This window comes from Aeromonas sp. FDAARGOS 1414 (assembly GCF_019047065.1).
Lineage (GTDB): Bacteria > Pseudomonadota > Gammaproteobacteria > Enterobacterales > Aeromonadaceae > Aeromonas > Aeromonas veronii_A.
On record NZ_CP077210.1, the window covers coordinates 57,672 to 115,342 of the forward strand.

Annotated in this window: 47 protein-coding genes and 7 tRNA genes (2 of these 54 cut by a window edge); 39 read left to right on the forward strand and 15 right to left on the reverse strand. The window is 60.1% G+C overall.

The annotated features are described in order from the left end of the window. The 8 genes from orn to I6L44_RS00300 form a co-directional block, all read left to right on the forward strand. Positions 1 to 289 carry the 3' portion of an oligoribonuclease gene (orn, locus tag I6L44_RS00265; protein ID WP_159158278.1) on the forward strand. Its footprint begins 257 nt before the window's first position, so only the last 289 of its 546 coding nucleotides appear in the window; the start codon falls outside the window, past its left edge; the stop codon is at positions 287 to 289. A 178-nt stretch (positions 290 to 467) separates the two neighbouring features. Next, positions 468 to 543 (forward strand) — tRNA-Gly (locus I6L44_RS00270). Between the two features lie 37 nt (positions 544 to 580). Beyond that, positions 581 to 656, forward strand: a tRNA-Gly gene (locus I6L44_RS00275). Positions 657 to 689: 33 nt separating this feature from the next. Further along, a tRNA-Gly gene (locus I6L44_RS00280) sits at positions 690 to 765 on the forward strand. 25 nt (positions 766 to 790) lie between these two features. Next, positions 791 to 866, forward strand: a tRNA-Gly gene (locus I6L44_RS00285). 24 nt (positions 867 to 890) lie between these two features. Next, positions 891 to 966 (forward strand) — tRNA-Gly (locus I6L44_RS00290). A gap of 24 nt (positions 967 to 990) precedes the next feature. After that, positions 991 to 1,066 (forward strand) — tRNA-Gly (locus tag I6L44_RS00295). A gap of 24 nt (positions 1,067 to 1,090) precedes the next feature. Beyond that, positions 1,091 to 1,166: transfer RNA gene (locus I6L44_RS00300), tRNA-Gly, on the forward strand. A gap of 239 nt (positions 1,167 to 1,405) precedes the next feature. Here the strand turns inward: I6L44_RS00300 and I6L44_RS00305 are convergent. The 3 genes from I6L44_RS00305 to I6L44_RS00315 all read right to left on the reverse strand — a co-directional run bounded on the left by I6L44_RS00305 (position 1,406) and on the right by I6L44_RS00315 (position 4,760). After that, positions 1,406 to 1,615, reverse strand: coding sequence for a cold-shock protein (locus I6L44_RS00305; RefSeq protein ID WP_005338972.1), 210 nt, complete (start codon positions 1,613 to 1,615; stop codon positions 1,406 to 1,408). A gap of 274 nt (positions 1,616 to 1,889) precedes the next feature. Next, positions 1,890 to 2,558 carry a LysM-like peptidoglycan-binding domain-containing protein gene (locus tag I6L44_RS00310; RefSeq protein WP_103250429.1) on the reverse strand — a complete coding sequence of 223 codons (669 nt, stop codon included), beginning with the start codon at positions 2,556 to 2,558 and terminating at the stop codon, positions 1,890 to 1,892. A 99-nt stretch (positions 2,559 to 2,657) separates the two neighbouring features. Continuing rightward, entirely contained in the window at positions 2,658 to 4,760 is a 2,103-nt protein-coding gene (locus I6L44_RS00315) for a methyl-accepting chemotaxis protein (RefSeq protein WP_216952948.1), read from the reverse strand. A gap of 274 nt (positions 4,761 to 5,034) precedes the next feature. On the opposite strand from I6L44_RS00315, the gene gltX reads away from it, so the two are divergent. Further along, entirely contained in the window at positions 5,035 to 6,450 is a 1,416-nt protein-coding gene (gltX, locus tag I6L44_RS00320; RefSeq protein ID WP_076360502.1) for a glutamate--tRNA ligase, read from the forward strand. 140 nt (positions 6,451 to 6,590) lie between these two features. Here the strand turns inward: gltX and I6L44_RS00325 are convergent, their stop codons facing one another. Beyond that, positions 6,591 to 7,841, reverse strand: a complete 1,251-nt coding sequence (locus I6L44_RS00325) for a methyl-accepting chemotaxis protein (RefSeq protein WP_216952949.1) — start codon at positions 7,839 to 7,841, stop codon at positions 6,591 to 6,593. Positions 7,842 to 7,941: 100 nt separating this feature from the next. Between I6L44_RS00325 and I6L44_RS00330 the strand changes: the two genes are divergently transcribed. The 11 genes from I6L44_RS00330 to I6L44_RS00380 all read left to right on the forward strand — a co-directional run bounded on the left by I6L44_RS00330 (position 7,942) and on the right by I6L44_RS00380 (position 22,042). Next, positions 7,942 to 8,691, forward strand: a complete 750-nt coding sequence (locus I6L44_RS00330) for a potassium channel family protein (RefSeq protein WP_254204246.1) — start codon at positions 7,942 to 7,944, stop codon at positions 8,689 to 8,691. A gap of 147 nt (positions 8,692 to 8,838) precedes the next feature. Continuing rightward, positions 8,839 to 9,444, forward strand: a complete 606-nt coding sequence (locus I6L44_RS00335; RefSeq protein ID WP_216952951.1) for a TIGR04211 family SH3 domain-containing protein — start codon at positions 8,839 to 8,841, stop codon at positions 9,442 to 9,444. A 313-nt stretch (positions 9,445 to 9,757) separates the two neighbouring features. Then, positions 9,758 to 12,922, forward strand: a complete 3,165-nt coding sequence (gene putA / locus I6L44_RS00340) for a bifunctional proline dehydrogenase/L-glutamate gamma-semialdehyde dehydrogenase PutA (protein WP_216952952.1) — start codon at positions 9,758 to 9,760, stop codon at positions 12,920 to 12,922. Positions 12,923 to 13,122: 200 nt separating this feature from the next. After that, positions 13,123 to 13,902, forward strand: coding sequence for an NAD(+) diphosphatase (nudC, locus tag I6L44_RS00345; protein ID WP_216952953.1), 780 nt, complete (start codon positions 13,123 to 13,125; stop codon positions 13,900 to 13,902). Positions 13,903 to 14,084: 182 nt separating this feature from the next. Continuing rightward, complete coding sequence (hemE, locus tag I6L44_RS00350) at positions 14,085 to 15,152, forward strand: uroporphyrinogen decarboxylase (RefSeq protein ID WP_041217975.1); 1,068 nt, start codon at positions 14,085 to 14,087, stop codon at positions 15,150 to 15,152. 180 nt (positions 15,153 to 15,332) lie between these two features. Further along, positions 15,333 to 16,262 (forward strand): ROK family protein, encoded by a 930-nt coding sequence (locus I6L44_RS00355; RefSeq protein ID WP_216952954.1) that lies wholly within the window; start codon positions 15,333 to 15,335, stop codon positions 16,260 to 16,262. Between the two features lie 60 nt (positions 16,263 to 16,322). After that, complete coding sequence (epd, locus tag I6L44_RS00360; protein ID WP_005335438.1) at positions 16,323 to 17,333, forward strand: erythrose-4-phosphate dehydrogenase; 1,011 nt, start codon at positions 16,323 to 16,325, stop codon at positions 17,331 to 17,333. Positions 17,334 to 17,394: 61 nt separating this feature from the next. Beyond that, entirely contained in the window at positions 17,395 to 18,558 is a 1,164-nt protein-coding gene (locus I6L44_RS00365) for a phosphoglycerate kinase (protein ID WP_005340965.1), read from the forward strand. 115 nt (positions 18,559 to 18,673) lie between these two features. Next, a complete protein-coding gene (gene fbaA / locus I6L44_RS00370) occupies positions 18,674 to 19,753 on the forward strand; it encodes a class II fructose-bisphosphate aldolase (RefSeq protein ID WP_005340963.1) in 1,080 nt (359 codons plus the stop codon). 159 nt (positions 19,754 to 19,912) lie between these two features. Further along, positions 19,913 to 21,217, forward strand: coding sequence for an FAD-binding oxidoreductase (locus I6L44_RS00375; RefSeq protein WP_216952955.1), 1,305 nt, complete (start codon positions 19,913 to 19,915; stop codon positions 21,215 to 21,217). 237 nt (positions 21,218 to 21,454) lie between these two features. Next, positions 21,455 to 22,042, forward strand: coding sequence for a hypothetical protein (locus I6L44_RS00380; RefSeq protein ID WP_216952956.1), 588 nt, complete (start codon positions 21,455 to 21,457; stop codon positions 22,040 to 22,042). A 54-nt stretch (positions 22,043 to 22,096) separates the two neighbouring features. Here I6L44_RS00380 and I6L44_RS00385 read toward each other — a convergent pair whose 3' ends face one another. The 4 genes from I6L44_RS00385 to cutA all read right to left on the reverse strand — a co-directional run bounded on the left by I6L44_RS00385 (position 22,097) and on the right by cutA (position 25,160). Next, on the reverse strand, positions 22,097 to 22,510 hold the full coding sequence (locus I6L44_RS00385) for a hypothetical protein (protein WP_042080037.1): 414 nt from the start codon (positions 22,508 to 22,510) through the stop codon (positions 22,097 to 22,099). A gap of 70 nt (positions 22,511 to 22,580) precedes the next feature. Beyond that, positions 22,581 to 23,057, reverse strand: coding sequence for an N-acetyltransferase (locus I6L44_RS00390; RefSeq protein WP_216952957.1), 477 nt, complete (start codon positions 23,055 to 23,057; stop codon positions 22,581 to 22,583). Next, positions 23,047 to 24,846: a protein-disulfide reductase DsbD gene (locus I6L44_RS00395; RefSeq protein WP_216952958.1), complete on the reverse strand. Its 1,800-nt coding sequence runs from the start codon at positions 24,844 to 24,846 to the stop codon at positions 23,047 to 23,049. The genes I6L44_RS00390 and I6L44_RS00395 overlap by 11 nt, the downstream gene beginning before the upstream one ends. After that, complete coding sequence (cutA, locus tag I6L44_RS00400; RefSeq protein WP_216952959.1) at positions 24,843 to 25,160, reverse strand: divalent-cation tolerance protein CutA; 318 nt, start codon at positions 25,158 to 25,160, stop codon at positions 24,843 to 24,845. The genes I6L44_RS00395 and cutA overlap by 4 nt, the downstream gene beginning before the upstream one ends. 244 nt (positions 25,161 to 25,404) lie before the next feature. On the opposite strand from cutA, the gene I6L44_RS00405 reads away from it, so the two are divergent. Then, positions 25,405 to 25,761, forward strand: coding sequence for a hypothetical protein (locus I6L44_RS00405; RefSeq protein WP_047436071.1), 357 nt, complete (start codon positions 25,405 to 25,407; stop codon positions 25,759 to 25,761). A 162-nt stretch (positions 25,762 to 25,923) separates the two neighbouring features. On the opposite strand, the gene I6L44_RS00410 is transcribed toward I6L44_RS00405, so the two are convergent. Continuing rightward, positions 25,924 to 26,370 (reverse strand): PACE efflux transporter, encoded by a 447-nt coding sequence (locus I6L44_RS00410; protein ID WP_064339519.1) that lies wholly within the window; start codon positions 26,368 to 26,370, stop codon positions 25,924 to 25,926. Positions 26,371 to 26,495: 125 nt separating this feature from the next. Here I6L44_RS00410 and I6L44_RS00415 point away from each other — a divergent pair, with 125 nt between their 5' ends. After that, positions 26,496 to 27,377 (forward strand): LysR family transcriptional regulator, encoded by an 882-nt coding sequence (locus I6L44_RS00415; RefSeq protein WP_216952960.1) that lies wholly within the window; start codon positions 26,496 to 26,498, stop codon positions 27,375 to 27,377. A 6-nt stretch (positions 27,378 to 27,383) separates the two neighbouring features. On the opposite strand, the gene ygfZ is transcribed toward I6L44_RS00415, so the two are convergent. Then, complete coding sequence (gene ygfZ, locus I6L44_RS00420) at positions 27,384 to 28,292, reverse strand: tRNA-modifying protein YgfZ (RefSeq protein ID WP_216952961.1); 909 nt, start codon at positions 28,290 to 28,292, stop codon at positions 27,384 to 27,386. Between the two features lie 111 nt (positions 28,293 to 28,403). On the opposite strand from ygfZ, the gene I6L44_RS00425 reads away from it, so the two are divergent. Both I6L44_RS00425 and I6L44_RS00430 read left to right on the forward strand, forming a co-directional pair. Next, positions 28,404 to 28,673: a succinate dehydrogenase assembly factor 2 gene (locus I6L44_RS00425; protein WP_005335417.1), complete on the forward strand. Its 270-nt coding sequence runs from the start codon at positions 28,404 to 28,406 to the stop codon at positions 28,671 to 28,673. Positions 28,674 to 28,692: 19 nt separating this feature from the next. Continuing rightward, a complete protein-coding gene (locus I6L44_RS00430) occupies positions 28,693 to 29,085 on the forward strand; it encodes a protein YgfX (protein ID WP_216952962.1) in 393 nt (130 codons plus the stop codon). Between the two features lie 155 nt (positions 29,086 to 29,240). Here I6L44_RS00430 and nadB read toward each other — a convergent pair whose 3' ends face one another. After that, positions 29,241 to 30,848 carry an L-aspartate oxidase gene (gene nadB / locus I6L44_RS00435; RefSeq protein ID WP_005354382.1) on the reverse strand — a complete coding sequence of 536 codons (1,608 nt, stop codon included), beginning with the start codon at positions 30,846 to 30,848 and terminating at the stop codon, positions 29,241 to 29,243. A 182-nt stretch (positions 30,849 to 31,030) separates the two neighbouring features. On the opposite strand from nadB, the gene rpoE reads away from it, so the two are divergent. The 11 genes from rpoE (at position 31,031) to cysQ (ending at position 40,712) form a co-directional block, all read left to right on the forward strand. Next, the gene (rpoE, locus tag I6L44_RS00440; RefSeq protein ID WP_042062096.1) at positions 31,031 to 31,612 is read left to right on the forward strand and encodes an RNA polymerase sigma factor RpoE; all 582 of its coding nucleotides are present in this window, start codon (positions 31,031 to 31,033) and stop codon (positions 31,610 to 31,612) included. Between the two features lie 22 nt (positions 31,613 to 31,634). Further along, the gene (locus tag I6L44_RS00445; protein WP_005340931.1) at positions 31,635 to 32,240 is read left to right on the forward strand and encodes a sigma-E factor negative regulatory protein; all 606 of its coding nucleotides are present in this window, start codon (positions 31,635 to 31,637) and stop codon (positions 32,238 to 32,240) included. Positions 32,241 to 32,261: 21 nt separating this feature from the next. Beyond that, on the forward strand, positions 32,262 to 33,242 hold the full coding sequence (locus I6L44_RS00450; RefSeq protein ID WP_005340930.1) for a MucB/RseB C-terminal domain-containing protein: 981 nt from the start codon (positions 32,262 to 32,264) through the stop codon (positions 33,240 to 33,242). Between the two features lie 100 nt (positions 33,243 to 33,342). Beyond that, the gene (locus tag I6L44_RS00455; RefSeq protein ID WP_216954306.1) at positions 33,343 to 33,804 is read left to right on the forward strand and encodes a SoxR reducing system RseC family protein; all 462 of its coding nucleotides are present in this window, start codon (positions 33,343 to 33,345) and stop codon (positions 33,802 to 33,804) included. A gap of 116 nt (positions 33,805 to 33,920) precedes the next feature. Further along, on the forward strand, positions 33,921 to 35,714 hold the full coding sequence (gene lepA, locus I6L44_RS00460; protein ID WP_005335396.1) for a translation elongation factor 4: 1,794 nt from the start codon (positions 33,921 to 33,923) through the stop codon (positions 35,712 to 35,714). A gap of 3 nt (positions 35,715 to 35,717) precedes the next feature. Next, entirely contained in the window at positions 35,718 to 36,641 is a 924-nt protein-coding gene (lepB, locus tag I6L44_RS00465; protein WP_005335395.1) for a signal peptidase I, read from the forward strand. Continuing rightward, positions 36,642 to 37,313 (forward strand): ribonuclease III, encoded by a 672-nt coding sequence (gene rnc / locus I6L44_RS00470; protein ID WP_005335394.1) that lies wholly within the window; start codon positions 36,642 to 36,644, stop codon positions 37,311 to 37,313. Further along, positions 37,310 to 38,209: a GTPase Era gene (gene era, locus I6L44_RS00475; protein WP_005335393.1), complete on the forward strand. Its 900-nt coding sequence runs from the start codon at positions 37,310 to 37,312 to the stop codon at positions 38,207 to 38,209. Before rnc ends, era begins: the two co-directional genes overlap by 4 nt. Further along, positions 38,210 to 38,920 (forward strand): DNA repair protein RecO, encoded by a 711-nt coding sequence (gene recO, locus I6L44_RS00480; protein ID WP_058056975.1) that lies wholly within the window; start codon positions 38,210 to 38,212, stop codon positions 38,918 to 38,920. Positions 38,921 to 39,004: 84 nt separating this feature from the next. Continuing rightward, positions 39,005 to 39,742: a pyridoxine 5'-phosphate synthase gene (gene pdxJ / locus I6L44_RS00485; protein ID WP_005335389.1), complete on the forward strand. Its 738-nt coding sequence runs from the start codon at positions 39,005 to 39,007 to the stop codon at positions 39,740 to 39,742. 214 nt (positions 39,743 to 39,956) lie between these two features. Then, entirely contained in the window at positions 39,957 to 40,712 is a 756-nt protein-coding gene (cysQ, locus tag I6L44_RS00490; protein WP_216954307.1) for a 3'(2'),5'-bisphosphate nucleotidase CysQ, read from the forward strand. Positions 40,713 to 40,799: 87 nt separating this feature from the next. Here the strand turns inward: cysQ and I6L44_RS00495 are convergent, their stop codons facing one another. The 3 genes from I6L44_RS00495 to I6L44_RS00505 all read right to left on the reverse strand — a co-directional run bounded on the left by I6L44_RS00495 (position 40,800) and on the right by I6L44_RS00505 (position 43,298). Further along, the gene (locus tag I6L44_RS00495) at positions 40,800 to 41,096 is read right to left on the reverse strand and encodes a YciI family protein (RefSeq protein ID WP_005354350.1); all 297 of its coding nucleotides are present in this window, start codon (positions 41,094 to 41,096) and stop codon (positions 40,800 to 40,802) included. Positions 41,097 to 41,120: 24 nt separating this feature from the next. Then, positions 41,121 to 41,684, reverse strand: coding sequence for a septation protein A (locus I6L44_RS00500; RefSeq protein ID WP_216952963.1), 564 nt, complete (start codon positions 41,682 to 41,684; stop codon positions 41,121 to 41,123). Between the two features lie 90 nt (positions 41,685 to 41,774). Next, positions 41,775 to 43,298: an aminotransferase class V-fold PLP-dependent enzyme gene (locus I6L44_RS00505; RefSeq protein WP_216952964.1), complete on the reverse strand. Its 1,524-nt coding sequence runs from the start codon at positions 43,296 to 43,298 to the stop codon at positions 41,775 to 41,777. Between the two features lie 175 nt (positions 43,299 to 43,473). Between I6L44_RS00505 and I6L44_RS00510 the strand changes: the two genes are divergently transcribed. The 3 genes from I6L44_RS00510 to I6L44_RS00520 all read left to right on the forward strand — a co-directional run bounded on the left by I6L44_RS00510 (position 43,474) and on the right by I6L44_RS00520 (position 56,114). Continuing rightward, a complete protein-coding gene (locus I6L44_RS00510; RefSeq protein WP_158111314.1) occupies positions 43,474 to 44,109 on the forward strand; it encodes a hemolysin III family protein in 636 nt (211 codons plus the stop codon). A 127-nt stretch (positions 44,110 to 44,236) separates the two neighbouring features. After that, on the forward strand, positions 44,237 to 45,898 hold the full coding sequence (locus I6L44_RS00515) for a putative transporter (RefSeq protein WP_216952965.1): 1,662 nt from the start codon (positions 44,237 to 44,239) through the stop codon (positions 45,896 to 45,898). A 229-nt stretch (positions 45,899 to 46,127) separates the two neighbouring features. Further along, positions 46,128 to 56,114 carry a retention module-containing protein gene (locus I6L44_RS00520; protein ID WP_216952966.1) on the forward strand — a complete coding sequence of 3,329 codons (9,987 nt, stop codon included), beginning with the start codon at positions 46,128 to 46,130 and terminating at the stop codon, positions 56,112 to 56,114. 70 nt (positions 56,115 to 56,184) lie between these two features. On the opposite strand, the gene I6L44_RS00525 is transcribed toward I6L44_RS00520, so the two are convergent. Continuing rightward, positions 56,185 to 56,679, reverse strand: coding sequence for a hypothetical protein (locus I6L44_RS00525; protein ID WP_216952967.1), 495 nt, complete (start codon positions 56,677 to 56,679; stop codon positions 56,185 to 56,187). A 176-nt stretch (positions 56,680 to 56,855) separates the two neighbouring features. Between I6L44_RS00525 and I6L44_RS00530 the strand changes: the two genes are divergently transcribed. Beyond that, positions 56,856 to 57,671: the start of an EAL domain-containing protein gene (locus tag I6L44_RS00530; protein ID WP_216952968.1), read on the forward strand. It continues 1,146 nt past the right edge of the window; only the first 816 of its 1,962 coding nucleotides appear in the window; the start codon lies at positions 56,856 to 56,858; its stop codon lies beyond the right edge, outside the window.

Here is a 57,671-nt window from a genome sequence, read left to right on the forward strand (position 1 = left end):
TGCCGAGACCCTCGAGTTCATTCGCCAGTGGGTGCCGGAGCGCACCAGCCCGCTGTGCGGCAACAGCATCGGTCAGGATCGCCGCTTCATGGTCAAGCACATGAGCGATCTGGAAGCCTTCTTCCACTACCGCAACGTCGACGTCAGCACCATCAAGGAGCTGGTACGCCGCTGGCAGCCGGAACTGCTGGATCAGTTCAAGAAGAGCGGCACCCACCAGGCGCTGGACGATATCCGCGAATCCATCGCCGAACTGCAGTTCTATCGCAGCCACGTCTTCAAGATCTGATTCCCCGGCAAGGGTTTGTCATACTCTGGCTGCTAAAATCGACAGTTCGGCCAGCTTTTGAGCGAACGCGCGCAACCAGACAAAAAAGCCCTTGCAATTGGAATGACTGCTCTTATAATTCGGCTCCCGTACAGTAGCGCAAGCAACCAAATGCTGTACGGCCTGTTTTAAGGTAGTTGCGGGAATAGCTCAGTTGGTAGAGCACGACCTTGCCAAGGTCGGGGTCGCGAGTTCGAGTCTCGTTTCCCGCTCCAAAAATCTGATGATGACACTGGTGCAAACCAGCCCGATGCGGGAATAGCTCAGTTGGTAGAGCACGACCTTGCCAAGGTCGGGGTCGCGAGTTCGAGTCTCGTTTCCCGCTCCAATCATCAGCCAGCCTCAAGACAACCAAATTGTTGCGGGAATAGCTCAGTTGGTAGAGCACGACCTTGCCAAGGTCGGGGTCGCGAGTTCGAGTCTCGTTTCCCGCTCCAAAAAATTTGTAAGTGATATTCCGATGCGGGAATAGCTCAGTTGGTAGAGCACGACCTTGCCAAGGTCGGGGTCGCGAGTTCGAGTCTCGTTTCCCGCTCCAATCACTTGCAGATGACATTCTGTTGCGGGAATAGCTCAGTTGGTAGAGCACGACCTTGCCAAGGTCGGGGTCGCGAGTTCGAGTCTCGTTTCCCGCTCCAATCACTTGCAGATGACATTCTGTTGCGGGAATAGCTCAGTTGGTAGAGCACGACCTTGCCAAGGTCGGGGTCGCGAGTTCGAGTCTCGTTTCCCGCTCCAATCACTTGTAAATGACATTCTGTTGCGGGAATAGCTCAGTTGGTAGAGCACGACCTTGCCAAGGTCGGGGTCGCGAGTTCGAGTCTCGTTTCCCGCTCCAATCTCTCTTCGAAGTCTTCATAATCCCTCTGAATTGCCCCTCACATCGCGCTGCGATGCTTTGTCGTATCTGGCGTTTACTAGGTGCGTCTCTACCACCTCCTGCTAACAGGAAGGGGATGTGGGCTCATGGTGCGGATTGTACGAGGCAAGCGGTTGTAACAGGTGGTGGGAGGCGAGAATTGCGGGCAAAAAAGAGGAGGGGCCTTGGCTCCTCCTGCATGATTCACTGGCGCGGGCTTAAACCAGAGTAACGTTCTCAGCCTGAGGGCCTTTTTTGCCCTGGGTCACAGTGAACTGGACTTTTTGACCTTCAGCCAGGGTTTTGAAACCGGTGCTCTGGATGGAGGAGAAGTGAACGAATACGTCCGGACCCTGGGATTGTTCAATAAAGCCAAAACCCTTGGTTTCGTTGAACCATTTTACCTGGCCGGTGCGAATGTCAGACATGTGCTAAATCCTATCAATAACAAAATGAAACTAAGCCCGTGCTGGGCTGCATTTGCCTTGCAAGCAGGGGTTGGCTCATGACTGACCACGTCTCTTTGTCCCAGTAGCACGTAGAACAATCCCTGTCTAAAGCACAAACGATTGTACGTTAGCGCCGATCCTTGTCAATTTGACCCCTTTCGTTTTTTGAACAAGCTAAAAATATTGTGAAGTCAGTAGCTTATTTGAAGAGATTTGACTGAAAAAAACGGGAAGCCAGCGCCTCCCGTTTTTGTTATTCCTTGAGGGCGAACCCTTCGCCCTGCCGGTCGTAGCGGTAGACTGCCTGACCGTAGGAGCGGATCTCCACCCGCTGGATGCGGCGGGTGTCGTCCACCAGGATGAAGATAGAGCGGCCCGATTGCAGGCGGGTCAGGGGGCGATCCGGCCCCTCGATGGCGATCAGGCGGCTCAGCTCGGCACCCGGCAACTCGAATTTACGCCAGATGGAGTAGAGGGTCTCACCCGCCTGCACATCGTGTTGCAGCCAGGTGCCGTTGACCTTCTCTTCGACCGGCTTGGCTGCCGCGGGCGCACTGCCTGCCGCGCCATTGCCGACAGTTAGAGCTTGAGCAGGCACGGCCAGCGGCACTTCCAGCGAGCCGGAAGGGGCTGCTTTGGGAGCGGATGGTGCCGGCTCCCAGGCCAGCACCAGCAACCAGAGCGGGATCAGGATCAGCAGACCTATGGTGTTTTTGCGGGGCAGCGGGCTGGACAGCTTGAATTTGCCTGCTTTGGCATCCTGGCGGCGTTGGCCGAGGTTGCTCATCCCTTGGCCAAAACGTTGGCGCAGGGACAGGGTCGCGGCATTGATGCGATGGAGCAGGGATCCTTGTGATTCGTCTTGGCGACGCTGCTGGGCTCGTCTGTTATGGCCTCGTGGGCGACGGTCCGGGGTGGGCACGGCATTTACCTCTCACTACATTGCCTGCCATCAGGCAAATTCGTCGCCTATGGTAAACGGACTCGCCCCCGAGGGGGAGAGTCCTGAGGCGGAAAATTATCAGCTGAGACGAAATTGACCCAATAATTGCTGCAATTTGTCGGCAGCCTGACGCAATGCCTGACTGGCTTTGGCCGTTTCGGTCGCATCCTGAGCAATGTCGTTGGCCAGTGCGTTGGTTTTTGACAGGTTGCCGGAGACGGTTTCTGAGACCGAGCTCTGCTCTTCGGCGGCGGAGGCGATCTGATAGGTCATGTCGTTGATGGTGGAGATTGCCTGGTAGATGCTGCCGAGCGCCTCTTCCGCCAGATCCGCCTCGCCCACCGCCTGATGGGTCAGCTGCTGGCTCTGGGTGATAGCGTTGACTGCATTGGTGGAGCTGAGGCGGATCTTCTCGATCAACTCCTGGGTGTTCTGTACCGCCTGCTGGGTATTGCCCGCCAGTTTGCGCACCTCGTCGGCTACTACCGCAAAGCCGCGGCCCTGCTCGCCAGCCCGGGCAGCCTCGATAGCGGCGTTGAGAGCCAGCAGGTTGGTCTGGTCGGCAATCCCCTGAATGACGGTGAGGATGCTGGTGATCTGGGCGCTGTCGTGGGCCAGCCCTTCCACCACTTCGGCCCCTTTACCGGCTTCTGCCGCGACCTTGTGCATCGACAGGATCACCTGCTGGAAGCGCTCCTTGCCCTGATCGGCAGCGCTTTGCGCCTGTTTAGCCGAGTCGGCGGTATTGTTGGCGTGGGTGGCGACCTCCTGACTGACGTAGGACATCTCCTGTACCGCGGTCAGCATCTGCTCCATCTCGGCCTGATGATGCTGCAGATTGTTGTCGGTCTGACCGGCAATGCGATCGGTGTCACCGGCGTAGCGGTTCACCTCGCTGGCAGTCTTGAGCACATCCCCGAGCAACCCTTGCAGCTTGTCGATAAAGCGGTTGATCCCCTTGGCGAGATCCCCCAGCTCATCCACCGAGCGGGTCGTGAGGCGTTTGGTGAGATCCCCTTCACCATCGGCGATGTCATCCACCAGGCTGACCATCTGACGGATGGGGCCTGTGATGCTGCGTGCAATCACCAGCATGGTGGCCAGCGCCAGCACCAGTACGATAACGGCGCCCACCAATTGCTGGGTCATGGCTGCTTGGTTCATGTCGCTCAGCTGGCTTTCCAGTTGATCGGCCCCCGCCAGTACCACCTTGTAGGGCAGGGTGACTATGATGGCCCAGTTGCGGCTCATGCCCGGCACCATGATGGGGACGGAAATACGGAATGACTCGTCCAGCTCCTGACGCTGAACTTCCGGTTTCAGGTACTGTTGCCACTGGTTGCCCAGCACCTTACTTGCGCTGCTGCCGAGCAGGCTGGCATCACCGCTGGTGCCGGTGATGACACCGGCGGCGCTGACGATCAGGGTTTCGCCCTTGCCGTCATAGATATTGCTGTTGAGGCTCTTGGCCTGACGACTGATGGAGTCCACCGCCAGGTCGAGGGCTGCGATGCCGCGGAACTGGCCATTCACCATGATGGGGGTGGTGATGGTGCTCACCAGCACCTGCTGACCGTTGATATCCACCTTGAAGGGATCGATCAGACAAGAGCGCCCTTCCCGTTTCGGGCAGGCGTAGTAGTCGTTGGCGGGATTGCCGAATTCGTCTGGGTCGGTTTTTTCGATGGAGAGCAGCAGATCGGTACCGATTTGATCCTTGTCGCGATAGAAATAGGGCACGAAGCGCCCCTTGTCGTCACTGCCCAGCGCACTCTGGCCAGCAAAGCTGGCATCCTGACCGTCGAAACCGTTGGGCTCGAAGCCAGCGAAGGCGCCATAGAGCTGGGGCTCCAACGCCAACTGTGCTTTGAGCAGGTCGGTGGCCTGCTGGCGATCCAGCGGCAGTTTGCCCTGTTGTTGCAGGGCGAGGGCGCTGGCCATCTGCTGGGTGTAGGAGAGCCCTTTTTGCAGCAGTTGGGTGATGGTGGCCGCCTCGGCGCGGGCATTGGCGCTGACCTTCTGCCATGCCTCCTGCTGCAGCGCTTCACGGCTGGAGCTGATGGTGAGTTGTTGGGTCTGTTTGCCGGAGTATTGGTTGAGCAGGATCAGGATGACCAGGGCTGCGGTCATGGCGATCCCGGCCATCACTAGAATGCGATTCTGGATAGAACGGAACTGCATCGTCTCTTCCTTGTTCGTGAGAAGTGTGGTGAGCGTTATTTGGGTATCGACCGGAGGAGGCAGCTCTCCAGCATTGTGCATAGCAAATCGGAAACGGGGCTTCTGTTTTGCGATCCTCTTCAAATATCGGGCTACAGATACAAATGGCGACAGATTTAATCCCCTACTTTAGCCCGCAATGGCGTCATGGTTTTCCCATCCGTGATTGTCGGTGCTAAAATGCGACGGTTTTTTCTAACGAATTGGCCCAAGGCCCTCTACACAAGGCTTAAAGATGAAAGTCAAAACCCGTTTTGCTCCCAGCCCGACCGGCTTTTTGCATGTCGGCGGTGCCCGTACCGCACTCTATTCCTGGTTGTTTGCAAAGAACCAGGGCGGTGAGTTCGTGCTGCGTATTGAGGATACCGACCTGGAACGTTCCACTCAGGAGGCGATCGACGCCATCATTGAGGGCATGGAATGGCTGGAGCTGAACTGGGATGAGGGCCCCTACTACCAGACCAAGCGCTTCGATCGCTACAACGGTCTGATCGACGAGATGCTGGCCGATGGCCGCGCCTACAAGTGCTACTGCTCCAAAGAGCGTCTGGAAGCACTGCGCGAAGGCCAGATGGCCAACGGCGAGAAGCCACGTTACGACGGCAAGTGTCGCGACCACGCCCACGATCACCCGGCCGATGCGCCGCACGTGATTCGCTTCCGCAACCCGACCGAAGGTTCCGTGGTGTTCGATGACCACGTCCGTGGCCGCATCGAGTTCGCCAACACCGAGCTGGACGATCTGATTATCCGCCGTACCGACGGCGCGCCGACCTACAACTTCTGCGTAGTGGTCGATGACTGGGATATGGAGATCACCCACGTGGTGCGTGGTGAAGACCACATCAACAATACCCCGCGCCAGATCAACATCTACAAGGCGCTGAACGCGCCGGTACCTGAGTTTGCCCACGTATCCATGATCCTGGGTGACGATGGCGCCAAGCTCTCCAAGCGCCACGGTGCAGTCTCCGTGATGCAGTACCGCGACGACGGCTACCTGCCGGAAGCGCTGCTGAACTATCTGGTGCGTCTGGGCTGGTCCCACGGCGATCAGGAGATCTTCAGCCTGGAAGAGATGATCAAGCTGTTCAGCCTGGATGCCATCTCCAAGTCTGCCTCCGCCTTCAACACCGACAAGCTGTTGTGGCTGAACAACCACTACATGCGCAGCCTGGATCCGGCCTATGTTGCCAAGCATCTGGCATGGCACATGGAAAACCAGAAGATCGACACCAGCAATGGCCCCGCGCTGGCCGACGTGGTCACCCTGCTGGCCGAGCGCTGCAACACCCTGGTCGAGATGGCCGCCCAGAGCCGCTACCTGTTCGAAGAGTACGAGGCCATCGACGAAGCCGCTGCCAAGAAGCACCTGCGCGGCGTGGCTGCCGAGCCGCTGGCTCTGGCCAAAACCAAGCTGGCTGCACTGGATAGCTGGACTACCGAAGCGCTGCACGAGCTGATTGAAGCCACTGCCGCCGAGCTGGGTCAGGGCATGGGCAAGGTTGGTATGCCGCTGCGTGTGGCCGTCACCGGTCTGGGTCAATCCCCTGCCATCGACGCCGTAATGGCATTGGTGGGCAAGGAGCGCGTACTGGCGCGTATCGACCGCGCACTGGCTTACATCGAAGCCCGTATGGCTGCCGAGTAAGTTGTGCAAGAGTGGGCAAAGCGATAGCCGAGCCTGCCCTTTGTCCGATAGAAAAAATCCGAAACCACTGGTTTCGGATTTTTTTATGGCCGGGAGCGGCGGCAGGGCACAACGCGGTCATGCCCGACCAGGGCGAGCAGTCAGGCGAGCTTGAAGGAGTGGATCTGGCTGTCGAGCTCCTTGCTGTGCTGTTCGACCAGCTCGGAGGCCTCTTGCAGCTCGCGCAGCACCACGACGGAGCCTTCGGCAATCTGCTTGACCTGTTCCAGATTGCCGCGCATCTCTTCGGCGACCGAGCTCTGCTGCTCGGAGGCGGCGGCGATGTGGCGGTTCATGTCGGCGACACCCTGTACCCGCTGCACTATGGTGGCGAGCTGGGTACCGGCCTGGGTCACCTGTTCCACCCCCTTGTCGGCCTGGCGCACGCTCTGGGCCATAAGTTCGGCGGCCTGACCGGCATTGCCCTGCAGCTGTTCGATCATCTTCTGGATCTCGACGGTGGCGGCCTGAGCCCGGTTGGCCAGCTCGCGCACTTCGGAGGCCACCACGGCAAAGCCACGACCCGCTTCACCGGCGCGAGCCGCTTCGATGGCGGCGTTCAGTGCCAGCAGGTTGGTCTGCTCCGAGATGCCGCGAATGGTGTCGACCACAGAGCCAATGCGCTCGACCCCCTGCTCCACCTCGTTGACCACGGTGGCGGAGCGCTGGATGTTGCCGGAGAGGGTGTCGATGGTGCTGACGGTATCGGCGACGCAGCGGCTTCCCTCTTCCGCCAGCTGGCTGGTTTCGGCGGTGGCGTGAGAGGCCTGATCCGCATGGGCAGCCACTTCGCGAATGGCGCCGACCATCTGGCTCATGGCGCTCGCCAGCTGTTCGATCTGGGTGAACTCTTCGTTGATCGCTTCGTTGGCCTCCTCCATGCAGAGGGTGACCTGAGAGGCGATGTCGTTGAGCTCCTTGCAGGCGGCGCGCTGGTTGTTAAACACTGCTTTGAGGTTCTCCTGCGAGTGGGAGACCGCCTTGGCGATGTCACCGAATTCATCCCGAGATTTGAGCAACACCTTGTGACTGAGATCCCGCTTGGCGAAGCGCTCCAGCAGATCCACCAGATAGTGCACCTGCTTGACCATCAGGCGGGAACCGGTCATCAGCAGGATCACGAACAGCAGCCCCATGATGGTGGTCTCCATCAGGCCGCTCCAGAGCAGGCGGTCGGCAATGGCGTTGGCTTTGTCCGGATCAAGCCCCTCGCTGAGCAGGGTGGTCTCCAGATTGTTGGTATCAAACCAGAGTTTGGTCAGTAGCAAAATGGTACTCACCACCATCAGCAACACCACTTTCGGCACCAGCCGAATGTTGCTCATCCGCTTCTCCAGCAGGTTCAACTGCATCGTAAAATCTCCTTTGAATATCGCTTTTCCTTTGCCCTCAAGGCTATCGGCATTATCTTCTCTTTTATTAATTCGCACTGTGCTTAAAGTTGGAAAATGTATGCGACATCACTTAACTCATCTACGGGCGATGGATCTGCTGATGGCATTTCTGTCGATTGTCTCGGTTCTGCTGGTGACGGCCCGCTGGTGGGGCCACGAAACCCTGACTCCCCAGACCCTGCAGCTCTTCTATGACCTGGACAGTCTGATCTGCTACTTCTTCCTCGCGCATTTTGCTTATGGCTGGATCCGTGCTCCAGACCGCAAAGCCTACTTCAAGGCAAACTGGTTCTATCTGCCGGGTAGTCTGCCGATGGTGGAGCAGCTGCGTTGGGCCCGACTGCTCCAGTTGTGGCGGGTCTATCAACTGTTCAAGGAGCACCCGGATCTCTGGGCCATGTTCCGTCGCGAGCGCAACGAGACCACCCTCTCCGGCATCCTCTTCCTCTTCGTCCTGCTGCTGGGATTGGGCTCCGGCGTCATGTACTGGATTGAGTCTGGTCAGCCCGGCAGCCAGATTGAGACCCCCTATGACGCCTTCTGGTGGACGCTGGTGACCCTGTCGACCGTGGGCTATGGCGATCTGGTGCCCAAGACCGAGGAGGGGCGGTTTGTCGCCAGCCTGCTGATCCTGTTTGGGGTCGGTCTGTTTGGTGCCATCAGCGGTTTTATGGCAAGCATCTTTTTGCAGCCGACCAAGGAGAGCGAGACCGACAAGTGGCGTCATCACTACAACAACCAGCAAGAGGAGTTGCTGCGAGAGATCCGCGCCCTGCGCAGCGAGGTGCGGGAGCTAAAAAACAAGTGAGGCCAAGGGCGGGCAAGTTGCGAGGTGACTCGCAACTCCGCGCTTTATATCCGGGGGGGCGCTGCTTTTTCTTTGCTTGTCCTTTAGCCTGCTGGCGGCTTAACATTCAACCTCTTGTCCAAACCAGAAAAAGAGAACCGATCGACCATGCGCGCCCTTCTCGGGATTTTGATCTGCTTGTGTGCCCAACAGGCACTGGCCGATACCCGTTATGTTTCAGACAACATCTTTACCTATATCCACAATGGTCCGGGTACCCAGTACCGGATCCTCGGTAGCGTCAAGGCTGGTGAACCGCTGGAGGTGAAGGCGGTGAACGGCGAGGCCGGATTCACCCAGGTGGTGGACGGGCGTGGCCGCGAAGGGTGGATAAAAAGCAGCGAACTACAGAGTGAGCCCAGCTTGCGTGAGCGGCTCCCTCAGGTTGAAAAGGAGCGGGATGAGCTCAAGGCCCGCCTGCAAAATCTCAACGGTGACAACGAGAAACGCTTTACCGAAAAGGATGGCCAGATCGCTGCCCAGAGCAAGGAGATCGCCGCTCTCAAGGCCCAGTTGGTCAGTCAGGGTGAGGAGATGAGCAATCTCAAAGAGCAGAATGATGCCCTGACCCAGAGCTACGACAACCAGGAACACGACATGCAGATGGACTGGTTTATCCGTGGTGGTGCCATGGTGGGGGCCGGTATCCTGCTTGGTATCCTGCTGCCGATGCTGCCCCGTCGTCGCAGTCGTGGCGATCGCTGGATGAACTGACAGCATTTGGCTGAATAAATTGATGAGAAGGGTCGCCGTGGCGGCCCTTCTTTTTTTGGGGCGTATTGGGGGGATGGGTGGCTGCTTTGCGATAGAGCGGTGGCAGATCGTATACAAAATGAAGTCAGATGACCCTCATGTTTATTGGCGGGCTGGCTTCAAAAGGGAATGAATGGGGTGAATTAGCGATCTTTGTTAAAGAGTGGCAACAAATTCATTTCATATAGGGGAGGATATTGTATACATTGTCGGCGTTTCGGCGGCGCGACCGCCTTTGTCGATATCAGCCCTAGGGCGTACAGGAAGACCCCATATGTTCAAAGCTACTCAAGTGCTTGCCGCTGACTATATCCCCTCTGATCTGGCCGCCCTGCGCGAAGCCATCACCCAGAACTACGTGGTGGATGAAAATGCCTATCTGGCCGAACTGTCGGCCATGCTGCCGGGGGATGGCGCCTCGCTGGAGCAGGTGACCCAGCGTGCCCGTACTCTGGTGACCAAGGTGCGCAAGGAGAGCGGCTCCGGTGACGGTATCGACGCCTTCCTGCAGGAGTACAGCCTGGATACCCAGGAGGGGATCATCCTGATGTGTTTGGCCGAGGCGCTGCTGCGGATTCCCGATGCCGAGACCGCCGACGCCCTGATCAAGGACAAGCTCTCCGGCGCCAACTGGTCATCCCATTTCCGCAAGAGCGACTCTACTCTGGTCAACGCCTCCACCTGGGGACTGATGCTGACCGGCAAGATCATCAAGCTCGATAAAAAGCTCGACGGCAACCCGGCCAACCTGCTGGGGCGCATGGTCAACAAGCTGGGCGAGCCGGTGGTGCGATCCGCCATGTACGCCGCCATGAAGATCATGGGCAAGCAATTCGTGCTGGGGCGCGACATGAAAGAGGCGCTCAAGGCGAGCCGCAAGTCCCGCGAGAAGGGTTACACCCACACCTACGACATGCTGGGGGAGTCCGCCCTGACCCTGGCCGATGCCGACAAGTATTTCGGTGACTACCAGCGCGCCATCGAGGCGGTGGGCAACGAGCGCATCAGCGACGGCGGCCCGGCCCCTTCCATCTCCATCAAGCTGTCGGCGCTGCATCCGCGCTATGACGTGGCCAACCGCGAGCGGGTGCTCGGCGAGATGTGCGAGCGGCTGGTAGGGCTGGTGCGCCTTGCCCGCGACAAGGACGTGGCCATCAGCATCGACGCTGAAGAGATGGACAGACTCGAGCTCTCCTTGGACCTGTTCGAGCAGCTCTATCGCTCCGAGGCGAACCGCGGCTGGGGCAAGCTCGGCATGGTGGTGCAGGCCTACTCCAAGCGTGCCCTGCCGGTACTCTGCTGGCTGACCGGGCTGGCCCGCGAGCAGGGGGACTTGATCCCGGTGCGGCTGGTGAAGGGCGCCTACTGGGACAGCGAGCTGAAATATGCCCAGCAGGCCGGCCTGCCCGGCTACCCGCTGTTTACCCGCAAGGCGGGTACCGACATCTCCTACCTCGCCTGTGCCCGCTACCTGCTGAGCGAGCCGACCCGCGGCTTCATCTCTCCCCAGTTTGCCACCCACAACGCCAATACCGTGGTCAGCATCCTGGAGATGGCTGGCGATCGCCAGTTTGAATTCCAGCGTCTGCACGGCATGGGGGAGGAGCTGCACAACGCCGTACTGAACGAACATCCCGGCCTGCACTGCCGCATCTATGCGCCGGTGGGTGCCCACAAGGATCTGCTGCCCTACCTGGTGCGCCGTCTGCTGGAGAACGGGGCCAACACCTCCTTCGTCCACAAGCTGGTGGACCCCAACACCCCGGTCGACTCCCTGGCCGAGCACCCGCTGCGCACCCTCAAGCGCTACTCCAGCCTGGCCAACGATCGCATTCCGCAGCCGGTGAACCTGTTCAGCGACCGCAAGAACTCCAGCGGCGTCAACATGAACATCGTCTCCATACAGCGCCCCTTCTTCGCCAAGCTGAAGGAGCTGGAGAGCAAGCAGTGGCTGGCGGGTCCCATCGTCGATGGTGAGACCCTCAAGCGCAACGAAGCCCGCGTGGTGCTGAGCCCGCAGGATGTGAGCCAGCTAGTGGGCAAGATCCACTGGGCCGACGAGCAGGCGGTGGAGCAGGCGCTGGCCTCGGCCCATGCCGCCTTCCCGCGCTGGCGCGAGACGCCGGTGAGCGAGCGTGCCGCCGCCCTTGAGAAACTGGCGGATCTGCTGGAAGCGAACCGCGAGCAGTTCATCTCCTTGTGTACCCGCGAGGCGGGCAAGCTGCTGCAGGATGGCATCGACGAGGTGCGCGAGGCGGTGGACTTCTGCCGTTACTACGCGGTGCAGGCCCGCGGCCTGATGGGGCAGGCGACCCTGCTGCCCGGCTACACCGGCGAGATGAACGAGCTGTTCCTGCAGGGGCGTGGCGTGTTCGTCTGCATCAGCCCGTGGAACTTCCCGCTGGCGATTTTCCTGGGACAAGTCGCCGCGGCGCTGGCCACCGGCAACACCGTCATCGCCAAGCCGGCCGAGCAGACCGGTCTCATCGCCCACCTGGCGGTGACCCTGGCTCATCAGGCCGGCATTCCGGGCGACGTGCTGCAACTGCTGCCGGGTGACGGTGCCACCGTGGGCGCCAAGCTGACGGCGGATGCCCGCATTGGCGGCGTCTGCTTCACCGGCTCCACCGAGACCGCCAAGCTCATCAACATGACCCTGGCCCAGCGCGATGGCGCCATCCTGCCGCTCATCGCCGAGACCGGCGGCCAGAACGCCATGATCGTCGACTCCACCGCCCTGCCGGAGCAGGTGGTACGCGATGTGGTGAGCGCCGCTTTCCAGAGCGCCGGCCAGCGCTGCTCCGCCCTGCGGGTGCTCTACCTGCAAGAAGAGATCGCGCCGCGGGTGCTGGAGATCCTGACCGGTGCCCTGCAGGAGCTCAAAGTGGGCAACCCGGCCGAGCACAACACCGACGTGGGCCCGGTCATCGACGCCGAGGCCAAGGCCGGGCTGGATGCGCACCTGGTGCACATGATCCCGCGTGCCCGCCTGATCGCGCAGGCGCCGATGCCGGCCGTGACCCTGGGGGGCCACTTCGTGCAGCCGACCGCGCTGGAGATCGGCTCCATCCGCGAGCTGACCCGCGAGCAGTTCGGCCCCATCCTGCACGTGGTGCGCTACGCTGCCCGGGATCTGGACAAGGTGATCAGCGACATCAACGGCACCGGTTACGGGCTGACACTGGGGATCCACAGCCGCAACGAATCCCATGCCGAGGAGCTGGCGAGCCGCATCAACGTGGGCAACGTCTACATCAACCGCAACCAGATCGGCGCCATGGTCGGGGTGCAACCGTTCGGCGGGCAGGGCCTCTCCGGCACCGGTCCCAAAGCGGGCGGCCCCCATTACCTGAGCCGTTTCATTACCGAGAAGACCCGCACCATCAACACCACTGCGGTGGGCGGCAACGCCTCCCTGCTGGCGATGGGCGACGCCTGATCGACCGTGACCGACATCAGGCCGCCTGCGGGCGGCCTTTTTCATGGGCGTTCTCATGAGCATTGAAAAGCCGCCATCTTGGGGTCGCCACCCGGCTTGCCGCGTCTTAATATGGTGGCCGGTTGTCGCTTTCATCCGTCACCGCCGCCCAGCCCCGGGCGCGCATTCCGACCGACGTCACAACAAAGAGTGCTGCATCTATGCCATTAACCGAACAGGCCCGCTGGTTCGTGCTGGGGGGCGATCACCTCGTCCTGCTGGATGACCAGGGGCGCATTCCACAAGGCCCCCGTGCCTGTCTGCCCAGCCACTTGCAGCATGCCGCCTTTGAGCGCTTTGACGAGTGGGACGGGCTGCCCTGCCTGCTGCTGGATCTGGGGGAGGCGGCTGACACCGAGGTCCTGACTCCCCTGCGCCAGCTGATGGTGGCCGGGGATGAAACGGGTTTTCAGCTGGCCGGCCGCGCCTGGCAACTCGCCACCTTTCGCCGCACCCACCGCTTCTGCGGCGAGTGCGGCGCCCCCATGAGCCCGAAGGTGGGGGAGTGGGCGCAAGGGTGCCGCCATGGCCACGTCGTCTATCCGCGCATCTCCCCCTGCATCATCGTGGCGGTGCGCAAGGGGCCCGCCATCTTGTTGGCGGCCCACCGCCGTCACTATCAGGCCGAGGATCCCATGTATACCGTGCTGGCTGGCTTCGTGGAGGCGGGGGAGAACCTCGAGCAGTGCGTGGCGCGGGAGGTGTTCGAGGAGAGTGGCATTCGGGTGCGCAATGTGCGTTACGTGGCGAGCCAGCCCTGGCCCTTCCCCCACAGCCTGATGATGGGCTTTACCGCCGACTACGAGAGCGGCGAGATCAAGGTGCAGGATGACGAACTGGTGGCCGCCGCTTTCTTTGCCGCCGACCGGCTGCCGCGTTTGCCGCCCCACGGCACCATTGCCAGGCGGCTGATCGAGTTGTCACTGGCTGGCGAGGGGTAACGAGGCGCTTATCTTTTAGCCAACCTTTTTGCACCTCTTTTTAAAAACGGGGCGCTCTGGTTTGCGCCCCTTCACATCTTTGCAACCGATCACCCATTTGCCACGTTTTGGGCAGTCCGCTCCGGTGGGCAAAGTGGTATTATGACCGCCATTTTATGCGTGATATGAATTCAGGAACTGGGATGAAAGAGCTGAAGAACGATCGTTACCTGCGTGCCCTGCTGCGCCAGGAAGTGGACATGACCCCGGTATGGATGATGCGCCAGGCTGGCCGCTATCTGCCGGAATACAAGGCCACGCGCGCCCAGGCGGGGGATTTCATGTCCCTGTGCCGCAACGCCGAGCTGGCTTGTGAAGTCACCCTGCAGCCGCTGCGCCGCTATCCGCTCGATGCCGCCATCCTCTTCTCCGACATCCTCACCGTGCCCGATGCCATGGGGCTCGGTCTCTACTTCGAGCAGGGTGAAGGCCCACGCTTCGAGCGTCCGATCACCTCCATGGCCGACGTGCAGGCGCTGCCGGTGCCGGATCCGGAAGACGAACTCGGCTACGTGATGAACGCGGTGCGCACCATCCGTCGTGAGCTCAAGGGCGAAGTGCCGCTCATCGGCTTCTCCGGCAGCCCCTGGACCCTGGCCACCTACATGGTGGAGGGGGGCAGCTCCAAGGCGTTCACCAAGATCAAGCAGATGATGTATGCAGAGCCGCAAACCCTGCACCTGCTGCTCGACAAGCTGGCCGACAGCGTGATTAGCTATCTCAACGCCCAGATCAAGGCGGGTGCCCAGGCGGTCATGGTGTTCGACACCTGGGGCGGCGTGCTCACCCCGCGCGATTACCGCGACTTCTCCCTGCAATACATGCACAAGATCGTCGACGGCCTCATTCGCGAGCACGACGGTCGCCGCGTGCCGGTCACCCTGTTCACCAAGAACGGTGGCCAGTGGCTGGAGCAGATCGCCGCCACCGGTTGCGATGCGCTGGGTCTGGACTGGACCACCGACATCGCCGACGCCAAACGCCGGGTCGGCGACAAGGTGGCGCTGCAGGGTAACATGGACCCCTCCATGCTCTACGCCAGCCCGGCCCGCATCCGTGAAGAGGTCGCCTCCATCCTGGCCGGTTTCGGTCACGGCAATGGCCACGTCTTCAACCTGGGGCACGGCATCCATCAGGATGTGAACCCGGAGCATGCCGGCGTGTTCGTCAACGCGGTACACGAGCTGTCCGCCCAGTACCACGGTCGCTGAGCGCCGCCGCCAGCACAGTGAACAACGGGGCCTGCGGGCCCCGTTTTGCTGCCTGCGGCGGGGGCTGCATCCTGACCGCCGCTCGGGTTACACTGCAACCCGGTAGCGGGCGGTTGACGGCAGGCGGGCATGGCAACGTGCACCCGGGCCTGACGCCCCAAGGTCATGGCTGGAGGCAGGATGAGCAACAGGTTGTTGGATTGGGGTATCGACCTTGGTGGTACCAAGTGCGAATGCGTGGTACTGGAAGGGGACGAGGTGCTGCTGCGCCATCGCATTCCCACCGAGCGTGCCGGCGGTTATGACCACATGATCGGCCAGATCGCCAAACTGGTGGCAGAGTGCGCCGACAAGATCGGTCAGCGGCCGACCCTCATCGGCATGGGGACGCCGGGGGCGCGGGATCCGCAAACCGGCCTGATGAAGAACTGCAACACCACCGAGCTCAACGGCAAGCCGTTCAAGGAAGATCTGGAGCGCCGGCTCGGCGTGCCCGTGCTGATCGCCAACGACGCCAACTGCTTCGCGCTGGCGGAAACCCATCTGGGGGCTGTGCGCCAGCACCACCCTGATGCCAAGGTAGTATTCGGCATCATCATGGGCACCGGAGTCGGCTCCGGCATCGTCATCAACGGCCGCATCCTCAACGGTCACCACGGCATCGCCGGCGAGTGGGGCCACAACGTGCTCTCACCCGACGGCCCCGAGTGCTACTGCGGCAAGCGCGGCTGCGTCGAGACCTTCATCAGCGGCCCGGCGCTGGAGGCCTGGTACGAGGCCAAGGCCAAGCGTCACCTCCCGCTGGCCAAGATAGCGGCGGCGACGGCTCACGATCACGTGGCCAAGCTCACCATCGACCGGCTGCATCTGCTGTTTGGCCAGGCGCTGGCCAACGTGGTCAACATTCTCGACCCGGATGTGATCGTCATCGGTGGCGGGGTGGGCAATGTGCAGAGCCTTTACAGCGCCGGACGGCAGACAATTTTGCCCTTCCTCTTTAATCCCCGCTTCGCAACCCCCATTATTGCTCCTGCCCTTGGTGACAGTGCCGGGGTATTCGGGGCCGCACTGCTGGCCCGCGGTGAATTCAAGGAGGCCCTGCTGTCGTAGCCGGGGCTCCCGGGCGGCCGGTGCGCCGCCCTGTTGCTGGTTCAAGGAAACGGATTCTCGATGATCAAGATTGCCATCAATGGTTACGGGCGGATCGGTCGCAACGTGTTGCGAGCCCTCTATGAAAGCGGGCGCGACAAGACCATCAAGATCGTCGCCATCAACGAGCTGGCGGCCCCCGAGGCCATGGTGCACCTGACCCGTTACGATACCAGTCACGGTCGGTTCCACCATCCGGTGCAACTGGCGGGCAACAGCATGCTGGTGGGGGAGGATCTTATCTCTCTGTTTGCCGAGCGGGATCCGTCAAAGCTGCCGTGGCGGGCGCTGGGGGTCGATGTGGTGCTCGATTGCACCGGGGTGTTTGGCTCGCGGGCCGATGCCGAGCTGCATCTGGCGGCGGGGGCGGGCAAGGTGCTCTTCTCCCACCCGGCGGATGCGGATGTGGATGCCACCGTGGTCTACGGGGTCAACCATCATACCCTCACCGGAGCGGAGCGGATCGTCTCCAACGCCTCCTGTACCACCAACTGCGTGGTGCCGGTGATTGAAACATTGCATCGAGAATTCGAGATAAATTGTGGTACTATTACGACAATTCATTCGGCCATGCATGATCAGCAAGTCATCGATGCCTACCACAGTGACTTGCGCCGAACCCGCGCTGCCAGTCAGTCCATCATACCGGTGGACACCAAGCTGGCAAAGGGGCTGGAGCGTATCCTGCCCCACTTCGCCGGCAAGTTCGAGGCGATCGCGGTGCGGGTGCCGACCATCAATGTAACAGCGATGGATCTCAGTATTACTGTTCGTAAAAAAGTGACAGTTACTGACGTAAATCAAGCCCTGCAACGGGCATCCAGAGGTACATTACACGGTATTCTGGATTACACGGAAGAACCGCTGGTCTCCGTAGACTTCAATCATGATGCACACTCCTGCATCATTGATGGTACCCAGACCCGGGTGAGCGATGCCAACCTCGTCAAGATGTTGATGTGGTGCGATAACGAATGGGGCTTCGCGAACCGGATGCTGGATACCACCCGGGCCATGATGGCCGCAGGCTGAGCCTGCCCCGGGCGAAAGGTTACTGTTTTTAACATTACCTGGAAAATATAGAGGACTGAATATGTCTGTTATCAAGATGACTGACCTGGATCTGGCGGGTAAACGCGTTCTGATCCGTGCTGACCTGAACGTACCGGTAAAAGACGGCAAGGTCACCTCCGATGCACGTATCGTTGCGACTCTGCCGACCATCAAGCTGGCTCTGGAAAAAGGTGCCAAGCTGATGATCACCTCCCACCTGGGTCGTCCGACCGAGGGTGAATACAACGAAGAATTCTCCCTGGCTCCGGTTGTCAACTATCTGAAAGACGCTCTGTCCTGCCCGGTTCGCCTGGCCAAGGATTACCTGGATGGCGTAGAAGTCGCTGCCGGTGAGCTGGTTGTGCTGGAAAACTGCCGCTTCAACAAAGGCGAGAAGAAGAACACCGAAGAGCTGGCCAAAAAATACGCCGCCCTGTGTGACGTCTTTGTAATGGATGCGTTCGGTACTGCTCACCGCGCCGAAGGTTCCACCTACGGTGTTGCACAGTTCGCTCCGGTCGCCTGTGCCGGTCCGCTGCTGGCGGGTGAACTGGAAGCCCTGGGCAAAGCCATGCTGAAGCCCGAGCGCCCGATGGTTGCCATCGTTGGCGGCTCCAAGGTCTCCACCAAGCTGACCGTTCTGGAATCCCTCTCCAAGATCGCTGACCAGCTGGTTGTCGGTGGTGGCATCGCCAACACCTTCATCGCTGCTGCCGGTCACAACGTCGGCAAGTCCCTGTGCGAGCACGACCTGATCGACACCGCCAAGAAACTGGCTGCCGAGACCAACATTCCTGTGACCACCGACGTGGTTGTAGGTGCCGAGTTCTCCGAGTCCACTCCGGCCACCATCAAGTCTGTTAACGATGTGACCGACGGCGACATGATCTTCGACATCGGCCCGGATTCTGCCAAGGCTCTGGCTGACATCATCATGAACGCCAAGACCATCCTGTGGAACGGTCCGGTTGGTGTGTTCGAGTTTGACCAGTTCGCTGAAGGCACCAAGGTGATCGCTGAAGCCATCGCTGCTTCTCCGGCCTTCTCCATCGCTGGCGGTGGCGACACCCTGGCTGCCATCGACAAGTTCGGCATCGCTGACAAAGTCTCCTACATCTCCACTGGCGGCGGCGCCTTCCTGGAGTTCGTAGAAGGCAAGGTACTGCCGGCTGTTGCGATTCTGGAACAGCGCGCCAAAGCCTAATTGACCCGGAACGGGGGGCAAAAGCCTCCCGTTTCGTTTATCATGTGCCCGCTGTGCCGGTTCATGATGAACCCCCCATTTTTTATTAACGGCATACGAGACAGGACGATTAAACATGTCTAAGAAAATTTTCGACTTCGTAAAACCCGGCGTGATCACTGGTGATGACGTTCAGAAAGTGTTCGCCATCGCTAAAGAGAACGGCTTTGCTCTGCCGGCCGTAAACTGCGTTGGTACCGACTCCGTGAACGCCGTACTGGAAGCTGCCGCCAAGGTTAAAGCGCCGGTTATCGTTCAGTTCTCCAACGGTGGTGCCGTGTTCACCGCCGGTAAGGGTCTGAAGCTGGAAGGTCAGAAAGCTGCCATCCTGGGTGCCATCTCTGGTGCCAAGCACGTTCACGCTGTTGCCGAAGCTTACGGCGTGCCGGTAATCCTGCACACCGACCACGCTGCCAAGAAGCTGCTGCCGTGGATCGACGGTCTGCTGGAAGCGGGCGAGAAGCACTTTGCTGAAACCGGCAAGCCGCTGTTCTCCTCCCACATGCTGGATCTGTCCGAAGAGTCTCTGGAAGAGAACATCGACATCTGCTGCGAGTACCTGACCCGCATGGCCAAGATGAACATGACTCTGGAGCTGGAACTGGGTTGCACCGGTGGCGAAGAAGACGGCGTCGACAACAGCCACATGGATCAGTCCGCTCTGTACACCCAGCCGGAAGATGTTGCTTACGCTTACGAGCGTCTGTCCAAGATCAGCCCGCGTTTCACCATCGCTGCCTCCTTCGGTAACGTACACGGTGTATACAAGCCGGGTAACGTCAAGCTGACCCCGTCCATCCTGGACGCTTCCCAGAAGTACGTTTCCGAGAAGTTTGGTGTTCCAGCCAAGTCTCTGGACTTCGTATTCCACGGTGGTTCAGGTTCCACTCTGGAAGAGATCCGCGAGTCCATCTCCTACGGCGTAGTGAAGATGAACATCGACACCGACACCCAGTGGGCAACCTGGGAAGGTCTGCTGAACTTCTACAAGAAGAACGAAGCTTACCTGCAAGGCCAGCTGGGCAACCCGGAAGGCGCCGACAAGCCGAACAAGAAGTACTACGATCCGCGCGTATGGCTGCGTGAAGGTCAGACTTCCATGATCGCTCGTCTGGAGAAAGCATTCTCCGACCTGAACGCCATCGACGTACTGTAATTCGTTACAGCACCTTGATTGCATGAAAAGGCGCCCTTCGGGGCGCCTTTTGCATTTCTGTGATCCGCACCGGTTGGTGAGTGGAGGAGGAACTGGGTATTATCGAAACAACTTTGCTTATTTTATTAAACAATTTGCAACCAAGGCAGGATGCTGAGTATGCAGGCAGGAAAGCACAACGGATATCAGGAGCACGTCGCCTCCTACTACGCGGCCACCCGCAACGACTCGCAACAGTGGCCCGAGCTGGAGGGGGAGCACAAGGCTGACGTCTGCATCATCGGCGGCGGCTTTACCGGTCTCAATACCGCCATCAATCTGGCTGATGCCGGTTACAAGGTCGCCTTGCTGGAGGCCAACCGTATCGGCTGGGGCGCCTCCGGGCGCAACGGCGGCCAGCTTATTCGCGGTATCGGCCATGACACCAGCCAGTTCGCCCGCTGGATTGGTGAGGATGGGGTGCGCGAGCTGGATCTGATGGGGCTGGAGGCGGTGCAGCTGGTGCGCGAGCGGGTCGAGCGTTTCAATATCGAGTGTGACCTCACCTGGGGTTACTGCGATCTGGCCACCCGTCAGCGCCATCTGGCAGGTTTCGAGGAGGATCTCGCGCATCTGGCGAGCCTCGGCTATGAGCACGACCTCAAACTGGTGCCGCGCGAAGATATCCATACAGTGGTGGGGTCGGATCGCTATATCGGCGGTCTTATCGACATGGGCTCCGGCCATCTCCATCCCCTCAATCTGGCGCTCGGCGAGGCGCGCGCCGCCGCCAGCCTCGGGGTTTCCCTGTTTGAACACTCCCGGGTGACCCATATCGACTACGGCAAGCAGGTCGAAGTGACAACCGCCCACGGCCGGGTCACTGCCGATTATCTGGTGATCGGCTGCAATGCCTATCTCAACGACCTAAATCCGGAGCTGGGGGGGCGGGTGCTGCCCGCGGGCTCCTACATCCTCGCCACCGAGGTGCTGGATCGCCGCTTGCGCCAGCGCTTGCTGCCGCAAAACATGGCGGTGTGCGATCAGAACGTGGCCCTCGACTACTACCGCCTCTCTGCCGATGGCCGTCTGCTGTTTGGCGGCGCCTGCAACTATTCGGGGCGAGACCCGAAGGATATCAAGGCCTTTATGTTGCCCAAGCTGCTGCGAGTCTTCCCCGAGCTGGCTGGCACTGCCATCGAGTTTCAGTGGGGCGGCATGATCGGGATCGGCGCCAACCGGCTGCCGCAGATTGGCCGCTTGAAGGAATACCCAAACGTGTTCTACGCCCAGGCCTATTCGGGTCACGGCCTCAACGCCACCCATATGGCGGGCAAGCTGGTGGCCGAGGCGATCCGCGGCGAGAGCCGGGGTTTCGATCTCTTTGCCAGCGTGCCCCATATCACCTTCCCCGGCGGCCCGGCGCTGCGCTCCCCGCTGCTGGCTTTGGGTATGCTGTGGCACCGGATGAAGGATATCTTCTGACCCCCATTGTCAGCCTGCGCAGTGATGGCTGAACGTGGCCCTTTTTGCCAACCCCTTGTTTATAGCGGGTTGGCACTATCGTTCCGCCCTATAGACCAAAAGATGCATTCGCGCCAATCTCGTCCCGTTGGCGCTATCTTTTAGGTGTGAGAGCGGTTATCTGCCAAGGGGCAAGGATTTGACAGATTGCCGAATATTTGCCGAGAAAGGGCTGGAGACGGGGGGAGGAGGACCAAGATGGAGATAAATGTGGTCGCGTCAGGCGGGCTCAGCCCGCTGGCGCAACGGCAGGGTTCTCCCGCTGTGCAGGCACAGGAGAGGGTTGCAACTTCACCATCAACGGGCAGTGACAGCCTGGTGCGCGACCTTGGCGCTGTGCTGGATGAGCTGGGGCTGTCACCGCAAGGGGAGAGCAGTGGCGGTGGCACTGTTTCAATCAGGGACTCGCTGGAAGCGTTCATCAACACCATGATGGGCTCCCTGCAACGGCAGCAGGAGCAACAGCTGGCATTGCAGCAACAACAGCGGCAAGAGCAGGAACAGCGCAAACTCGCCATCGCCGACAGCAGCGAAAACCCGCTCAAGCGGGATCTGGAGCGCCTGCTGGAGACGCTGGATCAGCAGGGCGGACAGGAAAAAGAGAGCGAGCAAGGAGCCGAGCGTGAAGCGGTCAACCCCTTGCAGAGCCAGCTGACCAAGCTGCTGGAGAGCAGTGGTGCGGCAGAGAGCGGGGTCACCCTCAAGGAGGTGCTGTCAGGGTTGGCCAGCAAGCTGCCGAACGAACCTGCCGAGCGAAAAGGGTATCGGGTCGATACCCAGGTTTGAGCTGGTTGGCAACGGCAGGAGAGTCGTTGCAGAGCATAAGGGGCGGGCAGCCCTTTATTGGGCCGGTTCCGCCAGCCGCCAGCCCTGTTCGTCCTTCATCATCCACACCTCGGCCTCTTGTGGCAGCACCTGGCCCGCCTCGAACTCGCCATATTTGCGCTCGAGCTCCATCAGCCCCATCTCCTGCTGGAAGGGGCCAACCCGGTCGTAGACCAGGTCCTCGTCGTGCAACACCTGCAACTGATCGAGCCCCTGCTTGAAGTGGAGCTGGTAACTCACCTTGACCAGATAGACCCCCTCCATCCGCTCCTCCTTGCCGAGGATGGTGAAGTCGCTGATATCGAACAGGTTGGCGTCTGTCTCGGCCAGCAGCTTGGCGGTGACCTGCTGGCGGATATCCTCTTCACCTGGCCCTGCACTGCAGCCATAAAGCCAGAGGGCTAGCAGGGGGATGAACCACTTTTTCATCAAAACTCCGGACAAGTGCAAAACGAGAGGGGCGATTGTGCCACGCGAATGCGCGGCGGCAAACCTCGGCTCACGGTTCCAGTGAACGTTCCAGCACGATGGCCTCGGCCCGATAACCTGCCAGCTCGCGGCGATAGCACTCGGTGAAGCCTCTGCGCAGCCAGAAGGATAGAGCGCTCTCATTGCTGGCAATCACTGACAGGCGAAGCCGGGTAGCCCCCCATGAGCTTGCCAGCGTGCAGGCGTGAAGATAGAGCGACTGACCACGGCCACTCCCTTGCCAGGGTTCCCCCACCAGTAACAGACCCAGATAGGCGGTGTCTGGATTGGGGTAGCCGCGCAGCAGATCAATGACAGCGGTGAGTTCTCCCTGCTCCCAGCGGCCGATGAGATGTTTGTCGGAGAGAGGCAGGTCGGATGGGCAGGCGACAAGTTCCTCAGAGAGAGGGTCATTGCTCACCGCCGCCTGATAGGAGGGGGCCTGCTCGAACAGCCGCTGCAAGGCAGGTGCATCGCTTGTCTGCAGCCGACGCAACTCAGTGTGCATCACTTACCATCTCGAGATGTTTGGCAAAGGGGATAGGCCCCATAAAACCGGTGACCCGCTGGCCTGTCAGCTCCTTGCCCTCGCGGTCGAAGAAGATGAGGGTCGGCAGCCCCAGCACATTGAGGCCGTTGAGCAGCGCGATATCGGCATCGTCGTTGGCGGTAACATCCGCCTGCAGCAGCACCATCTGGCCGAAGCGCTCCCTCACCGTGGGATCGCTGAAGGTCTTGTGCTCGAACTCCTTGCAGGCGACGCACCAGTCGGCGTAGAGGTCGAGCAGCACCGGCTTGCCGCGAGCGGCGGCCAGCTGCACCTTGAGATCATCCAGCGTCTTGATGCGGATAAACTGAGGTGCCGTTTGACTGGCATCCGCCGTGATGGCAGCAGGGGGGGCCGGTTGCAGCAGATCCTTGCCCACTACCACGGCGCTGATCATCGCCAGCAACAGCACGAAGCCGCGCACGCTTTTGGCCACCGAGTGGGGCTGGTGCTGGTTGTGGTGATAGAGATAACCGCACAGCAGCAGCCCCCAGCCGAGCCAGGCGAGAGTGGCAATCTGGTCGCTCCAGAGCCGTGACAGCAGCAGGATCGGCACTGCCAGCAGGGCGAAGCCAAACAGCTGCTTGATCACATCCATCCAGGCGCCCGCCTTGGGCAGCAGCTTGCCACCCGAGGTGCCGAGCAGCAGCAGCGGCAGACCCATCCCCAGTGACAGCGCATAGAGCGCCGCCCCGCCGAGCCAGAGATCGCCGCTCTGGGCCACGTAGATCAGTGCCCCCGAGAGCGGCGCCGTGGTGCAGGGTGAGCAGACCAGCCCGGAGATCATCCCCATGATGGCGACCCCGACCACAGAGCCGCCCTGCTGGCGGTTGGAGAGACTGGAGAGCCGAGTTTGCAAACTGCTCGGCAGTTGCAGGGTGTAGAGCCCGAACATGGAGAGGGCCAGCAGCACGAACATCACCGAGAGGGCGATCAGCACATAGGGATGTTGCAGCGCCGCCTGGAATTTCAGCCCTGCCGAGGCCACTACCAGCCCCAGCAAGGTGTAGGTGACCGCCATCCCCTGCACATAGACCATGGAGAGCAGGAAGGCGCGACCGGTAGAGAGGCGATGGCCGGCACCGGCGATGATGCCGGTCAGGATGGGGTACATGGGGAAGACGCAGGGGGTGAAGGCGAGCCCCAGCCCCAGCGCGAAGAAGGCGACGATGCTGAGCCAGAACCCCTGATGGCCGAGGGCTGCGGCCAGCTGATCTTGCTGGCTAACCGGTGCGACGCTTTGTGCCGTTTCAGCAGTGGACGCTGTGGCTGCCGTGACCAGCGGGGCCACATCGATCAGCTTGTCGGTCGGCGGGTAGCAGAGGCCGTCGGTACAGCCCTGATAGCGCACCCGCAGGGTGGCATTTTCCCCCACCTCCTTTAGCGGCACCGCGATGCTCACCTGCTGGTAGTAGACCCGGGTCTTGCCGAAGAAATCATCCTCGTGCTCGGTTCCTTCCGGCAGAGCTGGCTCGCTGAAGGTGAGGTTGTTTCCCTTGAAGCGCAGGCTGTGGCGATAGAGGTAGTAGTCGTCGGCGATATGGAGGGTCAGCAGCAGCTGATCGCCACGCTGTTCGCTCTCGATCTGAAAGGCCTCATCGACCTGCAAAAATTTGGGTTTGGCATTGGCCTCAATGCCCAGCGAGCTGAGCAGATCGGCGCCGCTGGCGTGGGCTGGGGAGCTGCCCATCGCTGTCATCAGCAGGGCACAGAGCAGCAACAGGGGAGAGAGCAAGCGGTTGAATGTCATGGGGTCTCCCCATTGAGCCAGTCGAGATAGGCGGGTAGTCCGGCACTCACCGGCAGGGCCAGCAGCTCGGGCACTTCATAGGGGTGATTGGCCTGAATACATGCCTGCAGCTCGGCAAAGCGCGACTGGCGGGATTTGATGATGAGCTGGATCTCGGTGGCGCGCTCCACCTTGCCTTGCCAACGATAGACGGAGGTAATGCCCGGCAGTTGATTGATGCAGGCGGCCAGTCGCTGGTTCAGCAGCTGTTCGCAGAGAAGGTCGGCACTGGTTTGATCTGGGCAGGTGCAGAGCACCACAATGGCGTCGGTCATAAAGCGGATCTTCACCTCGTTGGGGTAAACCGGGCAGGCGCCCTTGCTGTCTCATCCATTTACGCGGATGAAGGTGAAAAAAGCGCCCGAAAATCAGCGGCTACTATACCCCAGAGCCGCTTCAAATAGCATCTGTAGCCATTTGTGAGCCAGCGCCAAAAATTTGTGGGGGGCATGAGATAGACGCTGTCATGGGGACAGGGCAGAATGAGCGGGCTTGTTCCCAATTGACGTAAGGAAATGTATGACCCAACAGAATGAGCAGCAGAGAAACCGCATGTTGAGCCTGCTGCGCGAAGGTGAGCGCCGCATGTTGGTTCAATTGGCCGGGCTGCTGCGCACGACCGCCGATGAAATCAATGCCGAGCTGGAGAAAGAGGAGCTGATGGCCACCCTGGAGCAGCCCATCACGGTGGAGTATCTCAACGGCGTGGTGCAGCACCATCTGTTCGAGCGCAAACACAAGGGAGATATGGCGGTTGCCCAGCAGATCCTGAGCGATTATCAGAGCGAGCTGGAAGCGCTGCAGGCCGCTCAGGCCCAGCCTGAAGAGGCTGTCGCTGCCGACGAGAGCGGCGAAGAGCTCAAGGCCCAGGCTTGAGCGACGGGCAGGCCTGAATCCTTACCTCTGAATCAGCCGGCCTGCCAGCGCTGATCCCTCTTTCGGCCCCATCATGTCTGCCATGATGGGGCCGTGTCGTTTCTTCTGTAGTCTTTTCTTGTTGCCCTTCACTTCTCGGTTTCAATCCAACGGATTCGTGCCTTAGCGCGCCCCTTGTGGCATGCCGTGCGGTACTTCGCGGGGGATGGGGAACACCTTGTCATAGCCCCAGTTGTAGACGAAGGCATAGATCAGGTAGAAGACGACGAAGCCCAGATCCAGCACCAGCGCCTCCAGCAGGCTGACGCTCAGCCACCAGGACATGACAGGCAGCGCGACGATCAGCAGACCGCCCTCAAAGCCGAAGGTATGCAGCACCCGTTGCCACAGGGTTTTGTGGGTATGGCCCTGATATTTGAGCAGCAGCTTGTCGACCCCGATGTTGTAGATGTAGTTCCAGACGGTGGCCAGCACCGAGAAGAACAGTGCCAGCGGGCCCATATGGTTGAGCCCGACCCCGGTAACCCAGCTGGCCAGCGGGGCGGCAATCAGCAGGCCAATGAATTCAAAGCCAATGGCATGGCGCAGGCGATCGTTACGGGTACGCATAAGTCACTCTCTCAATCAGGTTCATTCACGAATTGCAGGTTAATCTATAGAACTTTAGCGATAGATTCATGTTGGTATCCATCGCTAAAATAGATGGATGAGAGAGCTTGCCGGAGGGCCACAAGATGACGCCATCACTGGAACAACTGAGGATCTTGCTGGCGGCCGCCGAAACCGGCTCGTTTTCCGCTGCCGCCCGCAAGCTGGGCAAGGCGCAGTCGGTAGTGAGCAGCGCCATCGCCAATCTGGAGATCGATCTGGCGCTCACCCTGTTTGACCGCAGCGGCCGCTATCCGCAACTGACGGACGCGGGGGCCCGCATGGTGCAGGAGGCGGGGATCCTGCTGGCGCAGAGTGAACGGTTGCAGTCCATTGCAGGGGAGCTGGCGGCCGGGGTGGAGACGCGCCTCACCCTGGCCATCGATGATGACTCCCACCTCCCCTGGCTCGGCACCCTGCTGGAGGAATTCGCCACTCGTTACCCGACCGTGGAGCTGGAGCTGCTCTTCCCGCTGATGGAGGATGTGACCGAGATGTTGGTGACCGGCCGGGCCCAGCTCGGCATCAGTTATCAGAAGGTGCATCCCCAGCGAGAGATTGTCGCCCATTCGCTGGGGGAGGTGACCATGCCGCTGGTGGTGTCACCGGATCATCCGCTGGCCCGCAAGCAGCCGCTGCGGGAGGTCGATCTGCAGGGGGCGCGTCAGCTGATGGTGACCGGCCGACGGGAAGGGAGCGAGCGTCAGCGTTTTCGCATTTCGGCTCAGGTGTGGTGGGTCGAGGGGGATCTCGGGGTGCTGGAGCTGGTCAAGCGGGGCCTTGGCTGGTCCGCCATTCCGGAATTTCTGCTGCATCAACCGCTGAAGCGGGGCGAAGTGGTGGTGCTGGAGCCGGACTTTATCGCCAGCCACGCGCTGGCGCTGGAGTTGCAGTGGCATCGCGCCCGCCCGCTGGGGCAGGCGGGGCGCTGGCTGAAGGAGGCACTGCTGGCGCGCGTGCCTCGCTAGCCGACCTTACTCGGTCAGGGCGTAAGGCAGGGGTTGTAGGGTGAGGCGGGAGCCTTCGTCCTGCTTGAGGCGGAATTGGGCGTCAGCCTCGGTATCTTTCGGTAGCACGGCGGTGAGCCACACCTGCCCGGCCTGTTGCCAGGCGTTGAGCACCATGCCGCTGCGGCGCCAGTTGTCACCCAGTTGCAGCTCCAGGGTATCGCCGCTGGCGACCGGCTCGCCGGTAGTCCCCGCCAGCAGGAACAGAGCGCGGTTGTTGGCGCCGCGATATTTGGCGCGGGCCACCGTCTCCTGCCCCATGTAGCAGCCCTTGTTGAAGCTGATGCCGTCCAGCGCCTGCAGGTTGAGCATCTGCGGGATGAACTCCCCCTGATGCACCGCCTCCATGTGTGGCAGGCCCGCCTTGATCTCGAGCCCCCACCAGAGTGACTCGTCACCTTGCGGCAGGGCGTCGGCTTGCTGATTGCTCACCAGCAGCCAGCGATCCTGCTCAATCTTCACCGCCATGCCGCCGTCGATAAGACCGCTCTGCAGAAGGCCAAACTGCGCGGCGATCCAGCCATCGCTGCCCGTACCGGCGATCCCTGTGGCGTGACGCTCATCGGCGGCGATCTCGACCTTGGAGAAGACGGCAAATTTCTTCAGCTCCGGCAACTGACGTTCCAGCACTGAAGGGCTGGTCAGCAGCAGCAGGCTGTCGTCGAGACAGAGCAGGCGGAAATTGCTCCACAGCTTGCCCTTGGGATCACAGTGGCCGCCCGGGGTCTGTTGCCCCGGTTGCAGGGCGTTGACATCACAGGTGACCTGACCTTGCAGATATTTGGCGCGATCCTGGCCGCTGATACGGGTGATGGCCAGCTTGGTCAGGGGGAAGCGGGTCGGCTCGGCAGGAAAAACAGGTGGTTGCAGGCTCACGATGGTATTCCAGAGAGAAAGTATGTGAGCTGCATGGTAAAGACGTAACTAATGTTTGTCAGCCGGAAAATCCAGCTGGTACCATCCCTCGGTCTTTGTAAGGAGAGTGCCATGTTGAGCCCAGTTGAAAAATCCCGCCTGAAGTGGGCCTGCCGTCGCGGTATGCTCGAGCTGGATGTGATCTTTATGCCCTTTTTCGAACACGAGTTCGACTCCCTGAGCGAAGCCGATCAGCAGACTTTTATCCGCCTGCTGGCGAGCGACGATCCGGATCTGTTCAAATGGTGCATGGGTCATGGTGTACCTGCCGATCCCGCATTTGCCGCCATGATCCCGATGATCCTGGAGCGCAATCAGGCGCGCCACGACCGCCAGGGGTAATACCGTGGAGCGGGTGATCATGACGGTTCACCCCTCCCGCCATCAGCAATATTTGCTGGTGGCCCTCTTTCTGTTGCTGCTTTGGCCGGTGGCTGGCCTGATTGCCGGTTGGCAGTGGGCGCTGTTGCTGCCCGTCTGGCTGGTGGCGCTCTGGCTGAGCTGGCGGGCGCTCGCCGAGCCCCCGTTCGAGCTTGTCTGGGATGGCCAGTGGCTGCAGTGGCAAGGTCGTCGCTATCAGCTCGACAAGAAAAGCCGCATTCTGCCCGGCGTGCTCAGGCTGGCGCTTTGCCCCGAGCCGGAAGGCTCTGAATCGGCGTCGCCACGGCAATTGTGGCTCTTCTCCGATGCCCTTCCCCCCGAACATTACCGCCTGCTGGCGCGAGCCATCCACTTTCTGCCGTCTCGGCGCTGACGCCTGCTTTCCGTGATGACCATGCGCTGATTTATCGCGATAAGCTGCTGCAATGTGGCTGGCGGCGCTCTTTTTGTGGCTGAAAAGCGGTTGAAAACAAGTGACCCCGCCGGGGCGGGGTCACTGATAGCTGCAACGCTTGGCGGGAAGGGGGATTAATCCCGCTCCGGGGTCAGCACAGTCGGCTTGGAGTCCGGTAGCATATCCGGATAATCCAGGTTGTAGTGCAGGCCGCGCGACTCCTTGCGCTGCAGGGCGCAGTTGACGATAAGTTCGGCCACCTGCAGCAGGTTGCGCAGCTCCAGCAGGTTGTTGGAGACACGGAAGTTGGCGTAGTACTCCTGCACTTCCTGCTTGAGCAGGTCGATGCGGCGCTTGGCGCGGGCCAGGCGTTTGTTGGTACGCACTATCCCCACGTAGTCCCACATCATCAGCCGCAGCTCGTGCCAGTTATGCTGGATCACCACCAGTTCGTCGGAATCTTCCACCTTGCTCTCGTCCCACACCGGCAGGCGCGGCGGCTCCACGCTCATCGGCAGCTTGGCCAGAATGTCGGCCCCCGCCTGATGGGCATAGACCACGCATTCCAGCAGGGAGTTGGATGCCATGCGGTTGGCGCCGTGCAGACCGGTGTAGGTCACTTCACCGATGGCGTAGAGGCCGGGGATATCGGTCTGGCCGTTGTTGTCGATCATCACGCCGCCACAGGTGTAGTGGGCGGCCGGCACGATGGGCATCGGCTCCTTGGTGATGTCGATTCCGACTGCAAGGCAGCGCTCATAAATGGTCGGGAAGTGCTTGATGATGAAATCGGCCGGTTTGTGGCTGATGTCCAGATACATGCAATCCGCCCCGAGCCGCTTCATCTCGTGGTCGATGGCGCGGGCGACGATATCCCGCGGCGCCAGCTCGGCCCGCTCGTCAAACTCCGGCATAAAGCGGCTGCCGTCCGGGCGGCGCAGATAAGCCCCCTCGCCACGCAGCGCTTCGGTCAGCAGGAAGTTGGGGTCATCGGGGTGGAACAGACTGGTGGGGTGGAACTGGTTGAACTCCAGGTTCGCCACCCGGCAGCCGGCCCGCCATGCCATCGCGATGCCATCGCCAGAGCTCACATCCGGGTTGGAGGTGTACTGGTAGACCTTGGAAGCACCACCGGTCGCCAGTGCCACGAAACGGGCACGGATCACCTCGACCTGCTCGGCGTTGCGGTTCCAGACGTAGGCGCCCAGTACCTTGTTGCCCGGCAGGTTGAGCTTGCGGGTGGTGATGAGGTCGACCGCGTTGAAGCGCTCCATCAGCTGGATATTGGGGTGAGCGCGCACCTGATCGATCAGGGTGAGCTGCACCGCCTTGCCGGTGGCATCCGCCGCGTGGAAGATGCGGCGATGGCTGTGGCCCCCTTCCCGGGTGAGGTGGTACTGGGACTCGCCGTCGGCGTTCTCCTCCTGATCGAAGGGGACCCCTTGCTGAATGAGCCACTGAATGGATTCGCGGGCGTGGCGAGCGGTGAACTCCACCACTGCCGGGTCACACAACCCGGCGCCCGCGTTGAGCGTGTCGCTCACGTGGGATTCGATGCTGTCGGTTTCGTCGAAAACGGCAGCGATGCCTCCTTGCGCATAGAAAGTGGCCCCTTCACTGATGGGCCCCTTGCTCAGAACCAGGACTTTGGCGTGGTCTGCCAATCGCAACGCGAGGGACAAACCAGCGGCACCGCTGCCAATGATCAGTACATCGCAAAGGTATTCAACACTTGCTTTCATAAGTATCATTGGCCTGGATTAAGAACTGGCACCATGGTAGCCCAAGCGAGGGCGAGGATGCAGCCTGCATCACATTTTTTTCAATTGAAGCGAACTTTCTCTGATTCTCCCTGTCTGAACTTGTGCGCTTAGGAAGGGCCGGAAAAGAAGAACGATAACCTGATGGGGGTTTTACGGCTCTGATGAGCGACCAGAATCTACTGGACGAACAACTGGTTGAACGGGTCCAGCGCGGCGATAAAGCAGCTTTCAACCTGTTGGTAAAAAAATACCAGCAAAAGGTGGTCAACCTGGTTGCCAGGTATGTCAACAATCCCGGCGATGTGCCCGATGTGGCACAAGAGGCCTTCATAAAAGCCTACCGGGCATTGCCGACATTCCGTGGCGAGAGTGCTTTTTACACTTGGTTGTACCGAATTGCCGTGAACACGGCGAAGAATTATCTGACCTCCCAGGGGCGCAGGCCGCCCAGCAGTGATGTGGAGGCTGACGAAGCGGAGTCTTATGGCGGTGGTGAAGCCTTGCAAGAGGTCTCAACCCCCGAAAACCTGGCGCTGACTGACGAGATCAAACGCACCGTGTTTTCAGCCATAGAGGCATTGCCGGAAGACCTGAGGACAGCGATCACCCTTCGCGAACTGGAAGGGCTGAGCTATGAAGAGATTGCCGAAATCATGGATTGCCCTGTGGGTACGGTCAGATCCCGTATCTTCCGGGCGAGGGAAGCAATCGATAAAAAGCTGCAACCTCTGATCGAGAATTAACTGGGGAAAGACGGGTTAACTTATGGCAAATAAAGAGCAAATCTCTGCCCTGATGGATGGTGACCTGAGTGACGCAGAGGTACTGAACGAGCTGGAGATGGACTCCGACTTGCAAGCTACCTGGGGTCGTTACCACCTGATCGGCGATGCCATGCGGGGTGACCTGCCGGTCAATCTGCAACTGGATCTCAGTGACAGCATCATGGCTGCACTGGAAGATGAGCCCACCATACTGGCACCCAAGCCGGTTGAGACTGCGTCGGTGGTACAACCGGTCGTTGCACCGATCAAGACAGATTCCAACAATGTGGTGCCCCTGTTTCGTCGGGTCGGCCAGCAGCTGGGACAATATGCCATCGCAGCCTCTGTGGCCGCGGCCGTGATTTTCGGGGTGCAACAGTACCAGGGTCAGGACGGCGTACCGAACAACCCTGTGCTCAATACCATACCTATCGGTGGCAGTGCTGCGCCAGTGAGCGTCCACTATCCGCAAGAGGGTAACCGCGTTCGGCCGCAACAGGGAATGACCGAACAGCAGATGCAGGAGCAGCGTGAACGTATCAATGCCTTCCTGCGTGATCACCAGTTACAGCAGCGCCTGTTGCAAGACAGACAGATCCAACAATAACGAGTTGTCAGGGATATAAACGTGCGCCAGTACAGCCGTATTTTGCTGGCCTCTCTCCTGCTGATCAGCGCCAAGGCCTCGGCCGACGACAAGTCGGCCGAGGCCTTGTTGCAGCAGATGCAGAGTGCCGTGCAGCAACAGAATTTCGAGTTGTCTATGGTCAAGGCCCGTCAGGGGCGTCTTGAGCCGATCCGGATCAGCCATGCCGTGATTGATGGTAAGGAGGTAGCCCACCTCAGTTACCTTGACGGCAAGGCCATCGAGTATCTCCAGCGTCAGAACGAGTTCACCTTTTTCGAGAACAGCCATGACCCCTACACCTTGAAGGATGCCCGCTTCCCCGGTATCTGGTCGACCCTGGTAAAGATGCCGCTGGCACAGGTGCTGGAGAGTTATGATCCTGTGCTGGCTGGCCGTAGCCGGGTGGCTGGCGAGGTCACTCAAGTCGTCAGATTAGTGCCCAAAGAAGCTGACAAATATGGTTTTGTACTCTGGATTGACGAGCGTAGTCACCTGTTGCTGCGAGTCGATATGGTGGAGCGGGAGGGCAGTTTGGTGGAGCAGGTGCTGGGAGTTGATTTGCAATTGCAACAGAAACCGTCCCCCTGGTTGGTTAGGCTGGCAAACAGCAAGCAGCCTCCAGCGCTTGCACTGGAGGATGCCTATCCAGCACCGCAACAGCAGTTGAACTGGCAGATCACCTGGTTGCCCGATGGCTTCAAGGTGCTGTCGCAAGACCGGCACCAGCTGGTGACCACCAGTATGCCGGTGGATTACATGATGCTCTCCGACGGGCTGGTGGATCTCTCGGTCTACGTCTCCCGGGTTGATCCCAAGCAGGCGGTGCGCCAGCAGCTGATCCGCCAGGGGGCGACTTCGCTGGTGAGCTATGTCAACGAGGTGGGGGTCGAGATCACCGTGGTCGGTGAGGTGCCGGCCGAGACCGCCAAGCGCATCGCCGAGTCGGTGCAGCCGCTGGCTCGCAACGAAGCGGTGCAGTGAGTCCATGTTCTGGGTTCACAGTAGTGTGCGGCTTGCCGTTGGCTGTGAGTCGTGTTCAGATCCTGCCATTGCATGAGCACGAGGTGTTGCCGTGAATGAGATGAGTGAAGAGCTGGCGACCGTGGTGGCCATTGAGGGTGACCATGCTTGGGTGGAGTGCGAGCGTCGCTCCGCCTGCAGTGGTTGTCAGCAGCAATCCAACTGCGGTACCGGCACCGTGGCCAAGGCATTTCCCCTAAAAGCTCCCCGCTTGCGGGTCAGGCTGACCGCCGAGGTGCGGGTTGGCCAGCAAGTGAGGCTCGGTATCCCGCAAGAGAGTCTGCTGCGCGGGGCGGCGCTGGTCTATGTGTTGCCGCTGTTTTGCCTGCTTGCTGGCGCCTTGCTGGGGCAGCTCTGGCTGGCACCGCTGCTCTCGGGGGGGGAGGGGATCACCATTATCTGCTGCCTGCTTGGGGGCGTGCTGGGCTTTTTACTGGTTCGTTACTTTTCCAACCGCCTGGATCAGGGGTGCTACGGCCCGCAGATGCTCGGCGTGGTCGTCCCTGTCCGCATCCTCCCCTGACTGAACAGGCGCTATTTCACTGGCGCTGGCGACTAAAGAATGGCCGTCAGCCGGGTTATCCAGTAAAATCGCGCCTCCATAACTGACCTTAACTAATTTTGAGTGACTCTTGCTCGATGAAACACATTCGTAACTTTTCGATTATTGCGCACATCGACCACGGTAAATCGACCCTGTCGGACCGTCTGATCCAGACTTGCGGTGGCTTGTCCGACCGCGAGATGCAGGCTCAGGTGCTTGACTCCATGGATCTGGAGCGCGAGCGCGGCATTACCATCAAAGCACAGAGTGTGACCCTGAACTACCAGGCACAAGACGGTAACACCTACCAGCTGAACTTTATCGACACCCCGGGCCACGTGGATTTCTCCTACGAGGTCTCCCGCTCTTTGGCGGCCTGTGAAGGGGCGCTGCTGGTGGTGGATGCCGGCCAGGGGGTTGAGGCACAGACTCTGGCCAACTGCTATACCGCCATGGAAATGGATCTGGAAGTGGTGCCGGTGCTGAACAAGATTGACCTGCCGGCCGCAGAGCCGGAGCGGGTTGCCGAGGAGATCGAAGACATCGTCGGTATCGACGCGGTCGATGCGGTGCGCTGCTCCGCCAAGACCGGTCTGGGTGTTGACCTGGTGTTGGAAGAGATCGTCGCCAAGATCCCGGCGCCGGAAGGTGACCCGGATGCCCCGCTGCAGGCGCTGATCATCGACTCCTGGTTCGACTCCTATCTGGGCGTTGTCTCTTTGGTGCGGATCAAGAACGGTTCCCTGAAGAAGAACGACAAGATCAAGGTGATGAGCACCGGTCAGGTGTGGGGTGTCGATCGTATCGGTATCTTCACACCCAAGCAGGTGGATACTCAGGGTCTGGGTTGCGGCGAGGTAGGTTGGGTTGTCTGCGGTATCAAGGACATCCACGGCGCGCCGGTGGGCGATACCCTGACTCAGGCCAAGAACGGTGCCGACAAGGCGCTGGCTGGCTTCAAGAAGGTGAAGCCGCAGGTTTATGCGGGTCTGTTCCCTATCTCCAGCGATGACTACGAGTCGTTCCGTGACGCCCTCGACAAGCTCTCCCTGAACGATGCCTCCCTGTTCTTCGAACCGGAGAGCTCCACTGCGCTGGGCTTCGGCTTCCGTTGCGGCTTCCTCGGCATGCTGCACATGGAGATCATTCAGGAGCGGCTGGAGCGTGAATACGATCTGGATCTGATCACCACGGCGCCGACAGTAGTGTATGAGATCGAGCTGACCGACGGCTCCACCATCCATATCGACAGCCCGGCCCAGATGCCTGCCATCACCAGCATCAAGGAGATGCGCGAGCCGATCGCCGAGTGTCACATCCTGCTGCCGCAGGAGTACATGGGCAACGTGATCACCCTCTGTATCGAGAAGCGTGGCGTGCAGACCAACATGGTCTACCACGGCAAGCAGGTGGCACTGACCTATGAAATCCCGATGGCGGAAGTGGTGCTCGACTTCTTCGACCGTCTGAAATCCACCAGTCGCGGTTACGCCTCGCTGGATTACGGCTTCAAGCGTTTCGAAACCTCCGACATGGTCCGTCTGGACATCATGATCAACGGTGAGCGCGTCGATGCCCTGGCCATCATCACCCACAAGGACAACGCCCAGTATCGCGGTCGTCAGGTGGTGGAGAAGATGCGCGAGCTGATCCCGCGCCAGATGTTCGATATCGCCATTCAGGCGGCCATCGGCAACCAGATCATCGCGCGCAGCACCGTCAAGGCGTTGCGTAAAGACGTAACCGCCAAGTGTTACGGTGGTGACGTGAGTCGTAAGAAGAAACTGCTGAACAAGCAGAAAGAAGGTAAGAAGCGGATGAAGTCCCTCGGCCGTGTCGACGTGCCGCAGGAAGCCTTCCTCGCGATTCTCCACGTCGGAAAGGATTAATAGATGGCAAGCACGTTTTCCCTGATCCTGGTGGTGGTCTGCGCGATCACCGGTGTTATCTGGTGTCTGGACAAGATGATTTGGTCCAAGCAGCGCGCCGCCAAGATTGCCGTGGCTCGTGCCCATGGCGGTGCCCACCTGGATGAGAAGACCCTGGCCAAGGTGGCCCCTGTGCCGGTCTGGATTGAACAGACCGCCGGGGTCTTCCCGGTCATCACCTTTGTGCTGATCCTGCGTTCGTTCATTTTTGAACCGTTCCAGATCCCGTCAGGTTCCATGATGCCCACCCTGCTGGTGGGCGACTTCATCCTGGTGGAAAAATTTGCCTATGGTCTGCGGGATCCGGTGACCAACACCAAGTTCCTCGAGACTGGCGAGCCCAAGCGTGGCGACGTGGTGGTGTTCAAGTATCCCCTTGAACCGCGCGTTGACTACATCAAGCGGGTGGTCGGCATGCCGGGTGATCGGGTCATCTATCGCAACAAGGAGCTGATGATCCGGCCCAAGTGCGAAGAGCAGGAAGGGAAAACGTGCCCGGGCTTCAAGAAGCTCGACGTCAAGTTTGAACAAAGAGGCGAATTTACCCAGATGGGGATCCCCCTTGACCGCTATACCGAGCAGTTGGGTGATGTCTCCCACGAGACCCTGCGCAATCCGCTGATGCCCGACATGGTTGGCCGTTACTATCGCCAGCCCGGCACCTACCCCGACGAGTGGGTGGTACCGGAAGGCCAGTATTTCGTGATGGGCGACAACCGCGACAACAGCACCGACAGCCGCTTCTGGGGCTTTGTGCCCGAGCAGAATCTGGTCGGCAAGGCGGTCGCTATCTGGATAAGTTTTGAATTCGAGCGCGAAGAAGGCTCCCTGCTGCCAAGTTGGGTACCGACAGGTGTGCGCTTCAACCGCATTGGCGGAATCAAGTAAATGAATATCAAGATGAACAGACTGCAGTCCCGTCTCGGGCATGTCTTTGCGGATCTGGAACTGCTGACCCGGGCGCTGACTCACCGCAGCGCCGGTTCCCGTCACAATGAACGACTGGAATTTCTGGGTGACTCGATTTTGAGTCTGGTGATTGCCGACGATCTCTTCCACCGCTTCCCGCAAGCGGCGGAAGGGGATCTCAGCCGGATGCGCGCCACCCTGGTGCGTGAGAAGACCCTGGCCGAACTGGGCCGGGAGTTTGACCTTGGTGATCACCTGATCCTCGGCCCCGGCGAACTCAAGAGCGGCGGTTTTCGCCGCGAATCCATTCTGGCCGATACGGTCGAGGCGGTGATCGGTGCCGTCTATCTGGATACCAATCTTGAGACGGTGCGGACACTGCTGCTGAGCTGGTATGCCAGCCGCCTGGAAGAGATCAAGCCGGGCATCGAGCAGAAAGATCCCAAGACCCGTCTGCAAGAAATTTTGCAGGGAAGCCGCAAATCCCTGCCGACCTACACCGTGACCAACGTCAAGGGCGAGGCCCACAATCAGGAGTTCACTGTCCAGTGTGACGTGGAAGGTCTGGATGGTCCTCTCGTCGGGGTCGGCACCAGCCGTCGCAAGGCCGAACAGGCCGCGGCGCAGCAAGCATTGGAAAAACTGTCATGACAGATACTACCTACTGCGGCTTTGTCGCCATCGTGGGCCGCCCGAACGTGGGCAAGTCCACCCTGCTCAACAAGCTGCTTGGCCAGAAGGTCAGCATTACCTCGAAGAAACCCCAGACCACCCGTCACCGGATTTTGGGGATCGACACAGAGGATAACTACCAGACCATCTATGTAGATACCCCGGGTCTGCACATTGAAGAGAAACGGGCCATCAACCGCCTGATGAACCGTGCCGCCACCAGTTCGCTGGGGGATGTGGCCATGGTGGTGTTCATGGTCGACGGTACCCACTGGACCAAAGACGACGAGATGGTGCTGGGCAAGCTGCGCAATCTCAAGTGCCCGGTGGTGCTGGCGGTCAACAAGATTGACAACGTCAAAGAGAAAGAAGATCTGCTGCCCCACCTCGAGTGGCTGGGCCAACAGATGAACTTTGCCCATATTCTGCCCATCAGTGCCGAAAAGGGCACCAACGTGGAGAAGATCCGCGAGTGGGCCAAGGATCTGCTGCCGGAAAACGTCCACTTCTTCCCGGAAGATTACGTGACCGACCGCTCGTCCCGCTTTATGGCCTCCGAAATCATCCGCGAGAAGCTGATGCGCTTCACCGGCGAGGAGCTGCCCTACTCGGTGACGGTGGAGATCGAGCGCTTCAAGGTGGAAGAGAACGGTCTCTACCACATCCACGGCCTGATCCTGGTCGAGCGCGATGGCCAGAAGAAGATGGTCATCGGCAACAAGGGTGAGAAGATCAAGACCATCGGCACCGAGGCGCGCCTCGATATGGAGCGTCTGTTCCAGAACAAGGTGCACCTCGAGCTGTGGGTCAAGGTCAAGTCGGGCTGGGCTGATGATGAGCGCGCCCTGCGTAGCCTCGGGTATGGTGACGACTGATTGCTGACCCCGGCTTTCGTCATCCACAGTCGGCCCTATCGGGAGACCAGCCAGCTGGTCGAGGTCTTCACCCAGGATAGTGGCCGATTTACTCTGGTGGCTCGCGGTTCTCGCGGGCCACGCTCCCCTCTCAAGGGGCTGCTGCAACCCTTTACCCTGCTCACCATCGCTTGGCGCGGCAAGGGCGATCTCAAGAACCTCACCCAGGTCGAATGCCCGGATCACTCCCTGCGACTCGGCGGCGATCGCCTCTTCTACGGCCTCTATCTCAACGAGCTGGTCTACTACCTGCTGGAAGCGCACACCCCGTTCCCCGAAGTGTTCGATGCCTATGCCCGTGCCATCATGGCGCTGGCCGATGGCGAGACGCCGGAGCTGCCGCTGCGCCGCTTCGAGTTCCTGCTGTTGCAGGCGCTCGGCTATGCGGTGGATTTCGAATACACGGCGGACGACGAGTCGCCCATCGAGCCGACCTTGCTCTATGGCTTCGAGCGTGAATTGGGCTTTGTTGCTTGCGAGCGGGCGCCGGATCCCCGTACCCTGTTTCTCGGTGCCCACCTGCTCGCCTTTGCCGAGGGACGTTTCGATTCCCCTCCCTTGCTGCAGGCGGCCAAACGTTTCAGCCGACTGGCACTGCAACCCTATCTGGGCAAACGTCAGCTAAAGAGCCGGGAGCTGTTTTTAAAACGCAAAGCCAGTATGCAAGGCTGACACAGATTACAGACATACGGATATTGGCGCGGTGTGATTCGCTGACCGCGCAGTCAACAGATGAAGCCTTTCAAGGAGTTCTCAATGAGTGAAATCTATCTGGGTGTGAACATCGACCATATCGCGACTCTGCGCAACGCCCGTGGCACCCAGTATCCGGATCCGGTACAGGCCGCTTTTGTGGCAGAACAGGCAGGGGCCGATGGCATTACCGTGCATCTGCGTGAAGATCGCCGCCACATCACCGATCGCGATGTGGAGATCCTGCGCCAGACTATCCAGACCAGAATGAACCTGGAGATGGCGGTGACCGAAGAGATGATCGGCATCGCCTGCCGTATCAAGCCCCACTTCGTCTGTCTGGTGCCGGAGAAGCGCACCGAAGTGACCACCGAGGGCGGTCTGGACGTGGCCGGTCAGCTGGACAAGGTGACTGACGCAGTTGCCCGCCTCTCCGCGGTGGGGGCTCAGGTATCCCTCTTTATCGACGCCGACCCAATCCAGATCGATGCAGCTGCTGAGAGTGGCGCCCCCTTTATCGAGATCCACACCGGCCGCTATGCCGATGCCACCACAGATGCCGAGCGCAACGCCGAGTTCAAGCGCATCGCCGCCGGCGCCTCCTATGCCGCTGGCAAGGGCTTGAAGGTCAATGCCGGTCACGGCCTGCACTACCACAACGTCAAGGCCATCGCCGCCATCCCCGAGCTCTATGAGCTCAACATCGGCCACGCCATCATCGGCCGCGCCGCCTTCGATGGTTTGGCCAAAGCCGTGAGCGACATGCGCCTGCTGATGCAGGAAGCCCGTCAGGGGATCTGAGTTGCAAAATAGGCCCGCGGCCTGAGACCGGCCGCTAGAAATAACAAGGGACGCCACGGCGTCCTTTGTTATTTCAGGTGTTGTTCAAGTGAGGGCAATGGGTTGGCGGCTATAGAGCTGTAATAACCCAGCACAATCGGCTATAAGCAGTTGATGTCAAAAGGGTTACACTGGTTGACTCTGTGAGTTGGACGAGATTGTTATGGATCACCCCCTGCACCACCCCGATATCACCGAACTTGAACCTGTCGCCCGCGCGGCGGGGGCGGCCATCATGGCCATCTACAGCCAGCCCTTCGCGGTGGAGTACAAGAGCGACGAGAGCCCGCTTACCGCTGCCGACAAGGGGGCTCATGAGGTGATCGTTCAGGGGTTGGCACGGCTGACTCCTAATATTCCTGTGTTGTCGGAGGAGTCGGGGCCCGAGGTGATGGCGGCGCGCCACGGCTGGTCACGCTACTGGCTGGTGGATCCCCTCGATGGCACCAAGGAGTTTGTCTCCCGCAACGGCGAGTTCACCGTCAATATCGCGCTGATTGAAGAGGGGGCGCCGCGCTGGGGGCTGGTCTATGCCCCAGTGCTGGACAAGCTCTGGTATGGCGGAAAGGGTCTCGGTGCCTGGCGCATCGCCGATGGCAAGCGCGAGCCTATCCAGACCCGGCCTCATCGTGAAGGCGAGGCGTGGCGAGTGGTGGGCAGTCGCAACCACCTGTCGCAGGAGACCCTCGATTTCTTGGCTCCTTTTGGCGAGATCGAGCTGGTCTCGATGGGCAGCTCCCTCAAGTTCTGCATCATTGCCGAGGGGGGCGCCGAGCTCTATCCGCGCCTTGCTCCTACTTGCGAGTGGGATACCGGTGCGGCGCAGGCGGTGCTGGAGGGGGCGGGCGGCAGCGTCACCCGACTCGATGGCTCACCCCTTGCCTACAACAAGCCCGATATCCTCAATCCCTGGTTTGTCGCCAGAGCGTGACCTTGTTGGTGCGCTGAGCATCGCGCAATAAAAAGAGGCCGGAGCGGGTTGTACATCCGTTCCTGCCTCTTTGTATTTGACGCAGTTTTAAAAGACTTTCTTGAACGGCTTGATGGTCACTTTGGCATAGACGCCAGCTGCCACATAGGGATCGGCATCGGCCCAGGCTTGGGCATCCGCCTGCGAGGCAAACTCGGCGATGACGGTGCTGCCGGTAAAGCCTGCATCGGCCGGATCCTCGGCATCGATGGCCGGGTTGGGGCCGGCGGTCAGCAGCCGACCTTCATCCTGCAGGGCTTGCAGGCGAGCCAGATGGGCAGGGCGAACTTGCTTGCGCAGTGGCAGGCTATCGGGGACATCTTCGGAGTAGATGAGATACCACATGAGACAATCCTTTTCTGATGAGGGTTACTTTTTGAGTTCGTCTTTTTGCTGGGACAACTGCTCGGCAGGGATGTGGCGGTAGAGGTAGACGCCGCTCAGCAGGGTAAAGACCAGCGTCATCCCCAGCAGGCCGAACACCTTGAAGTTGACCCACATCTCTTGCGGCATGTTGAATGCCACATAGAGGTTGAGCAGGCCACAGACGGTAAAGAAGCCGACCCAGCCGAGATTGACCTTGTCCCAGACTGCATCGGGTGCCTGCAGTTCCTTGGCCAACATCTGTTTGATCAGATTCTTGCCAAAGCCGTAGCGGCTGATGAGCAGACCCAGTGCGAACAGCACGTTGATGACAGTCACTTTCCACTTGATGAAGGTGTCATCGTGGAAGAAGACGGTGAGGCCGCCGAAGAAGCCGACCAGCAGGAAGGTAAAGAGCTGCATCTTCTCGACTTTGCGATAGCGGATCCAGCTATAGGCGAGCTGCAGACCGGTGACCACCACCAGTGCGCCGGTAGCCATGTAGATGTCGTAGAACTTGTAGACCGCGAAGAAAACGATAAGTGGAATAAATTCAATAAATTGCTTCATGTCTGGCGCCTAGTCCTCAAAGATGGCCTGCAAATTTCGCCCAGTCTACCTGCATGGCGGACAACGGCAAATGAATAAGACCGCTCATTTTTACGCCGGTTCCGTGCCGTCGCCAAACAGTTGGCGTGCAATGGATATCCCCAGTCGCTGCTGATCGGCCAGCAGGTCGCGGATATGGCGCTCTTCAATCAGAGGGTTGAGCAGCACGGCGCGCAGCAGGGTGAGCGGTTGGGCACCGTAGCGTACCACCGCTCGTTGGGTGCGGGAGACAAAGCTGTGCCCCTCGGCCCGCTGGGCTTTTTGCAGGGACACGTTGAAGTCGTTGATCTGCGCATTGGCCGTCTCATCCAGCACCTTGCCCTGCAGATGGGGCGGGATGCAGCGATAGGAGAGCAGGTTCATCACCGGAGCAGACATCAACTCGAAGGCGGGGTCGCTTTCGATGAGCTCGGCCATCAGTCTGGCTCGGTCGTAGTTGGCTTCGATAAGCTCGGCATAGCCTTGCTGGCCGAAGAGCTGGAAGGCGGCATCCAGATAGAGGGCGTTGGCCGGGCGGGTGCCCTCCAGGGTAAAGCGACCCTGATCGAACGAGGTGGCGCGAATGGCATAGGGCGCCTCCCGCTTGACCGCCATCATCAGGTCGGGCTGGCGGCAGAGCAGCATGCCGGTACCGAGCGGCACCAGAAGTTGCTTGTGACCATCCAGGGTGACGGTGTCGGCCTGCTCTATTCCGGCTAGCAGACCTTGATAGCGGGGGGAGAAGAGGGTCGGGCCACCCCAGGCAGCATCCACGTGGAAGTGGATCTGCTCTCGTTCGGCAATGGCCGCCAGCTCAGGCAGGGGATCGATGGAGCCAAAGTCGGTACTGCCTGCCACGCCGACCAATGCCAGTACTTTCAATTTCTGCTCTTTGCACTGGATCAGCGCCTGTTCCAGCGCAGCCAGACTGAGCCGGTTCTGCTCGTCGGTCTCGAGGCGCCAGACGCTGCGGGCGCCCAGTCCCAGCAGATCCATCCCCTTGTCGAAGGAGTAGTGCATCAGCCGGGAGCCCAGAATGACTGCACCGCGATAGCCTTGCTCATAGAGCGCGAACAGGTTGTCGCCGCAGGCGCGGTTGCGGGCCAGCCAGAGAGCTGTGACGTTGGCGATGGTGCCGCCGCTGGTCATGACGCCGAGGGCGGCATCCTTGGCATGCATCTGCTCGCCGTAGAAGGCATCGTCCCTGCCATAGATGAGGCGGTGCAGCTTGGCCAGCACCTCCCGCTCCAGAAAGCTGAGCAGGCGGGAGGACTCCATCTTCATCGGATTCTGGTTGAGCATCACCAGCAGGCGCGACAGCTCGGCGGTATAGGCCGGCAGGGGCGCCGTCATGTGGCCCATGTAGCGTGGCGAGGTGAGGTGCGAGGCGCCGGGTACCAGAGTAGCCAGCCGCGCCAGATACTCCTCGATAGGTTGGCCGACTGCAGGCATGCGGGATTGATCGAGCTGGTGGGTGAACAGGTCGCGCTGATAGGGGGCCTGACTGTCGTCGGAGTGGTGGAAGCTCTCCAGCAAGGTGTTCATCGCCTCGCCAAAGGCGGGATCCGCTTGTGCAAACAACTCAGTCAACTTCATCAGGTTCTCCAGACCAGGTCACCGGGTTAGGTGTCTATGCCGCTTGTCTCGGGCATCGGCGGCAGAGCATACACCAAAGGGGGGCGGGTGACAGCCACCCCATTTTTTAAGCGAACACTTGTACTCCGAAATGGTGCTGGGTAGAGTGAGCCACAGTTATTGTGGAGTCGATGTTATGAGTGGTGTGATGGATTACTCCCCCCGGGAGGAGCTGGCAAACCGGCTGAGTCACGGTGCGGGATTGTTGCTGGGGATTGTCGGGCTGGTGCTGTTGCTCATCAAGGGATGGGGACAGGGTACGCAGGCGCTGGTGAGCTACAGCCTCTATGGCGGCAGTTTGGTATTGCTCTATCTCGCCTCGACCCTCTATCACAGCATGGCTGAAGGGCGTGCCAGACGCTGGTGCAAGGTGTTTGATCACTGTGCCATCTATCTGCTGATTGCCGGCACCTATACCCCCTTTCTGCTGGTGGCGCTCGATACGCCGTTGGCGAAGGGGTTGATGGTGGTGATCTGGGCCCTGGCGCTGGCCGGGGTGGTGTTCAAGCTGGTGTTTATCAACCGCTTCAAGAAGTTGTCGCTCTTTACCTACCTGATGTTGGGCTGGCTGTCGCTGGTGGTCATCTACCAGCTCTATATCCATCTGGCCGGTGAGGGGTTGTTGCTGCTCGGGCTTGGCGGCCTTATCTACAGCCTCGGGGTCATCTTCTATGTGGCCAAGCAGCTCCCCTATAACCACGCCATCTGGCATCTCTTTGTGCTGGGTGGCAGCGTTTGTCACTTTATGGCCATTTACGGCTACGTCGCCTAACGTCTTGTAACTAGCCCTTAATTGGTATTTTTGGCGCGTAAAAGGATAAATTCGTGCGGTATCACACAGTTGGCATCAGCGTTTGCTGACAAGCTAGGGCCAGTTCAATTCGCAAAGGATGCACGAAATGAGTGAAATCGCGCTTTCCATCAGCATGTTGTCGCTGGTGGCAGTGCTGGGACTCTGGCTTGGAAACTGGCGAGTCTATGGCGTTGGGTTAGGGATCGGTGGGGTGCTGTTCGGCGGCATCATAGTGGGTCACTTTGCCGGGGTGTCAGAGCTGGCGCTCGATGAGCAAACACTCCATTTTATTCAAGAGTTTGGCCTGATCCTGTTTGTCTATACCATCGGCATTCAGGTCGGCCCCGGTTTTTTCTCGTCATTGCGCAGCTCCGGACTCAAGCTCAATGCCTTTGCTGCTTTGCTGGTTATCCTGGGGTGCATCGTTGCGGCGGCACTTCATCAACTGTTTGATGTGCCGCTACCGGTGATCCTCGGGGTCTTCTCCGGTGCCGTGACCAATACCCCATCTCTTGGTGCGGGTCAGCAGATCCTGGCGGAGCTGGGAGCTCCCCATGGTTCAACCGGGCTGATGGGGATGGGATACGCAGTGGCCTATCCATTCGGCATCTGCGGCATTTTGCTCACCATGTGGCTGGTCAGGGTCTTCTTTCGCATCAAGATCGACGATGAAGCTGCCCAGTTCGAGTTGCAGACAGGTAAAACCAAGGAGAGCTTGCAGACCATCAACATCGCGGTACGCAACCCCAACATGCATGGCTTGATGCTGAGCGAGATCCCGAGTCTCGACGAGTCTGATGTCATCTGCTCACGCCTCAAGCGTGGCGACGAGCTGATGGTGCCGCGCCCTGATTCCCGTATCGAGCTGGGCGACCTGCTGCACCTAGTTGGTGAGCGCCATGCACTGCACAAGGTGTTGCTGGTGCTGGGTGAAGAGGTCGACACTTCCCTATCGACTCGCGGTACCGACCTGAGGGTGGAGCGGGTCGTGGTGACCAACGAGCAGGTGCTGGGCAAGAAGATCCGCGATCTTGACATCAAACAGCGCTATGACGTGGTGATCTCGCGCCTCAACCGGGCCGGTATCGAGCTGGTACCGACCAGCCAGACCAGTCTGCAGTTTGGTGACATCCTCAACCTGGTAGGTCGTCTCGATGCCATCGAGGCCGTGACCAATGTGGTCGGCAACGTGCAGCAAAAACTGCAACAGGTGCAGATGTTGCCGGTATTTATCGGGATTGGCCTCGGCGTATTGCTCGGCTCCATCCCCTTCTACCTGCCCGGATTCCCGGCCGCTCTCAAATTGGGTCTGGCGGGGGGGCCGCTGGTGGTGGCGCTGATCCTGTCGCGGATCGGCAGCATCGGCAAGCTCTACTGGTTCATGCCCCCCAGCGCCAACCTCGCGCTGCGGGAGATCGGGATCGTGCTGTTTCTGGCGGTGGTTGGCTTCAAGTCAGGGGCCGGCTTTGTTGATACCCTGATCAACGGTGATGGCCCCTCCTGGATGCTATATGGGGCAGCGATTACCCTGATCCCCTTGCTGGTGGTCGGGGTGCTGGCGCGTCTCTATGGCAAGATGAACTATCTCACCCTCTGTGGCTTGCTGGCTGGCTCCATGACGGATCCTCCCGCATTGGCCTTTGCCAACGCCATGCACCCGACCAGTGGTGCCAGTGCGCTCTCCTATGCCACTGTCTACCCGCTGGTGATGTTCTTGCGGATCATCTCGCCGCAACTGCTGGCCATCATCCTCTGGGCCGGTGCATAGGGTTAATTCTGACAGGAGCATGCCTTGTCATGCTCCTGTCATGATAATGTAATGTATTGATAATTTTAGTTTTTATTTTTCGGTAATCCCCTCGTCACCCTTCTGTCTGGCTGAACGGTCCAGCCTCAAATCAGTCTATTCTTTCGAATTTTCGAACTGGTTATTTGCTCTCTCTCTGTGCAGAGTAGGCTGTGGCTTTTTGCATGCAAATCAGGATTCAGGAGAGAACATGATTACCAATTCCGTTACTCTGGAACAGGGCGTAACCGTCACCCAGCTCAAAGGTCAAGTTTATCAGGTGGCTGCAGATGGTAGCCGCAAGTTGCTGGTGGAAGGGGATGTGCTGCCGAAAGGGGCGGTGATCATGTCGCCGGATGGCGCCAGTTTCATGGGCGGCGGACAGTCTTTCAATGTGCAACCTGCCAGCGAGCAGAGTGAGCCTGCCGAAGAGGAAGCTGCTCCCCAGCTGGCGCAAAACAGTGCCGCAGGCACACCCGATGATATCAGTGCCCTGCAAGAAGCCATTTTGGGTGGCGCTGACCCGACCCAGGCCTTTGAAGCCTCCGCCGCAGGCGGTGCACCTGCTGCCGGTGGTGGCGGGGTTGGTGGTGTCGCCGGAGCCAGTGGCAACGGCGGTTTTGTCACCATCGACCGTACCGGCTCCGCAACCATTGCCGAAGCGACCTTCGATACCACCTACAACACCAATGGCGAGCCACCGCTGGATGCTGCAGGAGAAGATGAGGTATTTGACCTTACGCCTCCAACCATCTCCGTGGTAGCGCCAGACAATACCAATGACACCACTCCGACCCTGACCGGAACCACGGATGCGCCTGCTGGCAGCACGGTGACCCTGGTGGTGACCGATGCCAACGGCAATCAGCAGACCCTGACCACTATTGTCACACCTAATGGCACCTTCACCGTGGATGTCGCCACACCGCTGGCCGAAGGGGGCTATCAGGTGACGGCTTCCGTGACCGATCCGGCCGGCAACACCGGCACCGCGACCGATGATGGCAGTGTGGATGTAACCGCTCCGGTGATTACTGTTGATGCACCTGACAATACCAATGACACCACCCCGACCATTACGGGCACTACGGATGCACCTGCTGGCAGCACGGTCACTCTGGTCGTGACCGATGCCAATGGCACTCAACAAACGTTGACCGCCATCGTGCAACCGGGTGGTGGTTACAGCGTAGATGTCACTACTCCGCTGGCGGAAGGCAGCTATAAGGTGACGGCCAGCATCACCGATCCGTCTGGCAACACAGGTACCGCTACCGACGATGGCAGTGTTGATAGCAAGGCCCCTGACCTGGCCATCACCCTGGATGCCGACATCACCGCCGACGACGTCATCAACGCCGCTGAAGCGGGTCAGCAGATCCCGGTCAGCGGCACCGTGACGGGCGAGTTCAAGGTAGGGGACACCGTCACCCTGACCGTCAACAACACCGAATACACCGGCAAGGTGGCTGCCGATGGCCGCTTCACCATCCTGGTGGCGGGCAGCGATCTGGCGGCCGATGGCGACCGCACCATCGATGCCAGCGTGACCAGCACCGACGTGGCGGGCAACAGCGCCACCGCGACCGACAGCGAAGGTTATGAAGTGGATACTGACCTGCCGAGCATCGACCTGGCGGCGATTGGCGATGGCAACCTGTCGGTGGCGGAAGCCAAGGCGGTCGAGCTCAAGGGCGTGACCAGCAACGTGGAAGATGGCCAGAAGGTCACCCTGACCGTGACCGACGTGAACGGCAAGTCGGTGACCTTCGAGGCGACCGTGAGCGGCGGCAAGTTCAGCACCACCGTAGACCTGGGCGCCAGTGGCCTGGCGGATGGCAAGTTCACCGTGAAGGCGGACGTGACCGACCAGGCGGGCAACCCGGCGAGCGACAAGGAAGAGGCGATCCTGGACAGCGACAACGCTGACCTGCCGAGCATCGACCTGGCGGCGATTGGCGATGGCAACCTGTCGGTGGCGGAAGCCAAGGCGGTCGAGCTCAAGGGCACGACCAGCAACGTGGAAGATGGCCAGAAGGTCACCCTGACCGTGACCGACGTGAACGGCAAGTCGGTGACCTTCGAGGCGACCGTGAGCGGCGGCAAGTTCAGCACCACCGTAGACCTGGGCGCCAGCGGCCTGGCGGATGGCAAGTTCACCGTGAAGGCTGACGTGACCGACCAGGCGGGCAACCCGGCGAGCGACAAGGAAGAGGCGATCCTGGACAGCGACAACGCTGACCTGCCGAGCATCGACCTGGCGGCGATTGGCGATGGCAACCTGTCGGTGGCGGAAGCCAAGGCGGTCGAGCTCAAGGGCACGACCAGCAACGTGGAAGATGGCCAGAAGGTCACCCTGACCGTGACCGACGTGAACGGCAAGTCGGTGAGCTTCGAGGCGACCGTGACTGGCGGCAAGTTCAGCACCACCGTGAACCTGGGCGCCAGCGGCCTGGCGGATGGCAAGTTCACCGTGAAGGCGGACGTGACCGACCAGGCGGGCAACCCGGCGAGCGACAAGGAAGAGGCGATCCTGGACAGCGACAACGCTGACCTGCCGAGCATCGACCTGGCGGCGATTGGCGATGGCAACCTGTCGGTGGCGGAAGCCAAGGCGGTCGAGCTCAAGGGCACGACCAGCAACGTGGAAGATGGCCAGAAGGTCACCCTGACCGTGACCGACGTGAACGGCAAGTCGGTGACCTTCGAGGCGACCGTGAGCGGCGGCAAGTTCAGCACCACCGTGAACCTGGGCGCCAGCGGCCTGGCGGATGGCAAGTTCACCGTGAAGGCGGACGTGACCGACCAGGCGGGCAACCCGGCGAGCGACAAGGAAGAGGCGATCCTGGACAGCGACAACGCTGACCTGCCGAGCATCGACCTGGCGGCGATTGGCGATGGCAACCTGTCGGTGGCGGAAGCCAAGGCGGTCGAGCTCAAGGGCGTGACCAGCAACGTGGAAGATGGCCAGAAGGTCACCCTGACCGTGACCGACGTGAACGGCAAGTCGGTGACCTTCGAGGCGACCGTGAGCGGCGGCAAGTTCAGCACCACCGTAGACCTGGGCGCCAGCGGCCTGGCGGATGGCAAGTTCACCGTGAAGGCGGACGTGACCGACCAGGCGGGCAACCCGGCGAGCGACAAGGAAGAGGCGATCCTGGACAGCGACAACGCTGACCTGCCGAGCATCGACCTGGCGGCGATTGGCGATGGCAACCTGTCGGTGGCGGAAGCCAAGGCGGTCGAGCTCAAGGGCGTGACCAGCAACGTGGAAGATGGCCAGAAGGTCACCCTGACCGTGACCGACGTGAACGGCAAGTCGGTGACCTTCGAGGCGACCGTGAGCGGCGGCAAGTTCAGCACCACCGTAGACCTGGGCGCCAGTGGCCTGGCGGATGGCAAGTTCACCGTGAAGGCGGACGTGACCGACCAGGCGGGCAACCCGGCGAGCGACAAGGAAGAGGCGATCCTGGACAGCGACAACGCTGACCTGCCGGGCATCGACCTGGCGGCGATTGGCGATGGCAACCTGTCGGTGGATGAAGCCAAGGCGGTCGAGCTCAAGGGCACGACCAGCAACGTGGAAGATGGCCAGAAGGTCACCCTGACCGTGACCGACGTGAACGGCAAGTCGGTGACCTTCGAGGCGACCGTGACTGGCGGCAAGTTCAGCACCACCGTGAACCTGGGCGCCAGCGGCCTGGCGGATGGCAAGTTCACCGTGAAGGCGGACGTGACCGACCAGGCGGGCAACCCGGCGAGCGACAAGGAAGAGGCGATCCTGGACAGCGACAACGCTGACCTGCCGAGCATCGACCTGGCGGCGATTGGCGATGGCAACCTGTCGGTGGCGGAAGCCAAGGCGGTCGAGCTCAAGGGCGAGACCAGCAACGTGGAAGATGGCCAGAAGGTCACCCTGACCGTGACCGACGTGAACGGCAAGTCGGTGACCTTCGAGGCGACCGTGAGCGGCGGCAAGTTCAGCACCACCGTGAACCTGGGCGCCAGCGGCCTGGCGGATGGCAAGTTCACCGTGAAGGCGGACGTGACCGACCAGGCGGGCAACCCGGCGAGCGACAAGGAAGAGGCGATCCTGGACAGCGACAACGCTGACCTGCCGAGCATCGACCTGGCGGCGATTGGCGATGGCAACCTGTCGGTGGCGGAAGCCAAGGCGGTCGAGCTCAAGGGCACGACCAGCAACGTGGAAGATGGCCAGAAGGTCACCCTGACCGTGACCGACGTGAACGGCAAGTCGGTGACCTTCGAGGCGACCGTGACTGGCGGCAAGTTCAGCACCACCGTGAACCTGGGCGCCAGCGGCCTGGCGGATGGCAAGTTCACCGTGAAGGCGGACGTGACCGACCAGGCGGGCAACCCGGCGAGCGACAAGGAAGAGGCGATCCTGGACAGCGACAACGCTGACCTGCCGAGCATCGACCTGGCGGCGATTGGCGATGGCAACCTGTCGGTGGCGGAAGCCAAGGCGGTCGAGCTCAAGGGCGCGACCAGCAACGTGGAAGATGGCCAGAAGGTCACCCTGACCGTGACCGACGTGAACGGCAAGTCGGTGAGCTTCGAGGCGACCGTGACTGGCGGCAAGTTCAGCACCACCGTGAACCTGGGCGCCAGCGGCCTGGCGGATGGCAAGTTCACCGTGAAGGCGGACGTGACCGACCAGGCGGGCAACCCGGCGACCGACAGCGAAAATGCGATCCTGGACAGCGTAGCTTCCTCAGCACCGACCGTGATCATCGTTGATGACACCAATAATGACCAAATGCTGACCAAGGGCGAGATTGGCAATGATCAGATCCAGGTTCGGGCAGAGGTCAATCATGCTGACTTGGTTGCGGGCGGCAAGGTGACGCTTACCATCAACAATGGTGGGGTGAACAGCACTGTCCAATTGACGCTCAAGGCCGATGGCACCCTGCTGGCAAGCAATGGCAAGAGCTACGGCTATCAGAACGGCACCATCAGCTGGACGGAAACGACCCCGGCCAACGGCAAGTCGCTGACGGTGACGGCGACCCAGACCGACAAGGCGGGCAACGTCTCACTGCCGGGCAGCGACAACGCGCAGATCCTGAATGAAGCGCCGGAGACGGCGAACAAGCAGGCAAACGGCCAGGAAGATGCAGCCAGCATCGCCATTCCGACCCTCAGTGGCAGCGACATTGATGGCAACGTGGTGAGTTTCACTATCAAGAGCCTGCCTGCCAACGGCATCCTCTATCTGAACGGTGTGGCGGTGACCGTGGATCAGAGCATTGCGGTGGCGGACGCCGGCAACCTCACCTTCACTCCGAATGCGAACTGGAACGGCAACACCAGCTTCAACTATGCGGCGGTAGACAACGACGGCGCCGTGGATGCGAGTCCCGCAACCGTGACCATCAAGGTGGATGCGGTCAACGACCTGCCGACGCTGACCATCTCCAACGGGGTTATCGTCTCTGAAGAGGGGTTGGCAAACGGCATTGCCGACACGGTCGGCAATCCGGATACCACCAATGCCATCAAGGCGTCCGGTACCCTCTCGGTGGGCGACATCGACAGCAGCACACTCAACATTTCCCTGAATGGACCGGCCGGGCTGACGTCCGGTGGGGCAAAGGTCCAGTGGAGCTGGGATGCGGGCAGCAAGACGCTGGTTGGCTACACAGGGGTGATTGGCGGCGCCGATTACAAGGCTGTGGTCGAGGTCAAGCTGACGGCACCCAATGCCAGTGGAAAGGGTGAGTGGACCTATGACGTGACCCTCAAAGGTCCCCTCGACCACGGGGATACGACCTCGGAAGACAAGTTGTCGTTCCAGCTGGATGTGGAGGTCTCCGATGGCAGCGGCGTCACCAAGGACAAGCTGGATGTCAGCGTTGAGGACGACTCCCCCATTGCTGACAACAGCGATGCCGTTTCCGTGGTGAAGACCGATATTCCGAACGTGCTGACCGGGCTCTTTGACCTGACCAAGTACAGTGGCAACCAGAGCACTCTGAACATGGCGGGCTTTACTATCAGCGCCCTGGGCTTCAAGTCGGCAACAGACTCCTCACTGGTAACGGCGGTGGTCAACGGTTCCAGCTCGGGGCTGGGGGTGGCCAGCGGAGCTGCGCCTTACCACAACCTCGCCAACGAGATTGACTTCCGTCACTTTGCCGACGGATCGTCCGCCTCCGAGCAGCTGATCGTCAGGCTGGATGCGGGCAAGGTTGCCTACGGCGCCAACATCAAGTTCAGCAAGATGTTTGGCGGCGAGCTGGAGAGCGGGGTCGTGGAGTTCTATCGCGGTGGTGTACTGATCAGTACCCTGGTATTCAACTCCAACGCATCGGGTGGGGAGTTCAACCAGAACTTCCAGGTGCAGCAGGGTGGCTTTGATACCATGGTGATCAAGGCGACCAACAACGGCAGCACCAATACCTCCGACAACAGCGACTTCACCGTACAGAGCATCGAGTTCCTCGGTTCCAACACGGCGCAGGCAATCGCCTATGGTTCTGGCACCGTGACCCCGCAGTGGGGGGCGGATGGCAAGGGCTCCATCGGGCTGGTAATGGACCCGGCAACCTTCGAAAATGGTCTGCGAACGGCTTCCGGTTCTGCCATCGCCATCACCGCCAGCGGCGCTAATACCCTGGTCGGGAAGGATGCGGACGGCAACCTCATCTTCAAGCTGGAGTTTACGCCGGCCACAGGCAAGTGGGAGTTCTTCCAGTATCAGCGCATGTCCAAACCTCTGGGTGATGGCGACATCGACTTCCAGGTCCGGGTGGTGGATGGTGACGGCGACGCCAGCATTGGCTCCTTTGCAACCAAGCCTCTCTTCACGCCGCTGGTTCAGGGAGTCTCCAGCGAGAGCGTAACCGAAGGGGGCAATCTGCTGCACAAAGTCACCCTGTCAGATGCGACCCAGGAAGCGACTGAATACGATTTCGCCATTCGTGGTTCGGGCAACAACCCCGCCTCCAACCAGGATTGGGGCAATGCCCAGTTCAGCAATGGTGTGACCTATAACAGCACTACCGGCAAGATCACGGTACCAGCCGGCGTGTCGGACTTTACTGTGACCATCCCGACGGTGAACGATCGCTTGGTCGAAACGAACGAGACCCTCTCGGTGACCATCGGTGGGCAGAGCGGGACCGGCACCATAGTGGACAACGATCGGGCGCCGGTGACCACGGGTGGCTACAGTGCCGGCAAGGAGGACGCGCCACTGGTGCTGAAGTGGGCCCAGTTTGGTGCCAGCGATGATCAGGCCGCTTCTGACCTGAGCGTGCAGATCAACACCCTGCCGCTGAGCGGCAAGCTGGAATACCTGAACGCTGCTGGCCAGTGGATTGCAGTGAAGGTGGGGGATCTTGTCTCCTACGCCGATATCGACAGCGGCCATCTGCGCTTTGTGCCTAGTCTCAATGAATCCAGCAGCAATGCCCTCAATGGTGGCGGTACGACGACGGGCAACCAGCAAGGGGACTACGCCACTCTGGGTTACCAGATCAGCGATGGTGCCAACCTGAGTAACTCAGGCAAGCTGGTGATCGATATCACTGCGGTCGCGGACAAGCCGGTGGTCGACATCAGCCTGACCGGCAACGGCGTCCCGCTTTATACCCAGTACCTGTCGTCCGGCATCTCCACCGGGGCGTTCCAGAGCAGCAACTTCAACAAGGGCAACTTTGGCATCACCAATAGTCTGACCGACAGCACCACCAGTCAGGATCAAGTGGTGGGCGGCAACGGCAATGACTATATCGTCAGCGTGAAGGGCGGCGGCGATTACTTCGTCGGCGGTGCTGGCAATGACGTGCTGGTCGGTGGCAACTCCACCTCAGGTGACACCCTCGACGGCGGTACCGGCAACGATATCCTGGTGGCCGGATTGGGTGGCGACACCCTGTTTGGCGGCGCCGGTACCGACCTGGCCGTACTGATGGGCTCGCGTGCCAACTATGTCATCGAGCGCAGAAGTGACGGCGGTTTCAACTTCCTGGTGAAGGAGAACGGCGTCACCATCAGCAAGTCGCTCTACGACATCGAGTTGGTGCAGTTTGATGACGGCATTTACCAGTTCAACCAGACCGACGGCACCCTGACGGCGGTACAGCCGAGTGTGGTGGATTACCCGCTCGAGATCACTGCTTCCCTGACCGACCGTGATGGTAGCGAGCAGTTCGACAGCCTGGTGCTGACCGGCATGCCGACGGGGTCGACCCTCTATCAGGGCTCCACCGTGCTAGGTACCGTGGGGGCCGATGGCACGCTGACGCTGACCGGTCTGTGGAACCAGAGCGCGTTGGACGTCAAACTGACCGGTCTGACCCTGCGGGTGCCGGGCAGCAGTGCCGGCCAGTTCGACCTCAAGGTAGAAGCCATTGCCAAGGAAGTGGCGACCGATCAGACCAGCAGTGCATCGGATCAGGATTCGATCCGCATGAGCTACTTCCTTTCCACCGAAGGGGAGCCGGGCGATCAGAACCGCACCTATGGCAACGAGCACAATATCGTGGTCGGGGATCTGGATGGCAGCGTGGTACTGCCGGGCCAGAACTACAACATCGCCTTTATGGTCGACAGCTCGGGCAGTATCGGCACCAGCGCCATGAACACCATCAAGAGCCAGTTGGAACAGATCTTCGCCAGCCTCAAAGCGAGCGCAGGTAGCGAAGGGGCTGGTACAGTCAACATCATGCTGGTTGACTTTGATGCTCTGTCGAATGCCAGTATTAGTGTGAACCTGAAAGACAGCAATGCCTTGAATCAGCTGCAGGCTGTAATCGATTCCATGAGTAGCGGAGGGGGGACCAACTATGAAGATGTGTTCAAGACGGTTGCTAACTGGTTCAGTAGTTCTACGGCTCAAAGTAACAGTAATGCCAAGAATCTGTCCTATTTCATTACCGATGGTCAGCCAACTTATTACCTCGGTAACGAAGGCTCCAACCCGAGGGTATTGAATTTCTCAGGTAGCAGCTATGACGTCTATCTCAACAGTCTGCTTGGTGGCACCTATATTCCGGGTCGGGTATATAGCTCCAATGGCTACACCATCATCGACAGCGCTGGCCGAGTGTATGCCGATGGTAGATACAGCAACCCGATCGGTTTTATGCGTCCGGATGGTAGGGGGGGATATACCTACTCAACACTGGATGGTGATGGCGGCACTACCTCCAGCTCAACTATCAATAACTCGGTAGCAGGTTTTGGGCTGCTTACTGGGATGGGGGTTACGGTAGAAGCGATCGGACTGGGGGCCAACATCTCCTACAACGATCTCAAGTCCTATGACTCTGACGGCGTCATCATGACCGGCGTCAACGCCAGCGATTTGGCCAACGCCATCTTGGGCACCTCGGTGAATAACCTGCCGGGCAGTGACCGGATCGACGGCGGTGCTGGCGACGACATCCTGTTCGGGGATGCCATCCACTTCGCCGGTATCAACGGTGAAGGCTACGCGGCCATCAAGCAGTATGTGGCCGGCAAGCTGGGCGCAGGCTCGGTGACCGATGCCCAGGTCCATGACTACATCACGGACCATGCCAGCGAGTTCGATCAGTCCTCCAGCAATGACAAGGCGGACGTGCTGATTGGCGGGGATGGCAACGACATCCTGTTCGGTCAGGGTGGCGATGACTTCCTGTTCGGTGGTGCCGGCAACGACATCCTGTTCGGTGGTGCCGGCAACGACACCCTGTATGGCGAGAGCGGCAACGATACCCTGTACGGTGGCAGCGGCAACGATACCCTGTTTGGTGGTATTGGCGACGATAACCTGATCGGTGGTCTGGGCAATGACATCCTGGTTGGCGGGCTTGGCAATGACATTCTCAAGGGGGATAGCGGTGCCGATACCTTCACCTGGCTGCAGGGCGATACCGCCGCAGGCAGCGTTGCCAAGGATTACGTGGTCGACTTCTCCAAGGCGGAAGGTGACAAGCTGGATCTGAGCGACCTGTTGGATCACGACGGTTCTCGTAACCAGAACGATCTGAAGAGCCTGCTGTCGGTGTTCCAGGACAATGAAGGGGTACATCTACAGGTCAAGGAGAGCAGTACTGCGTCGGTGACTCAGGAAATAGTGCTGATGAACCATACTTTCGATAGTCTGACGGGGGGGGCAGGTACTACTGCCAACCAAGTGATCGATTACATGTTGACCAACAACATGCTCGATATCGACAAGTAAGCCCAACTCGGGACAGTAAAAAAGCGGCAGAGCAATCTGCCGCTTTTTTTATCTTGGCAGGGAGGCGAAATTAGTTGCCGAGTGTGGCAAACAGGCTCTGCTCAAGGGTGCCGCGGGAGACGCAGACCGGCTTGATGGACGGGGCTGATACGCGCTCGCCTGAGGATTCCACAAAGAACAGCTCGGTGTTGCCTTTGACGTTGACGGTGGCCACGCTGCTGTTGCCGCTCTGGGTGATGATCAGGTTGATCTGCAGGTCAGGGTTGCCCAGTGCTACTTTGGAACCCATGGTGCCGCAGTCCAGCCACTCAAGTCCGTCGGCCGACTGGTTGACATTGGCGGTCATCAGGCCGGCACCGCGCTGACTGTTTTCGATGGTGAGGCCGTGGTCGGTGAACCACTTTTCGGCGCGAGCCCACACCAGATCCACCGGGATCGCCATCTCCTGGGTATTGTTGGTCGCCTTGGCGACCGGCGGGTTGTAGCGATACTCCTCACCACCGTTATTGTCGCCAGCACAACCTGCCAGCAGCAGCGCCAATGCGCACCCCATCATCTTTTTCATCTTGCTTCTCTCGTCCATTTATCAGGCCATTGGCCAACCGGTGCCTATTATCACCTGAGCGACAACCTCTGTCAGCATGCGTGCTGCATCGGTGTAAACGGAGGGGTTACCGGGGGTGCTTTACAAAATTGGTTTGCTATCATAGATTTGCTCGAAATTCCTCCATAAGCGCCCCTGTGACCAACATGCTTACCCCGGATCTGCTTCAGCAGATCATCGACCAGTTGCCAATGAGTATCTTCTGTCGTGATAGGCATGGTCGCTACCTGTTTGCCAATCGTGAATTTGCCATTGAGGCCAAGCTGGGTTCACCCGCCGAGGTGGTCGGCAAGAGTGATGCAGAGATGCCATGGGGCGATGTATTTCGTACCGAGGACGCACAGTTGCTGACGGGGGGCGTTCCCTTGCTTCATCAACAGTTGCACTGTAATCGGGGCGGTGAGACCTGCTGGATGGAGGTGCACAAGATCCCGCTTTACACGGCTCAGGGTGAGCCATATGCCGTATTCGGAATGGTCAACGAGATTGCCCAGCGCAAGCACTTGGAACAGACGGTCAAAAAACAGCAGGTGTTGCAGCGTTTTCTGCTCGATGCCATCCCTGACCTGATCCGTTTCGATGATCACAACGGTGTGTTGCTGGAGTGCAACCAGGCGTTTCTCGACTTTATTGGTCAGGGGGCGGATGAGGTGCTGGGTCAGCAGCTGCCGTTCCGGCTGGCGGCACCCCAAGGGATGGGCCACGGCGAATGTTGTCTGCTGGATGCCAGAGGGCAGGGACGGCATATGGAGATCACCCGGGTCGATGTCCCCGATGGGGATGGTCACTCCCTCGGGATCCTGACGCTGGGGCGCGATATCACTGGCTTGCGCACCACTCAGGCACAGTTGCAGCAGGAGCAGCACTACGACAGCCTCACCGGGCTGCTCAAACTCTCCCGTTTCTTGCAGACCAGCCGCCATTTGGGGGGCCGCAGCGCCACACTGGTGCTG

Coding starts and splice junctions, on each gene's coding strand:
- I6L44_RS00305 (WP_005338972.1), bottom strand. CDS start 1,615: ATGTCTGACATTCGCACCGGCCAGGTAAAATGGTTCAACGAAACCAAG.
- I6L44_RS00315 (WP_216952948.1), bottom strand. CDS start 4,760: ATGCAGTTCCGTTCTATCCAGAATCGCATTCTAGTGATGGCCGGGATC.
- gltX (WP_076360502.1), top strand. CDS start 5,035: ATGAAAGTCAAAACCCGTTTTGCTCCCAGCCCGACCGGCTTTTTGCAT.
- I6L44_RS00325 (WP_216952949.1), bottom strand. CDS start 7,841: ATGCAGTTGAACCTGCTGGAGAAGCGGATGAGCAACATTCGGCTGGTG.
- I6L44_RS00330 (WP_254204246.1), top strand. CDS start 7,942: ATGCGACATCACTTAACTCATCTACGGGCGATGGATCTGCTGATGGCA.
- I6L44_RS00335 (WP_216952951.1), top strand. CDS start 8,839: ATGCGCGCCCTTCTCGGGATTTTGATCTGCTTGTGTGCCCAACAGGCA.
- putA (WP_216952952.1), top strand. CDS start 9,758: ATGTTCAAAGCTACTCAAGTGCTTGCCGCTGACTATATCCCCTCTGAT.
- nudC (WP_216952953.1), top strand. CDS start 13,123: ATGCCATTAACCGAACAGGCCCGCTGGTTCGTGCTGGGGGGCGATCAC.
- hemE (WP_041217975.1), top strand. CDS start 14,085: ATGAAAGAGCTGAAGAACGATCGTTACCTGCGTGCCCTGCTGCGCCAG.
- I6L44_RS00355 (WP_216952954.1), top strand. CDS start 15,333: ATGAGCAACAGGTTGTTGGATTGGGGTATCGACCTTGGTGGTACCAAG.
- epd (WP_005335438.1), top strand. CDS start 16,323: ATGATCAAGATTGCCATCAATGGTTACGGGCGGATCGGTCGCAACGTG.
- I6L44_RS00365 (WP_005340965.1), top strand. CDS start 17,395: ATGTCTGTTATCAAGATGACTGACCTGGATCTGGCGGGTAAACGCGTT.
- fbaA (WP_005340963.1), top strand. CDS start 18,674: ATGTCTAAGAAAATTTTCGACTTCGTAAAACCCGGCGTGATCACTGGT.
- I6L44_RS00375 (WP_216952955.1), top strand. CDS start 19,913: ATGCAGGCAGGAAAGCACAACGGATATCAGGAGCACGTCGCCTCCTAC.
- I6L44_RS00380 (WP_216952956.1), top strand. CDS start 21,455: ATGGAGATAAATGTGGTCGCGTCAGGCGGGCTCAGCCCGCTGGCGCAA.
- I6L44_RS00385 (WP_042080037.1), bottom strand. CDS start 22,510: ATGAAAAAGTGGTTCATCCCCCTGCTAGCCCTCTGGCTTTATGGCTGC.
- I6L44_RS00390 (WP_216952957.1), bottom strand. CDS start 23,057: ATGCACACTGAGTTGCGTCGGCTGCAGACAAGCGATGCACCTGCCTTG.
- I6L44_RS00395 (WP_216952958.1), bottom strand. CDS start 24,846: ATGACATTCAACCGCTTGCTCTCTCCCCTGTTGCTGCTCTGTGCCCTG.
- cutA (WP_216952959.1), bottom strand. CDS start 25,160: ATGACCGACGCCATTGTGGTGCTCTGCACCTGCCCAGATCAAACCAGT.
- I6L44_RS00405 (WP_047436071.1), top strand. CDS start 25,405: ATGACCCAACAGAATGAGCAGCAGAGAAACCGCATGTTGAGCCTGCTG.
- I6L44_RS00410 (WP_064339519.1), bottom strand. CDS start 26,370: ATGCGTACCCGTAACGATCGCCTGCGCCATGCCATTGGCTTTGAATTC.
- I6L44_RS00415 (WP_216952960.1), top strand. CDS start 26,496: ATGACGCCATCACTGGAACAACTGAGGATCTTGCTGGCGGCCGCCGAA.
- I6L44_RS00425 (WP_005335417.1), top strand. CDS start 28,404: ATGTTGAGCCCAGTTGAAAAATCCCGCCTGAAGTGGGCCTGCCGTCGC.
- I6L44_RS00430 (WP_216952962.1), top strand. CDS start 28,693: ATGACGGTTCACCCCTCCCGCCATCAGCAATATTTGCTGGTGGCCCTC.
- nadB (WP_005354382.1), bottom strand. CDS start 30,848: ATGAAAGCAAGTGTTGAATACCTTTGCGATGTACTGATCATTGGCAGC.
- rpoE (WP_042062096.1), top strand. CDS start 31,031: ATGAGCGACCAGAATCTACTGGACGAACAACTGGTTGAACGGGTCCAG.
- I6L44_RS00445 (WP_005340931.1), top strand. CDS start 31,635: ATGGCAAATAAAGAGCAAATCTCTGCCCTGATGGATGGTGACCTGAGT.
- I6L44_RS00455 (WP_216954306.1), top strand. CDS start 33,343: ATGAGTGAAGAGCTGGCGACCGTGGTGGCCATTGAGGGTGACCATGCT.
- lepA (WP_005335396.1), top strand. CDS start 33,921: ATGAAACACATTCGTAACTTTTCGATTATTGCGCACATCGACCACGGT.
- lepB (WP_005335395.1), top strand. CDS start 35,718: ATGGCAAGCACGTTTTCCCTGATCCTGGTGGTGGTCTGCGCGATCACC.
- rnc (WP_005335394.1), top strand. CDS start 36,642: ATGAATATCAAGATGAACAGACTGCAGTCCCGTCTCGGGCATGTCTTT.
- era (WP_005335393.1), top strand. CDS start 37,310: ATGACAGATACTACCTACTGCGGCTTTGTCGCCATCGTGGGCCGCCCG.
- pdxJ (WP_005335389.1), top strand. CDS start 39,005: ATGAGTGAAATCTATCTGGGTGTGAACATCGACCATATCGCGACTCTG.
- I6L44_RS00495 (WP_005354350.1), bottom strand. CDS start 41,096: ATGTGGTATCTCATCTACTCCGAAGATGTCCCCGATAGCCTGCCACTG.
- I6L44_RS00500 (WP_216952963.1), bottom strand. CDS start 41,684: ATGAAGCAATTTATTGAATTTATTCCACTTATCGTTTTCTTCGCGGTC.
- I6L44_RS00505 (WP_216952964.1), bottom strand. CDS start 43,298: ATGAAGTTGACTGAGTTGTTTGCACAAGCGGATCCCGCCTTTGGCGAG.
- I6L44_RS00510 (WP_158111314.1), top strand. CDS start 43,474: ATGAGTGGTGTGATGGATTACTCCCCCCGGGAGGAGCTGGCAAACCGG.
- I6L44_RS00515 (WP_216952965.1), top strand. CDS start 44,237: ATGAGTGAAATCGCGCTTTCCATCAGCATGTTGTCGCTGGTGGCAGTG.
- I6L44_RS00520 (WP_216952966.1), top strand. CDS start 46,128: ATGATTACCAATTCCGTTACTCTGGAACAGGGCGTAACCGTCACCCAG.
- I6L44_RS00525 (WP_216952967.1), bottom strand. CDS start 56,679: ATGAAAAAGATGATGGGGTGCGCATTGGCGCTGCTGCTGGCAGGTTGT.